The following is a 54,555-nucleotide window of genomic DNA, read 5'->3' as shown; positions in this document are numbered from 1 at the left end:
CCGATCTGTACGGGAAGGGAATCCCCTCCCGCGCAGATCGGCAAAAATGCGCCTCAGACCATCATTTCCTTGGTCGCAGAGAGTTTCAGCTCCGGATAGTCGCGTTCGACCCGGTCGATATCCCATTGCAAACGCGTCAGGAAAACCGGATCGCCGTCATGGTCGTAGCTGATGTGCTGTTTGTTGGCATTGATGAATTTCTCCATCTCCACCTTCGGCCCAGTGACCCAGCGCGCCGAGGTGAACTGCGAGGCGTCAAAGCGCACGGGCAGGCCGTACTCAAGCTCAATACGGCTGGCCAGCACTTCAAATTGCAGCGCGCCGACAACACCGACGATGAAGCCCGAGCCGATCGCCGGTTTGAAGACCTTCGCGGCCCCTTCCTCGGCGAATTGCATCAGGGCTTTCTCCAAGTGCTTGGCCTTCATCGGATCGCCTGCGCGGACGCCTTGCAACAGCTCCGGCGCAAAGGACGGAATGCCGGTGACGCGGATGTCCTCGCCCTCGGTCAGCGTGTCACCAATGCGCAGCTGGCCGTGGTTCGGAATGCCGATGATGTCGCCCGCCCAAGCCTCTTCGGCCAGTTCGCGGTCGGAGGCCAAAAACAGCACGGGGTTCGAGATTGCCATCGGCTTTTTCGACCGCACATGGGTGAGTTTCATCCCGCGTTTGAAATGCCCGGAGGCAAGGCGGACAAAGGCCACACGGTCACGGTGTTTCGGGTCCATGTTGGCCTGAACCTTGAACACATAGCCCATGACCTTGGTCTCGTCCGGGCTGATTTCGCGCGGGGTGGCTTTTTGCACCTGCGGCTCGGGGCCATATTTTGCGATCCCGTCCATCAGTTCCTGCACCCCGAAAGAGTTGATCGCGGAGCCGAACCAGATCGGCGTGAGCGTCCCGTCGAGGAAGGCTTCCCGGTCGAACGGCGGAAGAAGTTCGCGCGCCATTTCAAGCTCTTCTTTGAGTTGCTCAAGAAGATGCTCCGGCACATGCTCGGCCAGTTTCGGGTCGTCCAGACCTTCGATCTTGATGCTCTCGGCGACCTTGTTCCGATCCGCGCGGTCCATCAATTCGAGACGGTCGTTCAACACGTCATAGCAGCCAAGGAAATCGCGCCCGACACCGATCGGCCAAGAGGCCGGCGTCACGTCAATCGCGAGGTTCTCCTGAATCTCGTCGATGATCTCAAGCGTATCGCGGCTTTCGCGGTCCATCTTGTTACAAAACGTCAGGATCGGCAGATCGCGCATCCGACAGACTTCAAAGAGTTTCTGCGTCTGGCTCTCAACCCCCTTCGCCCCATCGATCACCATGATCGCCGCGTCCACTGCGGTGAGCGTGCGATAAGTGTCCTCGGAAAAGTCCGAGTGGCCGGGGGTGTCCACGAGGTTGAACCGGTGCCCGTCGAAATCGAAGGACATGGCGGAGGCCGACACGGAAATCCCGCGGTCCTTTTCCATCTGCATGAAGTCCGAGCGCGTGCGGCGCGCTTCGCCCTTGGCACGCACTTGGCCCGCCATCTGGATCGCGCCACCGTACAACAGGAATTTCTCCGTCAACGTCGTCTTACCGGCGTCCGGGTGCGAGATGATGGCGAAGGTCCGGCGACGGGCAATCTCCGGCGGCAATTCGGGGGCGTTATGGCTACGATCCAACATGCGCGTTCATATACGCGCGGGCAGGGGAGCGGGCAATGGGGCTTGCGATAAAGCTGACACAAAAACACGCTTGATACGCGCGCTTTCCTGTTTCCTTTGCTGCTGTAAATACTCAGCTGCCGGAGGCCGTCCGCAGGATATCGGCGGCGACGGAAGGTTCCAACATGCCATCGCGCAGTTCAAAGGCGCGGGCCGTATCGTCATGGGCGTGTTCGGCTGCGATGCGGCCTTGAAGATCTTCGGGGAGGAAGGGTTTGACCCGACTGTCCACGAACATGCTCTCGGCGGCGATGCCTTCGGCGTAGATGATTTCATGGGTGTCGAACAGAAGCTGGTAATAATCGACAAACCCGCCCTCGGCGCGAATGACGTTTTGGCCGTTCACCAGAAGCTTGGCCTTGATCAAAACTTCCGCCCGCCCGGCCTTTACCGCATCGCGGCGCTGATAGATGAAAATCCGGTGGTTCGGCGACACGATCAGGTCTTGGGCGTTGTTAAGCGCGCCTTTTCGGATCACAATCGGCGCGAAAGCCCCTGTCGCGCGCACCGTCTGGCACCCGATCCAGCGCACCGCTTGCGGGCCGTGATCGCGGGTCAGCACGCGGTCGCCGATTTGCAGGTCTTCGATTGGTTTTTGCACGCCATTGGCCAGAGTGATCCGCGTGCCCTTCGTGAAGGCGACACAGGCGACGTCGGACAGGCGGGTGCGGACCGTGTCGCGCTCGACTTTCACGAGCACATATTCCACATCCGGCTGGAGCGGCGCAAAGGGCAGGAAATAGACGCCGTCGATCAGCCAGTTCGCATCGGTTTCAACGAGGATGAGCACTTCAATGGTATGTCCGGAACTGGCCATGAAGGTGGCCACGCAGTCCAGATGCAGATCGTTGCCCACTGTGCCAAGCTCGGTGTCCTCCGCCACGCTCAGGCGTTCGTTTTGGACGTCGAGGGACAGCCTCTCACGCGACGCGCTGTTGCGCAATTGATAGACATCGGCCAATTCCAACTCATCTGCATTGGTAAGCGCATCGCCAAGATTGACGCCGCCGGTGACACGCAGATCGTCCGCCCGGTAGACCGGAAGGGTCTGCGCCGGAAGGCTGGCTTGGGGTGCCATATGGTTGTCGAACCCTGCATTCATACCGCTCACCGAACCTTTCCCAACACCACCTGCGGGACGATGACGCCGCCACGCGGCCCATTCCATGTACACTGTTGTACAAGACCGGCAAGAGCAGCGGTTACATTTTGCCGTGACTGGGACAGATTGTACATTGGAGCGTCTTTTGTCCTCTTTTCGCAGAGTGTTTTGGTTAAACAGATCCATTATGTTCGGCAACAATGGCGCGAATTAGGCGAGAGTGGTGCATTATCTGGCGTGAAAGAAACCGTTTAAGGCAGAGGTGCCGCAGTTCTGCACAGTCTGTTCCGCGTGTGTCGGGCGAGATCGCGGATGACAAGCCATTGGTCGGAGCCTACATATCGAGCAAGAGTAACTTTGCAAGGAGAGTGGGATGGATCTCGGGATCAAAGGAAAGCGCGCGCTGGTTTGTGCGTCGTCGAAAGGTCTGGGGCTGGGCTGTGCCCGTGCGCTGGCGGAGGCCGGTGTCGATCTGGTGATGAACGCGCGCGGCGCTGAGGCGCTGGAGGCCTCTGCCGAGGACATTCGCAAGGAATTCGGCGTTAAGGTTGATACGGTTGCCGCCGATATTACGACGGAAGAAGGCCGCGCCGCAGTTTTGGAGAAAGCCGCCGGTGTTGATATTCTCGTCAACAATGCGGGTGGTCCGCCGCCGGGCATGTGGACCGACTGGGACCGCGAGGATTTCATCAATGCGCTCGACGCCAATATGTTGGCTCCCATTGCGCTGATCAAGGCGCTGGTGCCGGGCATGATGGACAAGGGATGGGGCCGCGTGGTCAACATCACCTCCGTCTCTGTCAAAGCGCCGATTGCGGTTCTGGGCCTGTCCAATGCGGCACGGGCAGGGCTGACAGGCTACGTCGGTGGCACGTCGCGTCAGGTCGCACCGCATGGGGTGGTCATGAACAATCTGCTTCCGGGGCTGCATGCTACGAACCGTACGGTCGCACTTGATGCCGCCGCCTCGGAGAAAAGCGGTCGTCCGGCCTCCGAAATCCGTTCTGAGAAAGAGGCTGCCATTCCGGCGGGCCGCTATGGCACGATTGAGGAATTCGGAGCGACCTGTGCCTTCATGTGTTCGCAATATGCGGGCTTTATGGTCGGTCAGAACATTCTGTTGGATGGCGGCGCCACCAACACGACGATGTAAGGCGACATAAGGCCATAAAACGAGGAGAGCGCGATGAGCCATGCGGATGTTCAGGAGTATTACGGCAAGGTCTTGCAAGGATCGCAGGATTTGAAAACCAATGCTTGTTGTTCGCCGGACGACATGTCGGACGACCTGAAACGCGCGCTCTCCAACATTCATGACGAGGTGCTGTCGCGCTATTATGGCTGCGGGTTGATCGCGCCGGATGTGCTCAATGGCGCACGGGTGCTGGATCTCGGATCCGGCTCCGGTCGCGACGTCTATGCCCTGTCGCAATATGTTGGCGAAGAGGGCTTTGTCGTCGGGGTCGATATGACCGAGGAACAGCTCGCCGTCGCCCGTCGCCATCAGGATTGGCATGCCGAGAAATTCGGTTTTGCCAAGTCCAACGTGGCCTTCTATCAGGGGTATATCGAAAAGCTCGATGAACTGCCGCTCGACGGGGGCAGTTTTGACGTGATCGTCTCGAATTGCGTGCTGAACCTCGCGATGGACAAGCCCTCCGTGTTGCGTGAGGCCTACCGTCTTCTGAAACCGGGCGGGGAGATGTATTTCTCCGATGTCTACGCTGACCGCCGGGTGCCGGAGGCTCTTCGGGCCGATCCGGTGCTCTACGGCGAATGCCTGTCCGGCGCGCTCTATTGGAATGATTTCGAATATATGGCGCGGGCGGCGGGCTTTGCTGATCCGCGTTTGGTCACCCATCGGGCGCTGACTATTGAGAACCCGGCCCTTGAGGAAAAGGTCGCGCCGATCCGGTTCATTTCGGCGACCTATCGGCTGTTCAAACTCGATCTCGAACCGGAATGCGAGGATTACGGGCAGGCGGTGATTTACAAAGGCACCGTGCCGGGCGCGCCGCATCTGTTCGCGTTGGACGCGGGGCACAAGATCGAAACCGGCAAGGTCTTTCCGGTCTGTGGCAACACATTCAAAATGCTGGCCGAGACCCGTTTTGCGCCGCATTTCGACTTCATCGGCGATTTCTCCACCCATTACGGCATTTTCGCCGGTTGCGGCGGCACCAGCCCGTTTGACAGCCTGACGGATACCGGTTCCGCAGCACCCGCTTCGGGCGGCTGTTGCTAAGCCTGTTGCCGCCTGATAGGGAAGTTGAGACTTTCCGTCAGACAAAGACCGCTTCCGTGACCGACCCGCGCCTCGAAATCCGCAACATCCGCCGCCGTTTCCAAGGCCGCGAGGTGGTGTCTGATGTGTCGCTCAAGGTGATGCCGGGACAGGTGACCTGTCTGCTGGGGCCGTCTGGCTGCGGCAAGTCCACGACACTGCGGATCATCGCGGGCGTCGATATGCAGGACGAGGGCGAGATTTACGTCGATGGCCAGCTTGTCTGCGACACCGTCTACCGGGTGCCGCCGGAACTGCGTTCCATCGGGCTGATGTTTCAGGACTTTGCCCTTTTCCCGCATTTGTCGGTGTCCGAGAACGTCGGTTTTGGCCTCAAGGGGCACAAATCGGACAAGAAGCCTCGGGTCGAAGAATTGCTCGATAAGGTGGGGCTTCTCTCCGCCTATGGCAAATATCCGCATGAGCTGTCTGGCGGTGAACAGCAACGTGTCGCGCTGGCCCGTGCGCTCGCGCCGCGCCCGTCGATCATGTTGATGGATGAGCCTTTCTCGGGGCTCGATGAACGCCTCAAGGACGATATTCGCGACAGCACGCTGGATGTGTTGAAAGCGGAGAACACCGCCGTTCTTCTGGTGACCCATGAGCCGCATGAGGCCATGCGCATGGCGGATGAGATCGCCCTCATGCGTGACGGTCGGATCGTGCAGCAAGGCGCGCCCTATAATATCTACAACACGCCGACGGATCGGAAAGCAGCCGCTTTCTTTAGTGATATCAACGTGATCCACGGCACGGTTCAGAACCTCGCCGTGACGACTGCGTTCGGCGAGTTCTTCGTGCCCGGACAGCCCGACGGCGCGGATGTCGAGATTGTTATTCGCCCGCAGCACCTGCGTATCGATTTCGACCGGGCCGGTCGTGGCCCGAACCCGACGCCGCAAGATGGCACGCCCGCGCGGGCTGTCGTTCAACGTGCGCGGTTCATGGGGCGAGAGAGCCTCGTGGAATTCAAAATGGATTTCGATGGGTCAGTGCTCAAAGCGACTGTGCCCTCGGTCTTCCTGCCGAAACCCGGCACCGCAATGTGGTTGATGATGCGCCGGGATCGGTGTTTCGTGTTCCCGGCGAAAGAGACCGCTTAAGGTTTTTTTAAGGGGGCCTTGGCCTTCTGAGCCGCAATGAAATCCGCCATCGTCTTGCCCGGCTCGTCGCGGAACCGCGCGCCGGTGTCGATCACGGTTTCGATGCGGTCCACCCGGAACGAGCGGAAATCACCACGCAGTTCGCACCACGCCGCCATGGTCCAGACACGCCCCCAGTAATCGAGTTCCAAAGGCCGCACGAGACGTGTGCTTTGTGATCCGTCGAGCGCGAGATAGCTGATCCGCAGCACCTTTTTCTCACGCACCGCCTCCCGCAAAAGGGGCATGTGGCGAAAGCCCGAGCGGGCGTCGGCGAAGGCGAAAGGATGTACGGCCATGCCCCAGCCCGCCTCCGGTGGCCCGGTGTTCTCCGGGAGCACAGCATCGATTTTCGTGGCAAGGCTCTTGGCGTTCTCGGCGAGCTCCGGATCGGTGGCTTCGCCAAGAATGGCGACAGCGAGATGCAAAGCCTCCAATTCCCCAAGCGTGAGATTCATCGGGGGGAGGGTGATCGGCGCTGTGACCATGTAGCCGAGGCCGCGCTCGCCCTCGACCGGCACGCCGGAGGCTTTGAGCGTCGCCATATCGCGCCATATCGTGCGTTCCGATACTTCGACGCGCTTTGCCAAGTCGCGCGCGGTGTGCAATTTGCCGTCCCGCAATATCTGGATGAGATCGAACAGGCGGTCGCTGCGCCTTATGCCGGTTTGTTTGCGACCGCCTGCCATAGCTTAGGCCGCCTTCGCGAAGAGAGCAGGGGTGTGGTGCATGGCGACGGAGCCTTCCTCGACAAGAGCCATGTAGGGCGCGGCAGCCGGATGATCGCGGAAGCCCGCGTCGCAGGCGTTCATGGATGCCTCATCCGCCCAGCTGATCTGATCGACCCAGCGGCCATCCGCCTGTTCAAAGAGCACACGGCCCAAATAGCCGGGGCAGGACAGGAAATACGCCTCAAGCGCGTCCGCACGGGCGTGCAGGTCTGATCTGCTCACCCCGTCTTTCAGGCGAAAGGTAACAGTTTCAATCATTTGAATGTCAGTCATCGAGTTTTCTCCGATTCGGGTTGCGATGATCTGAAGATGAGGCTTCCCAACTGACATAAACCTGTCAGTTGGGAATTTCCATGTTCTCAACCCGCGCCAATCTTGTGCAACGGGGCCGCCGAGGGTATTTTGCGCTTTCACTCGGCTGGAGACCCCTCTAATCCTTGGTTCCGCGAGATGATACCGACGGGCCAATGCCCCTCTCAGATGGAGACTGACATGCTCAACAATATTGGCCTTCCGGGCCTCCTGCTCATTGCCGTCGTGGTGCTGGTCCTTTTCGGCCGCGGCAAAATCTCTGGCCTCATGGGCGAGGTTGGCAAAGGCATCACATCCTTCAAAAAAGGTGTGGCCGAGGGCACCAAAGAAATCGAAGACGAAGCGGCTGCTGTCGCCAAGGATGTCACGCCTGAAGAAGAAAAAGACAAAGACAAGGTCTGAGTTTTCTTTCGGGATCGCGAGGGGAACCCCTCGCGCGGGTCGGTTTTGCGGCCCATGATGTGACACCAAGACAAGGCGGTGCGTGATGTTTGACATCGGCATGTCAGAACTTCTGATCATCGGGGTCGTGGCGCTGATCGTCGTCGGCCCCAAAGACCTTCCGGGAATGTTCCGCACGCTCGGGCGTTTCACCGCCCGTGCAAAATCCATGGCGCGCGAGTTCTCGCGGGCGATGGAAGCTGCGGCGGACGAGGCCGGTGTGAAAGAGGCCTCGGAGGCGCTCAAAGGCGCGGCGAACCCGAAGAAATTCGGTCTCGACAAGCTTAATGAAGCTGCGGACAAGTTCGAGAAATGGGATCCGACGAAAGCGGCGGACGGCAAGGCCGCGCCGAAGACCTCGGAGCTTCAGAAAGACGAACTAAGCCCGGAACGCGCCGAAGCGGCGGAGAAGATTGCCGAGGCGACAGCCAAGAAAGCGACCGAACGGCTTGACGCCGAAGCGGATGCCAAGAAGAACGAGGGCGAGGCATGAGCGAGAGCGATATCGAGGACAGCAGCGCGCCGCTGATCGAGCATCTGGCGGAACTTCGCACGCGGATCATCCGTGCCGCGCTCGCCTTTATCGTGGCGATGGTGATCTGTTTTACCATTGCCGGGCCGATCCTTGATTTCCTGCTGATCCCGATCGAGAGAACCATGCGGTCTCTGGGCAACCCGAACCCGGTGATGCAATACACCGCGCCGCAGGAATATTTCTTCACCCTGATCCGTATCTCGATGGTCGGCGGTCTGGCGCTGTCCTTCCCGGTGGTGGCCTATCAGCTTTGGCGCTTCGTGGCGCCGGGTCTCTACAAGAATGAAAAGAACGCGTTCCTGCCCTTCCTGATCGCCTCTCCGGTGCTCTTCCTGATGGGCGCGGCCTTTGCGCAATTCGTTGTTGTGCCGCTGGCGATGACCTTCTTCCTTGGGTTTGCTGATCTGCCCTCCTTCGTGGGCGCTCTGGTCACCAGCGGTGGGGATGTTTCTGCCGCGACGAGTGACTCGGGGATCGACATCGTCTTCAATGGTAAGGTGAACGAAAGCCTTGATATCACGTTGAAAATGATCGTGGCTTTTGGGCTGTGCTTTCAGCTTCCGGTGCTCTTGACCCTGATGGGCAAGGCGGGGCTCGCCTCCGCACATGGTCTGCGCAGCACGCGCAAATACGCTGTTGTCGGCATTCTGACCGTCGCCGCTCTGGTGACGCCGCCGGATGTAACGACCCAGCTGATCCTCTTCGTCGTGGTCTACGGGCTCTATGAAATCTCGATCTTCCTCGTCGCCCGTGTCGAAAAGAAACGGACTGCGGAACTGCGCGCCGCCGGTGTGCTGGACGAAGACGAAGAACTGTTCTCAGAGTAAAAAGATGAAAATCAAGACACTCAAACGGATCGCCGAGGCGCTGGAACGGATGGCTCCGGCGCCTCTTGCGGCGCCTGATTTCGAAGCCGCAGACGCCTATGTCTGGCAGACCGAGCCGGATGCCCTGCAGCCGGTCACCAAAGTCTCCCGCGTTGATATTTCTCTTTTGATCGGTGTGGATCGCTCACGTGATACGCTGCTCGAAAACACCCGTCAGTTCGCGCGCGGATTGCCCGCGAACAACGCGCTGCTCTGGGGCGCGCGGGGGATGGGGAAAAGCTCTTTGGTGAAGGCGGTACATGCCGCTGTGAACGCGGAGGGCACGCCGCTTAAGATCGTTGAGATGCAGCGGGAAGACCTGCCCACCGTGGCGCGTCTGCTGAACCTTCTGCGTGGCTCTAAGCATCGGTTCGTGCTGTTTTGCGATGACCTGTCCTTTAGCCATGATGACGAACATTACAAATCGCTCAAGGCGGTTCTGGATGGCGGGATCGAAGGGCGGCCGGACAATGTCCTGTTTTATGCGACTTCCAACCGCCGCCACCTGATGCCACGCGACATGATCGAGAATGAGCGCAGCTCTGCGATCAACCCGTCCGAGGCGACAGAGGAAAAGGTGTCCCTGTCGGACCGTTTCGGCCTGTGGCTCGGCTTCCATCCCTGTTCGCAGGATGAATATCTCGACATGATCCGTGGCTATTGCGCCGAATACGGTGTCGAGGTTGAGGACGAGACCCTGCGCGCGGAAGCGATCGAATGGCAGGCCACACGCGGCTCGCGCTCGGGCCGTGTGGCGTGGCAGTTCTTCACCGATCTGGCCGGGCGTAAGGGTGTGTCGCTCAGCTGAGCCGGGCGCGTTTCTTCGATATGTAAAACAAAAACGGGAAGGCTGGGCCTTCCCGTTTTCTTTATGACTGCATGTCTTAGAGTGACGATCAGTTCAGGTAAGGCGTCGGATCGACCGTCTGGGTGCCTTTGAACACCATGAACTGCAACGCGTTGAATTCGTTGGCTGTCACCTTCGCGATGGTCTGGCCGCGTTTCACGCTGTCGCCTTTCTTCACCGCGATGTCGTCGATGAAGCTGTAAGCCGTTTGCAGACCCGCGCCGTGGTCGATGACCATGATTTTCACACCGTCGGCATTGGTCGAAATCAACTTCACAGTCCCGTCTTTCGCGGCTTTCACAGGTGTGCCTGCATTGGCCGCGAAGAGGATGAACTTCGATTTCGTTTCGTCGTAATCGCGAATGATCGCGCCGGAGACGGGTTTCGCCATTTCCGCTGTCGTCGTGGTCTGGGTCGCGCCCAGATCGGCGGCAGGTTTGGTGTCTTTCGGCGCAGGAACCGCCTCTGCCGGATCGGGTAGCGGTTCGGCGGCGGAGGGCGGCGTCGGGGTGGGCGAGCCTTGGCCCGGTTCTGTCTCCTCCGGCGTTGTTGTGACTTCGGAGGCTTTCACCGGGATCAGCAGGTAGCGCCCTTCGGTGACTTCGAGATCGGAGCCAAGACCGTTCCAATCGGCCAGAGCGCGCACGGAGATGCCGTATTTGCGGGCGATGGAATAGGCGGTTTCGCCGCGTTGGACTTGGTGGCGTACCGGCTCCATGCCCTCGATCGGCTTGGACGGCGTGGCCTGCGTCATCGTCGTTGTGGTTTTGCCGCTCTCGGCGCTGGAGATGCCTTCCTCGGCCAGAGCGGTGATGTCGATCCGTTCGCCGCTGGCGATGGTGCCTGCGCGGGTGGTGGTCGAGGTGGTCTCGCCGACACGGCGCGGGAGGGCGATCACTTCGCCTTCGCGTAGGGTCACGTCTTCGGTGATCCCGTTGTAACGGGCCAGATCCCCGGCGGGCAGGCCGGTGCGCGCCGCCACGGAGGCGATCGTGTCGCCCCGTTTGGCAACGGCGACCTGATAATGTGGATAGGAGATGATCCCTTGAGCGTTCGGGCGCGGTTTGGCGACGGTCGAGGCCTCATTCGCGGCGGGGGCCGTGGAGAAGCCATCGGTCAGGCCGCGCAGGTCGAAATCGACCGGCTCGCTACAGGCGGTGAGCGATAGGACGGCGCAGCCGGCAAACAGCAGATGCAGGGGGCGGCGGGAAGGGGTATTCGTCATGGCTCTGTCCTCAATTCCGAACATGGCCTCTCTCCTGGAGGCTTGGTCCGTTTACTCTAGTTACTCCTGACCCATCCCCTCGACGAGGGGCACGAAACGCACGGCGCGCAGCTCTTCGTAATCGAAGCCATGCTCCAGCCGGGTCACTTTGATCAGGCTTTGGACGGCATCGGACTGGCCCACCGGCAAGACCATGATACCGCCTGTTTTCAATTGCGCCAAGAGGGGCCCCGGAGGGTCCTCTGCGGCGGCAGTCACAAGAATGCGATCAAAGGGCGCTTGTTCCGGCAGTCCAAAAGAACCGTCCGTGCCCATCGCGGTGATATTGGTCAGCCGCAGCCGGTCGAATACCACCTGCGCCTCGCGCACGAGGCGGGCGTAGCGGTCAACGGTATAGACGCGGCGGGCGAGCTGGCTGAGGATCGCGGCCTGATAGCCGGAGCCAGTGCCCACTTCCAAAACCTTGTCACGCGGCTGTACGTTCAGCGCCTGTGTCATCAGACCGACGACGGAGGGTTGCGAGATCGTCTGGCCGCAGGCGATCGGCAGCGGCATGTCCTCATAGGCGCGGGCGGTGAACAGGCCTTTGACGAAATCGCCACGGTCCACCTTTTCCATCGCCGAAAGCGTACGCTTATCCGTCACGCCCTTGGAACGGAGCGTGTAGAGGAATTGCATCTGCGTTTCGGCATCCATCGCCATCAGAGAGCGGCCTCCAGCTCGGCAAGCTGGTCATGGGCGGTCAGATCGGCGCGCATGGGCGTCACGGAGATATGGCCTTCCAGATTGGCGGTCACGTCTGTGCCGGGGCCGGTATCGACGGCTTGCTCAGAGCCGCGCACCCAGAGGAAACGGCGGCCGGTAGGGGAGACCTGTCCCTCCATCCCGAAGCCAGCGGTCTTGCGGCGGCCTTGGCGCGCGATCACGACATCTTTCGTATCGGAGGCGGAGACCGGCGGGAAGTTCACGTTGTAGAAAATCCCGTATTCTTCTCCATCGCCCCAGGGCGCGTGATCCAGCAGGCGACGCACCACCTTGGCTCCGTGCACCGCAGCGCTCTCGAACGGGTCTGCGACATGGTAGTTCTGCGGGCCGAGGAACTGCGACAGGGCGATGGATTTGACGCCCTGAAGCGCGCCTTCCATGGCGCCGCCGATGGTGCCGGAATACATTACGTTTTCGCCCGCATTGTTGCCCCGGTTCACGCCGGAGAGCACCAGATCGGGGCGGGCGGGCAGAATGTCGTGAAGCCCGGCCAGAACGCAGTCAGCGGGTGAGCCTTCGGCAGCCCAGCGGCGTGGTGCGAGCTCGGAAATCATCGTGGGGTTGGCATAGGAAATGCAGTGACCGACGCCCGATTGCTCGAACGCGGGGGCGACCACCCAGACCTCACCCTCGGGGCCGGCGATCTCTGCCGCGATGGCCTCCAGCGTGGTCAGTCCCGGCGCGTTGATGCCGTCGTCATTGGTGATCAGAATGCGCATGGAGCCTGCTTTCTCTTGTGTCGCCTTCCTCCTTAAAGCAGGCTCGGAATCGCGGCAAGCCGCGCGCGGGCAATGACCCCCAAGTGAGAGGAAAAAACATGGCGAAACCTGTTCTGGATGCGATTGCGGTGGTTTCAACCGATATGGCGCGCAGCAAAGCTTTCTATACGCTCTTGGGATTTTCCTTTGAGGGCGGTTTTCTCTCAGACGATCACGTCGAGCCAGAGCGCCGAGCGGGAGAGCCGCGCCTGATGATTGACAGCGCAAAGCTGATGACACAACTGATCGGCGAGGCCCCGCGCGCGCCGAACCATTCGGTTTTCGCGATGCTGTGCGACGGGCCAGCGGAGGTTGATGTCTATGCAAAGGCCATTGAGGCGGCCGGGTTCACCATTGTGACCCAACCTTGGGACGCACCTTGGGGACAACGCTATGCCACGGTTGCAGACCCGGATGGGTATCGGGTGGACTTGTTCGCGCCGCTGTGAGGAGGCCGATTTAGAGAATTTTGGCGTCTTTCAACAGACGCAGAGCTTCCTCGCGCGGATGGGCCAGTTGAGACCGATCCTCGCCCGGAAAGAACCGCGCGCGCGTAGCCGTGGGCATCGGTTTCGGCGTCAGAATATGGATGCGCGGCGCGGTGTCGATGGGGGCGGTCTCTGCCTGCCAGCTTTTCGCCATGGCAATCTGCGCGGCTTTTGATGCGCCATAAGCGCCGAAGAATTTCTCGCCCGCATGCACATCGTCGAAGAACAGCGCGTCGCCGGGGGCGGATGCCATGTTGAGCAAGGGGGAGATCATCGGGATCAGCTTGCCCGTCGCGATGACATTCGTGTTCATCGTGCGGTCGAAATCTTTCGCGTCCATATGGTCGGCGGGCGACAAAAGCTGTGCATAAACAGCGGTATGCGCCCAGAGATCGACATGTCCCCAACGGTCGTAAATCCCGCGGCACAGATGCGCCATCGCATCCGGGTTGGTGATATCCATCGGGGCGAGCGTGGCTTGACCGCCTTGCGCCTTGATCCGGTCATCCAACTCTTCGAGCGCGCCGGTGGTCTTGGCCACGGCGACGATGTGATGCGTCTGGGCCAAGGCTTCGGCGAGGAAGAAACCAAGGCCGCGCGAGGCGCCGGTGATGAGGGCAATTTTCGTATTCTCGGTCATGACAGCGGTGTGGCGGTTGCACGCCCCTGCGTCAAGAGGGTTTGAGCGCGCTGCGGTCGAGTGTCCCGATGGCCTCGTAAAGCTCGATGAGCTGGTCGAGGGAGATGTCCTTCACCGTTTCGCTGGTGACGGTGGGGCGCTCTGCACCATCGCCGAAGCTGAGCGTCAGGGCGCTGTCTTGCGGCAGGAGCGGGGAGAGATCATTGGCCAATGTGGCGAGGGTGTCATCCGGCACCGCGCCGCCATCGAGCAGGTCGATATAGGTGTAGAAGGCCGGATGCGGGACTTCGACCCAAAGCGCGATCATCAGTGCCTCTTCCGAGCCGCGAATGGGCAGGGCCAGCGTTGCGCGCAGATATCGGGCGTCTTCGGAGCGGCACAGCTCAGAGGTGAGCTGGTCCGCCTCCACTTTGACGAAGGGCTGCTCGCCGCGTTCTTCATGCGGCCAGTCAGAGGGATGATCGAAACCGATGTCGATCACGCCGCCATACGCGCCCTCGGGGGCCGTGAGCGCGCGCCAACGTGGATCAAGATCGAGAAGAGACACCAAAACGGATCAGCTCGCCACAGGCGCCGCGTTCCACGCCTCGCCGCGAACTTCGCCCTTGTCTTTCATCTTCTCGCTGACACGCGAAGACGTTTCGAGGGAGGCAAGATATTCCGGTGTGACGCCGGTGACATATTCGCCGTTGAAACAGGAGCAATCGAAGCTTTCGATCTCCGGGTTGCCTTCTTTGGCGGCCCAGACAAGATCTTCGAGCTTTTGGTAGATCAGCCCGTCGGCATCGAGATATTCGCAAATCTCATCGACGCTGCGGCCATTGGCAATCAGCTCTTGTTTGGTGGGCATGTCGATGCCGTAGACATTGGCATATTTCACGGGTGGGGAGGCGGAGGCGATATAGACTTTTTTCGCTCCGGCTTCGCGACACATTTGCACGATTTTCTTGATCGTGTTGCCACGGACGATGCTGTCGTCGACCAGAAGGATATTGCGGCCCTTCATCTCAAGCTCCATGGCGTTGAGCTTGCGGCGCACGGATTTCTGACGCTCGCTCTGACCCGGCATGATGAAGGTCCGGCCCACGTAGCGGTTTTTCACCAGACCTTCGCGGTAGCGAATGCCGGTGATGTTGGCGACTTCCAGTGCTGCGGGGCGCGCACTGTCGGGCACGGGGATGATCGCGTCGATCTCGAAGCCGCTGTCCATGATCTGTTTGGCAAGCGTCTGGCCCATGCGGAGCTGGGTTTTGTAGACGGAGATGCCGTCGAGCATGCTGTCGGGGCGGGCGAGGTAGACGTATTCGAAAATGCAGGGGCTGAGTTTGCCCGGCACGCATTGTTTCTTGTGCATCTTGCCGTCGAGGTCGATGAGGATCGCTTCGCCCGGCGCCACATCGCGGATTTTCTCGAACCCGTTGATGCCGAAGGCGACGTCCTCGGACGCGAAGGAATATTCATCGCCCGCATCCGTCTCACGTTTCGCGACGGAGAGCGGACGGATGCCATGCGGGTCGCGGAAGGCCAGAAGGCCCACGCCTGCGATCAGACAGATCACGGAATAGGCGCCTTGCACACGCTCCATGGTCATTTTGACACCGGCGAGAATGTTGCGGACGGCGTCGTCGGTGCCGTTCACCTTGATCGCGTCGGAGACTTTGTCGGCCAGCACGTTCAGCAGGATTTCACTGTCAGACGTGGTGCGCAGGTGGCGCGAATATTTACCGACCACCTTGGCGCGTTGTTCCGCCGTGTTGGTGATATTGCCGTTGTGCACGAGGTAGATGCCGTAGGGCGCATTGACGAAGAACGGCTGGGCTTCCGCGGCGGACAGAGAGCCGGCGGTGGGGTAGCGCACATGGCCGAGGCCAAGGCGTCCGAGCAGGGTCTTGGTGTCCTGCGGACCGAACACGTCCTTCACAAGACCCGATCCTTTCCGTTCCCGGAAGAACTCACCGTCGTAAGTCACGATCCCCGAGGCATCCTGACCGCGATGCTGGAGCATCAGCAGCCCGTCATACAGCTCGGCGAAGACATCGTGAGTCCGGCTCGCGATCCCAAAAATCCCGCACATATCATTCGCTCCAATTCGTCGTCGCTGGTCGCGCGCCCTGCCGCGTCAGTAGGGGGCGCTTCGGGGGCTGGGCCCCGGTCATTGTCTGTTGAGAAGGTGCACCTGTTCCGACGTAACCGAATACGCCAAACTCAAAGATATAGGTCTGGGGCGATAGGCGCATCCAGCCGGGCTCCGAATCCTGTCACGGGTGTCTTGCCCCTCCTTTAAGCCCTTGTCGCCCAAGTGTCACGAAAGGATCACATCGCTTTTGGACAGATTTTGCGTGTTGCAACTGCGCCGGAGGAGGGACGGATATGAAAAAGGCGACCCGTGGGCCGCCTTTGACATCTTATTCCGTACAGGTCGAGACCAGCGCCTCGTAGCGTTGTGTAATCCAGTCGGGCGCGCTGTCGGGCAGGGTCTCGTCGATCTTGTCCTGCGAGCGGGCGAAGACTTTTGCGGTGCGGGAGTTTTCCAGAACGTCGATCGGGTCGCCGGTGGAGACGCGATCCACGATCACAAGCGCGATGGCGACGAGGACGATCCCGCGCAGAACACCGAAGAGAAAGCCGAGGCCCTGGTCAATGCCGCCAAGCGCGGAGCGTTGCACGGCGGAAGAGAACAGCGGGGTGAACACGGAGACGACGATCAGCGCCAAGGCGAAGACCGCAAAGAACCCGGTGATCACCGACAATTCGCAGGAGCCGGAGATATAATCGCCAAGATAGGGCACTTCCTTGACAAGCGGGACGGCTTTTGGGGCGAACATATAGCCGAGGATCGCGGCGACGATCCAGCCCGCGATGGCCATGCCTTCACGGACGAAGCCGCGAGAATAGGCCAAAAGAGCCGATACGATAATGACCAGCGCGACGATGCCGTCGATGATTGTAAAGCCTTCCATGGCGCCTCACCTTTGTTAGGCGCCTGCCGCGCCGTTCTGGCGCTAGCCTGCGCCGAATACCTCACCGACAAAGCCGATCAGATCGCTCATCTGACGTAGGGCCATGCCACTGTTTTCCCCCGCTTTGGATTGCGCGGGGGCGATGGCTGAGGAAAAACCAAGTTTTCGCGCCTCTTTCAACCTGTTTTCGGTTTGACCAACCGGTCTGAGGCTGCCGGAGAGCGAAAGTTCCCCGAAAACCACACAATCTTTCGGCAGGGCGGCGTCTTCGCGTGCCGACAAAAGCGCTGCGGCGACGGCGAGGTCTGCGGCGGGTTCCGACACTTTCATGCCGCCCGCGACATTGAGGTAGACATCAAGGCCCGCAAAGGGGATGCCGCAACGGGCTTCGAGCACCGCGAGGATCATCGCCAGACGGGAGCCGTCCCAGCCCACGACGGTGCGCCGGGCCTGCGAATGGGGTGAGGGGGCGATGAGGGCCTGAAACTCCACGAGAACGGGCCGGGTGCCTTCTATGCCTGCAAAAACCACCGATCCGGGGGCGGGCTCGTCGCGCTCGGACAGAAACAGCGCGGAGGGGTTCGTGACCTCGGAGAGACCGTCGCCGGTCATCTCGAAAACGCCGATTTCATGCGCCGGACCAAAGCGGTTTTTCACCGCGCGAAGCAAGCGAAACTGATGCCCGCGCTCGCCTTCAAAATAGAGAACCGTATCGACCATATGCTCCACGACACGCGGCCCGGCAAGCTGGCCTTCCTTGGTGACATGGCCGACCAGAACGACGGAGACGCCGCGGGTTTTGGCAAAGCTCACAAGTTCGTGCGCGGCGGCGCGCACCTGAGAAACGGAGCCGGGAGCGCTCTCGACATTGTCGGCCCACATGGTCTGAATCGAGTCGATGATCACCAGATCGGGTTCTTCCTTCTCCAGCGTCGTCAGAATATCGCGCAGGTTCGTTTCCGCACCGAGCTGCACCGCCGCCTCCGCAAGACCCAGCCGCTGCGCCCGCATCCGCACCTGCGCGCTGGCTTCCTCGCCGGAGATGTAGATGACCTTGAGCCCTGCATCTGCGAATTTTGCCGCCGCTTGAAGCAAAAGCGTGGATTTGCCGATCCCCGGATCGCCGCCGACCAAAATGGCGGAGGCCGGGACAAGCCCGCCGCCGAGAACCCGGTCGAATTCTCCCATGCCAGAGGCCGTGCGCGGGGGCGGGGCCTCTTTGGTGGCAAGCGTTGTCAGAGGGATTTCCTTGCCGCGCATCCCTCCCAATGTTTTCGCGGTGGGGCCGGAGCTTGAGAGCGGCTTTTCTTCCGAGATTGTGTTCCACTCGCCGCAGCCGTCGCAGCGCCCGGACCATTTCGTGGTCACCGCCCCACAATTGGAACAGACGAAGTTCTTTTGTGCCTTGGCCATCTGGCGCTCCCGGATTGTTCTTGCTTCGTTCTAATCTTTTGCAACCCGCCGGTTCAAGCGCTCTCTTGGTCCTTCGTGGCAAAAATACTCAATCCGAGGCTGGCGAGTACGCAGAAGGTGAACAAATACAGCCCCCAGCCGATTTCTACGCGGCCGACGCCGATGCCTTTAGCGAGCGTGATATAGATCGCGATCAGGAACACGTCGGCCATGGCGAGGCGTCCGAGTTGGAAAAGCCAGGGTTTCACTGTCGCGGGAAAACGTCCGGAGAGCAGGCCTTCGAGTGCGACGATCTTGGCGAGGGGCGCCACGATGGCGAAGAAAACCACGACAAGGGCGAGGGGGATGTCTTTATTCCAAAGGCTTTTGACGCCGGAGAGTACGGAGATTTCCGAGAGGCCAAACAGCGGCAACAATCCCGCCCGCAGAAGCGGTGCAACCCAAGCGATGGGGAAGAGGATCAGCAGCAAGAGATTGGCGAGGCGGAGCGGGGTCATGAAGCCCTCACCGCAGCGTTTCAATCGGACCGTTCGGGGAGCCGGTGATGAACTGGCGCAGGTAGGGATCGTCGGCTGTGTCCATCTCGGACACCGGCCCGTGCCAGCGGATTTTACCCCGGTGCAGCATGGCGACCTTGTCGGCGATGGCGCGCACGGAGGTCATGTCATGGGTGATCGTGACGGCGGTCGCGCCCATCTCGACGACGATTTCGCGGATCAGCTCGTTGATGACGCCCGCCATGATCGGATCAAGGCCCGTGGTCGGTTCGTCGAAAAAGATGATCTCCGGATCGGCGGCGATGGCGCGGGCAAGGCCCACGCGTTTCTGCATCCCGCCCGACAGCTCGGCGGGGAACAGATCGGCCACATCGGGGCCAAGGCCCACGCGGCGCAGTTTCTCGATGGCGATCTCTTTGGCCTCGGCGCGCGGGCGTTTGAGCGAACCGCGTAGCAGACGAAAGGCGACGTTTTGCCAGACCGGAAGACTGTCGAACAGCGCCGCGCCTTGGAACAGCATGCCGAAACGCGCAAGGAAGGCGTCGCGGTCGCCGGTCTTGGTGACGTCTTCGTCATGGACCATGATCGCGCCCTGATCCGGGGTGATCAGGCCGAGAATACATTTGAGCGTGACGGATTTCCCGGTGCCGGAGCCGCCGATGATGACGCAGCTTTCGCCCTTCGCCACGTCGAGATCGACGCCCCGCAGGATCTCTTTTGCTCCGAAGGCTTTATGGACGTCCTGAAGGCTGATCATGTCGCGAAAAAGGCCTGTGTCAGAAGGAAATTTGCGGCGAGGATCATCACGGCGGCAGCCACCACGGAGGATTTCGTCGCTTGGCCCACACCCTGCGCACCGCGGCCCGAGTTCATGCCAAAGTAACAGCCCATCAGGGTCGCGATTCCGCCAAAGGCCGCGCCTTTGACCAGCGAGGAGACGATGTCGTTCATCTGAAGGAAATCGACGGTGTTCTTGAGATAAACCGCAGGGTTGAAGCCCAGTGATTGTACGGAGACGAACCAGCCGCCGAAGACGCCGATGGCATCGCCGATGGCGACCAGAAGCGGCACGGTGACCAGCCCCGCAAAGACGCGCGGCGCGGTCAGGTATTTCATCGGGTTCGTGGAAAGCGTCACAAGCGCGTCGATCTGCTCCGTCACTTTCATCGTGGCGATCTCTGCTGCGATGGAAGAGGTCACACGCGCCGCGATCATCAGGCCGACCATGACAGGGCCAAGTTCGCGCACGATGCCAAGGGCGACGATCTGCGGCACCACCTGTTCTGCGGAAAAGCGCGAGCCGCCAGCGTAAATCTGAAGCGCAAGCGCGCCACCGGTGAAGACAGCGGTCAGGCCGACAACGGGGAGAGAGAGATAGCCCACATTCATCAGCGCGTGCAGGAATTCACGGCCATAAAAGGGCGGCGTCACGATGTGGCGCAGAGCGGTCAGGGCGAAAAGCGTCACCCGGCCAAGCGTCGCCAGCGCGGACAGAACGCCTGCGCCAAGCGCGGCCAGAGGCCGGGTGAGAAAGCTCATCCGATATAGCGGCGCTGATAACGCGCGCCGAGCGAGGTGAGGATTTCATAGCCGATGGTTTGACCGATCTCGGCCAGATCATCGACGGTCTGATGCGCGCAGAGAAGATCGAGCGAGCGCGGCACCTGATCGAGATGGGTGATGTCCACAGTAATCAGGTCCATCGACACTTTGCCGATCAGCGGGCAGGGCGTGTCGCCATCGAACAGAACCGCTTTGTTGGAGATCAGGCGGGTGATCCCGTCGGCATAGCCCGCAGCGACAGTCGCCACGCGAGAGGGCACTTCGGCGGTCCACATGTTGGAATAGCCGACCGTTTCGCCGGGCTGCACATCGCGGGTCTGAATCACCGGGCATTCGAGGCGCACGACAGGTTTGCCGTCTTCATAGGGAAGACCGCCATACATGCCGATGCCGGGACGCACGAGATCGAAATGATACTCCGGCCCGAGCAGAATGCCGCCCGTCGCGGCCAATGCGCGACGCACCGGCAGACCGTCGGTCATGTCGCGGAAAGTCTTGAGCTGGAAGGCGTTCATGTCGTGGCTTGGATCATCGGCGCAGGCCAGGTGGCTCATCACCAGATCGGGCTTGGCCTTGATGACCAGATCTTTCACCGCGTCCCATTCGACGTGCTCAAGGCCGAGACGGTTCATGCCCGTGTCGAGCTGAATGCCGAAGGCGCGACCGGGGAGGGCTTCGAAATGGCGGGTGATCTGGTCGAGCGAGTTGAGCATGGGGACAAGCCCCATGTCGCTGATCATATCGGTGTCGCCGGGCATATGGCCACCCAGAATACCGATCCACGGTTTCGGTCCCACCGCTTCACGCAGCGCCACGCCTTCTTCGGCGGCGGCCACGAAAAAGGACTTCACGCCGGTTTTCATCAGGGCGCGGGCAACCTTGCCAACCCCCAAACCGTAAGCGTCGGCCTTGACCACCGCGGAGGTTTCAACGGTCTCCGAGGAGAGTTTGTCGAGCGCGCGCCAATTCTCGGCGAGCGCATCGAGATCGATATGAAGAGTAGAGGTGCCCATAGGTCCGTTTATTGGCCCCGGACGCGGAGAGTCGCAAGCGCAATCCTGTCCGGAGGTTACTCGTAGTCGAAATTGTTATGCAGTTCCTTGGCAAGGTTCCCAAAGCGGGTGAACTGTGCCTCAAAGCTAAGCTCCACCGTGCCGATCGGACCGTGACGCTGTTTGCCGAGGATCACCTCGGCCTTGCCGTGCAGACGCTCCATGTCCTGCATCCATTTTTCCATGGCTTCCAGGTTATCGTCATCGGGTTTCTCGCGCTCTTTGTAATACTCGCCACGGTACACGAACATCACAACGTCGGCGTCCTGCTCGATGGAGCCGGATTCGCGAAGGTCAGAGAGCTGCGGGCGTTTGTCGTCGCGGCTTTCCACCGTCCGGGACAGCTGCGAAAGCGCGATCACGGGGATGTTGAGTTCCTTGGCGATGGCTTTGAGACCCATCGAAATCTCGCCGATCTCCTGAACCCGGTTGCCTTCGGTCCGCGAGGTGCCGCGCACAAGCTGCAAATAGTCGACGATCAGAAGATCGAGCCCGTGGGTCCGTTGCAGCCGCCGCGCGCGCGCCGAAAGCTGAGAGATCGGGATCGACGGGGTGTCGTCGATATAGAGCGGGCAGGACTCGAGCGTCTTGGCGGCATCGACGAAGCGGCGGAATTCCTCCTCGGTCATGTCACCTTGGCGGATCTTGTGCGAGGAAATCTCGGAGGCCTCTGCCAGAATACGCGCGGCGAGCTGTTCGGAACTCATCTCAAGAGAGAAGAAGCCGACGACACCGCCCTCGACCGCACCGCTGCGCCCGTCGGGTAGGGTGCCTTTTTTATAGGCCTTCGCGATGTTGAAAGCGATGTTGGTCGCCAGCGAGGTTTTCCCCATCGACGGACGACCGGCGAGGATGATCAAGTCGGACGGGTGCAGGCCCCCCATTTTCTTATCGAGATCGATCAGCGCCGTCGGCACACCGGCCATGCCGCCCCCGCGCTCATAGGCGGCGTTGGCGTTCAGCACCGCCTGCGTCACGGCGGAGAGGAAAGAGGTAAACCCGGATTCGCCCTTGCCCTGTTCGGCGAGCGAGTAGAGCCGCTGTTCTGCGGCGACGATCTGTTCCGCCGGATCGCGGCTGTCGGACCCGGAGGCTGCCGATCCCGAGATTTCATTGCCAAGCTCGATGAGCTGGCGACGCAGGAACAGGTCGTAAATCAGCTGGGCGTAGTCGCGCACGGCATAGGTGGAGATCGCGGAGGCCGCGAGGCGCGCCAGATAGGCCGGGCCACCTAGCTCCTTGAGGCCCTCGTGATCTTCCATGTAGGCCTTCAGCGTCACGGGCGAGGCCAGCATGTTCTTGGAAATCCGCTCGGCGGCTTTCTCGAAAATATCCTTGTGGACCGGATCGAAGAAATGCTCGGGAGAGATGATCGAGGCGATCTTGTCGAAGACGTCGTTGTTGGTCAGAAGCGCGCCGAGAAGCTGTTGTTCAGCTTCGATATTGTGTGGCACGGCCCCCTCATAGGGCGTGATCACCGCGCCTTTGGTGGCGGGTTCATCCTGATCTTTGCGCATATCCTGTAGATTTGCGATTTCGCTCATCTGTTCGGGCCTCTTGCTCATGATCCCGCGAGTCGCGTGATGCTCGGGGGTTTGTCTTGCTTAGCGCGCAGCTTAAGCGCTTTCAAAGTGTATAACTTGTGGAAAACTTCGCGGCACTGCAGCATGGCGAATAAACGCTTGTCCACAAAGCGAAACGCCGCCCCGAGAGGCGGCGCTCAAATTTTCGGCGTAATTGAAACGCTTAGGCTTTCTTGTGTTTTTCCTGCCAGGCATGCGGCGCACCGAGGAAATGCTCGACCTCTGCCAATGCTGCGGCATCGAAAGTTTTCTGGCGTTTTGCCTCTTCCAGAACATCCCACCAGGTGCAGAGGCTGATCAGCTTGACGCCGTGATCGGCGAGGCGTTTCTCGGTGTCCGGGAAAATGCCGTAATAGAAGATCACCGCCGTCCAGTTACAGCTCGCGCCGGTCTCGCGGATCGCATCGACGAAGGACAGTTTCGAACCGCCATCCGTGGTCAGGTCTTCAACGAGCAGCACGCGCTGATCTTCGGACATCTCGCCTTCGATCCGGGCGTTGCGGCCATAGCCTTTCGGCTTTTTGCGCACATAGGTCATCGGCAGGCCGAGACGGTCTGCGACGAGGGCGGAGAAGGGAATGCCTGCGGTTTCGCCTCCGGCGATATTGTCGAAGGCCTCAAAACCGGCTTCGCGCATGATCTGGATCGCCATGAAATCCATCAGCGTCGAGCGGATGCGCGGGTAAGAGATCAGCTTGCGGCAATCGATATAGGTCGGCGAGGGGAGGCCAGACGCCAGAATATACGGTTCTTCGGGGCGAAAGTTCACCGCACCGATTTCGAGCAGCATGCGGGCTGTCAGACGGGCGATTTCAGTTTGATCGGGAAAGGAGGAGGGGATCATGGCACAATCTCTCTAAAGCGTCTTTTAGGCTTCCACGCTCCAATGGAGCGGCATTTGCGGGTCAAATACGGTCACGGGGCCGTTGGCGGTGTCGATCTTGCTCGGATAGGTCACCGGGGCGCCCTTTTTAAGCGTGATCGTCGCCTCGTTCAGCGGCAGCTTGTAGAAGGTCGGCCCGTTGATGGATGAGAATTTCTCAAGGTTCTCCAACGTGCCTTCGCGCTCGAACACTTCGGCGAGGATCGACATGGTGTTGGTCGCGGTGAAGCAACCGGCGCAGCCACAGGCGCTTTCCTTGTCGCAATCGCGGTGCGGCGCGCTGTCCGTGCCGAGGAAGAAATGTGCATCCCCGGAGGTGGCGGCCTCGACCAGAGCCAGACGATGGGTTTCGCGCTTCGCCACCGGCAGGCAGTAGTAATGCGGTTTGATGCCGCCGACGAGGATGTGGTTGCGGTTGATCACGAGGTGATGCGTCGTGATCGTCGCGCCCATGTCGTCGCCCTGCGCGGCCACATAGTCCACGCCGTCTTTGGTGGTGATATGTTCCATCACCACGCGCAGACCCGGCGTTTTGCGGCGGATCGGGTCCAGCACGGTTTCGATGAACACGGCTTCGCGGTCGAAGATATCGACCTCGGGGGTGACCACTTCGCCATGGGTACAGAGCGGCAGGCCGATCTCGGCCATTTTCTCAAGCACCGGGCGGACCTTGTCGAAATCACGCACGCCGGAGGAGGAGTTCGTCGTCGCACCGGCAGGGTAAAGCTTGACCGCTTTCACCAAGCCGCTGGCATGGGCGGCGGCGACATCTTCCGGATCGGTCTGCTCGGTGAGGTACAGCGTCATCAGCGGCTCGAACGTGCCACGGGCCGGGTTGGCTTTGAGGATACGCTCACGGTAGGCCTCCGCGTCCGCACTCGTCACCACCGGCGGAACGAGGTTCGGCATGATGATGGCGCGGGCAAAATGGCGCGCGGTTTCGGGCAGGACGGCTTCCAGCATCGCGCCATCGCGCAGATGAAGATGCCAGTCGTCGGGGCGGCGGATTTTGAGTGTGTCGGTCATGGCTTTGCCTTAGCGCTTTCACGGAGAAAGCGCCAGATGGTGTAATGCCGGATACGCGCTTATTTTTTAAGCTATTGGTCAGTTTTTCCGCCCGCTGGAATTCTCCGGGATTGAAGCCGCCCTGCGCATCCGTCTAGGCTCGGACACGATTTGGAGGACGATATGCTGGACGCGACCCGACCGTCTCACGCCCCGACTTTGCATCCGAAGTTGCAACGCGTTCGCGGGCAGGCTCATGTCGTGATGGGCGCGGGCGGTCTGAAAGACCTGTATCAGATGGGCTCCGCCAAGGCGATGCTGCCCAAGGTGCACAGTTCAGTTCCCGAAGTGGTTTTTCTCAACACTTCCGGCGGTTTGACCGCAGGTGACCGCCTCGACTACCGACTTGAGGTTGAAGCGGGCGGTGCGCTGATTGGCACGACCCAGACCGCAGAGCGCGCCTATGCCTCCGTCGCGGACGGTGCGGATGCCGAGGTCTCTGTCAGCCTGCATGCGGGCGAGGGCGCGCGGCTCGAATGGTTGCCGCAGGAGACGATCCTGTTCGAGACCTCCCGCCTGACGCGGCGCACCACGGCGGAGATCGCCGGGAATGCGCGTTTTCTCTTTTCCGAAATGGTGGTTTTGGGCCGCGCCGCGATGGGCGAAACCGTCGAGACGCTGCATCTCTCGGATCGCCGCGAAATCCGCCGCGCCGGAAAGTTGGAATTTATCGAACCGTTGGAAATAGACGCCGGGCTTTTGAGCCAGCGCGACAATCCGGCGGTTCTCGCGGGGGCGCGGGCCATCGCCACAATCGGACTGTTTGAGCCGGGCGCGGAAGCGCTTGCCGATTTGCTCAAACCGATACAGCATGACGGCGTGACAGCCGGGGTGTCTGGTTGGAATGGCAAACTGGTGATCCGTGCCATGGCCGCTGACGGCTATCCGCTGCGCCGCTATGCGGCCCAGGTCTTGACGAAAATCAGACAGGCGGACTTGCCGCGCGTCTGGCAAATGTGACGATAAACGAGGGACGACAATGAACCTGACGCCGAGGGAAAAGGACAATCTGCTGATCTCGGTCGCGGCCATGGTGGCACGCAACCGACTTGAGCGCGGCGTGAAGCTGAACCACCCGGAAGCCATCGCGCTGATCACCGATTTCGTGGTTGAGGGCGCACGTGACGGCAAGATGGTCTCCGAGCTGATGCAGGCCGCCGCCCATGTGATCACCAAAGATCAATGCATGTCCGGCGTGCCGGAAATGATCCACGAAGTGCAGGTGGAGGCGACCTTCCCGGACGGGACGAAGCTTGTCACCGTGCATCACCCCATTCGTTAAGGAGGCGGCCATGATCCCCGGAGAATACTTTATCCAAGACGGCGAGATCGAGCTGAACGCGGGCGCGGAAGTGACGACACTCACCGTGTCCAATACCGGTGATCGCCCGGTGCAGGTCGGCTCGCATTATCATTTCTATGAGACCAACACGGCGCTGGCGTTCGACCGCGAGGCCGCAAAAGGCAAGCGCCTCGATATTGCTGCTGGCACCGCCGTGCGTTTTGAGCCGGGCCAGACCCGCGAAGTGAGCCTTGTGCCGCTATCCGGCGCACGCGAAGTCTACGGCTTCAACCAGAAGATCATGGGCAAACTGTGATCCGCTGGGCGCTTATAGTACTTGCTGTCATGGCCGCCCCTGCCTTTGCGCAGGATGAGGTCGATTGCGCCATTGCGACGACCCAGAGCGAGATGAACATCTGTGCCGGGCGCGCTTATGCTGCGGCGGATGTGGATCTGAACCTTGCCTATCAGAACGCCATGACCGTGGCGAAAGATTGGGATCTGGGGCTGTCGGACGAGCTGTGCTGCGCGTCTGATGCTTTGCGCGAGGCGCAGAGGGCGTGGATTTCCTATCGCGACAAAGTGTGTGAGGCGACCGGATTTCTGGTCCGCGGTGGTTCGATGGAGCCGATGATCGTCGCGCGTTGTTTAGAGAATATCACACGGCGGCGGACCGAAGACATCCGCGCCGTCTATGAGATGAATTGAGAGGGGACTGAGATGCCTGCAAAAATCTCCCGCGCGACCTATGCCGACATGTTCGGCCCGACCACCGGTGACAAGGTCCGTTTGGCCGACACCGATTTGATCATTGAGGTCGAGCGCGATCTGACGGCTGAATTGGCCGGGGTGGGCCGCAACGCCCCGCTTTATGGCGAAGAGGTCAAATTCGGGGGCGGCAAGGTGATCCGTGACGGCATGGGGCAGTCGCAGAAAACCCGCGCCGAAGGGTCGGTGGACACGGTGATCACCAATGCGCTGATCCTCGACGTGACCGGCATTTACAAGGCGGACATCGGTCTGCGGGACGGGCGGATTACCGGGATCGGCAAGGCCGGGAACCCGGACACCCAGCCGGGGGTCGATATCATCGTCGGTCCGGGAACCGAGGTGATCGCAGGCGAAGGCCGGATCATCACGGCGGGCGGCTTTGACAGCCACATTCACTTTATCGCGCCGCAACAGATCGAAGATGCGCTGCATTCCGGCCTGACCTGTATGTTGGGCGGCGGCACCGGGCCGGCGCATGGCACTTTGGCCACCACCTGTACGCCGGGTTCTTGGCACATTGGCCGGATGCTGCAGGCGCTCGACGGCGTGCCGATGAACATCGCTTTGGCGGGCAAGGGCAACGCCTCGCAACCGGGCGCATTGGTCGAGATGGTGAAAGCGGGCGCGGCGGCGCTCAAGCTGCACGAAGACTGGGGCACGACGCCCGGCGCGATTGATTGCTGTTTGTCCGTGGCCGATGACATGGATGTTCAGGTGATGATCCACACCGATACGCTCAACGAGAGCGGCTTTGTGGAGAATACGCTGGCCGCCATCAAAGGCCGCACGATCCACGCCTATCACACCGAGGGCGCGGGCGGCGGTCACGCGCCGGACATCATCAAGGTCGTCGGCTATGAGAACGTCCTGCCGTCCTCGACAAACCCGACGCGTCCGTTCACCCAGAACACGCTGGAAGAGCATCTCGATATGCTCATGGTCTGTCACCACCTCGACAAGTCGATCCCCGAAGACGTGGCCTTCGCCGAAAGCCGCATCCGCAAGGAGACCATCGCGGCGGAAGACATCCTGCATGACATGGGCGCCTTCTCGGTGATTTCGTCGGACAGTCAGGCGATGGGCCGTGTGGGCGAGGTGATCATCCGCACATGGCAGACCGCCGACAAGATGAAGAAACAGCGCGGGCGTTTGTCGGATGAGACCGGCGACAACGACAACGTGCGGGTCAAACGCTATGTCGCGAAATACACGATCAACCCGGCGATTGCCCATGGGATGAGCCATCAAATCGGCTCCATCGAGGTTGGCAAACGCGCCGATCTCGTGATCTGGTCCCCCGCCTTCTTTGGCGTGAAACCGGAGATGGTCCTTCTGGGCGGCTCTATCGCGGTGGCTCAGATGGGCGATCCGAACGCCTCCATCCCGACGCCGCAGCCGGTCTACACCCGCCCGATGTTCGGTTCGATGGGCCGGGCCGTGGAAAACTCCGCCGTGCTCTTTGTCTCCGAGGCGGCGCAAGCCGAAGGGATCGGTAAACAGCTCGGCCTCGCCAAGCAAACCGTCGCGGTGAAGAATACCCGTAACATTGGCAAATCCTCCATGGTGATGAACAACGCCACGCCGGAGATTGAGGTGAACCCGGAAACCTACGAGGTGCGGGCGAATGGCGAGCTTCTGACCTGTGAGCCTGCGACCGAGCTGCCTATGGCGCAGCGGTACTTCCTGTTCTGATGGGTGCGTGACGCAATATTTCTAATTTCGTTGAGGAGGGGGCTGAATGAAGGACGAGGCAACTGCACGCTGGCAAATGTTGTCAAAAGACGCTGTGAGCTTTGACGCTCTGGTCGACGCGGGGGCTATCATCACGCCGCAGATGTCTGATGAGATCGCTTCAGAACTACATCGGCTCGGACGTACTGAAGACGTCCGCTTGTCTCCCAGTGGGCGGCGCTTGGCTGTTGCGGGGTATTTGGCTGACAGTTGCTTGCTGTTTGACTGCGAATGGGGGGACGATACGGAAGAGCCGAGCCTTACGCTTACCGGCATGACGGAAATTTCGTCACCGGATCTGGCGGAACCGCACGGGTTTGATTTCGTGGGAGAAGACATGCTGATGGTCGGCAACCGTAAAGGTGTTCTGACGCTGTTCGATCTGCCCGCCGCCCATTCCGGAGTGCAGCGCTATATGCTCAAAGCGCGGCGCAAGATCATTTGGGCCAGCCTGCGCAGGCATTTACGTGCGCCGGGTTCTCTGGTCGTCACCGAAATGCGAGGAAATACGGTCGAGGTTATCGCATGTAACAACTATCGCCATCTTTTGTCGCGACATCGTTTTTCCCGTTCATGGCTTTTGCCCTCACGCAATGCGATCGCTTATTCCGCTGGTCTGGACGTCCCTGATGGCATTGCGATTTCCCCGGATAGACGCTTTTTGGCCGTTTCCTCTCATTTTACGCATGATGTTTTAATCTATCCTTATGACCGCAAGAACGACCCAAAACGCGAACCTGTCGGGCGGCTTGACGGAATATGCTTCCCGCATGGGGTGCGGTTTTCACCTGATGGCAGCCGCCTTTTCGTCGCGGATGCAGGAGCGCCTCTTGTTCATGTTTTTGAAGCCAAGGACGGGGATTGGGCGACCGAAGCCGCACCAATTCACCGGTTTTCTCCTGTGTCGGAAGTGGAATTTCTGGCAGGTCACACCAATGAGCAAGAGGGTGGGATGAAAGGTCTAGAGCTTGCGATGGGAGGGAGGGTTGTTATTGCAACTTGTGAGGAAACGCCGTTGCGATTGTTTGATCTGCATAAGGTCCCGAATTTTACCACATCCACCGACACGCTGACTTAACGATGTCTGTCAGGACTATCGTGCTTAGGGTCGGCACTCATTGACTTGCGATGCACAGTTTGACGGATTTTGCCCCAGTCTGCGTTATATGATATTGAAATAGAAACACTAAAGCGTTTCTACTTAAACCTGAATCAGGGTTTGAGCAGAAACGCGGAGCAACGTCCAAGCGGAGCGGGCGTTTCGACTTTATGTGATAGATCAAGTTAAAGTCGAAACGCTTTATTCCTGCGGCCATATGCCTTGTCTGGAACAAAATCGGTCAAACTGCGTGTCACGAATTCATGGGGCCTGACCCTAATGGTTTGTGGCGGCGTGGGGCTGTGCTATCCTGACGGGTATGGGAGGAAACCAGTTCGATGGAAGGTTTCCGAATATGCAGCACGTCGCCAATATCGCCATTCTCACGCCGAGCCTTCGGGCGCGGCTTGATCTGTTTTTTGCCACGCTGGGGCAGGGCGTGAATGCCTATGCCGTGCGACGCAAACGCTTGGGGGAGCTGGCCCGATTGGATGCGATGAGCGATGAGGAACTTCTCGCAATGGGGATCACTCGCGACCGTATTCCGCATTATGTCTTTCGGGATTTGTTCTGCGTGTAAGGCGCGGGGCTTTGTCGGGAAGGTCTAACTCTCTCCGCCTATCGCGAGGCGGCGGCTTGTAAACGCGGTGTCTGGAAGTGCCGGGCTCTGGCTGTCGCTCTCAATTTCGCGCGCGGCATGCATATCGGCTTCCGCCTCAAGTTGCTGAGCAAGTTCAAGGGCGTCCGGTAGGGTCGCGGGTTCAAGCGCGGTCTCCGCGTCGGTTTCGATTTTTGCCAAGATGTCCTGATCCAGGCCTGCGAGGGGTTGTAACTCCGCATGTTCCGTTGGGCGTAGATCGGGGGGAGCGTCTCTTTCCTCTGCGAGAGCGGGGTCTAGTAGAGAGGAGGCTTGCTGGAGGCTTGTGCCGGTATTGTGAGACGTGAGGCCATTGAGGCCGAAGGGGTCGTCTGCATCCACACAATCCGCGTTTTCCGGGCGGCTTTCGGTCTCGGCATTCGGTTCGGAGCGTGAGACCTCTCGTGTGTCCACGCGCGGTGCGAGGAGGACCACGGTTTCAACCCTTGGTTCAAACAGCCCTGCATCGAGCAACATCTCCTGCGGCAACCGCTCCGGAACAAGCCGCAGAGGTCGGCGTGTTTCGATCACCGCGATCCGGTCGGTGCCCTGCACTTTGTCACAGCCGCTTTCGGTGGCAAAGGTCAGAATTTCATCGCATAATTCCGCTTCACGCGCCCGCAGCCGTAAAATTTCCGCGCGCAGGGAAAAAAGCGCATCGACGGCCTCGCAGCCGGTGCTGGTGACGTTATGATCGGTTGCTGAAAAGGGCATGGCAAGGTCTCCTTGCCTTACATTTGAAGGCGAGTCGGTTAAGAAAGTCCGAAGGCCGAAAAGGAGGGTGATGATGAGCAGTTTGAAAGCCTATGAACTCTGTCAGGGCTGTGGGGATGCCGCACAAGATCACGTCGCGCTGACCTATGATCAACGCCTGCTGCGGCGCAAGAAATTGACGACCGAAGGTGGTCTCGCGGTGTTCGTCGATCTGCCGCAAACCGTGTCCATCGGAGAGGGCGACGGGTTCCGCTGCGAAGACGGGACGGTGATCGGTGTTCAGGCCGCGGATGAGGAGCTTTATGCCATCACCGGCGAGACCGTGACGCGCTATGCTTGGCATATCGGCAACCGGCATACGCCCTGCGAGATTGCGGCGGACCGGCTGGTGATCCAACGCGACCCGGTGCTGAAAGCCATGCTGGAACAGCTCGGCGCGGTGGTGTCCGAGATCGTGGCACCGTTCACGCCTGAGGGTGGGGCCTATGGTCATGGTCGGACGATGGGGCATGACCATGGGGGACATGACCACGGCGATCACGGGCACTCGCACAGTCATGCGCACGACCATGACCACAGCCACGCTCACAGTCATTCGCATGACCACGAACACGGCCACGATCATCATCACGATCATGAGCACAGCCATGATCACGACCATTCCCACACGCATCACCACCACCATCATGACTGAGCGCGCGCTTCTGGCACTGACGCAATGGCTGTCCCCGGCGTTTCCGTTGGGCGGGTTTGCTTATTCCCACGGGCTGGAGCTTGCGATCAGTGACGGGGATGTGCGCGATGCGGAAGGGCTTGAGCAATGGCTTCGCGCCATTCTGACGCGCGGCGGCGGGCGGACGGATGCTTGGCTTTTGTCGATGGTGCTTCAGGGCGCGGATGTCGAAGACATGGCGCGTTTGGCGGAGGCCATCGCCGGATCAAAAGAGCGCTGGGCGGAGACCTTTGAGCAAGGCACAGCCTTTGCGCGCACGGTGAAGGACATGGGTGGCCCAGAGCGCCCCGCACGGGCGTTGCCGGTCGCGGTGGGCGAGGCGGCTCGCGATCTCGAACTTGCGCCGAAAACCGTAATTTCGCTGTATCTGCATAGCTTTACATCCAACCTCGTTTCCGCTGGCGTGCGCTTTGTGCCGCTCGGGCAGGCGGCCGGACAAAGCGTTCTGGCGCGTCTGCATGAGGTGATCGAAACCGTGGCGGAGGAGGCTCTGGGGGCGACGGTGGAAAACCTGTCGACCGGAGCCTTCGCCGCCGATCTCAATGCCGCGCGCCATGAGGATATGGATGTGCGGATTTTCAAGACATAACAGGAGGCAATCATGGCATCACCGAACGGAGCTTTGCGGGTCGGGATCGGCGGGCCGGTTGGCGCAGGAAAGACCACACTGACCGGGGCATTGGCGAAGGCGCTGTCGGAGAAATACTCCGTCGCGGTCATCACCAATGACATCTATACGCGCGAAGACGCCGAAGCCCTGATGCGTCAGCAAATCCTGCCGATGGAGCGCATTCGCGGTGTCGAAACCGGGGGCTGCCCGCACACGGCCATTCGCGAAGATGCGTCGATCAATCTTGCTGCCGTGGCCGATCTTTCCGAGAAAATCCCCGATCTCGACGTCATCCTGATCGAGAGCGGCGGCGACAATCTTGCGGCGACGTTTTCACCCGAGCTTGCGGATCTGACGATCTATGTGATCGACACGGCAGCGGGGCAGGACATTCCGCGCAAACGCGGGCCGGGGGTCACGCGCTCGGATTTGCTTATCGTCAACAAGGTCGATCTTGCGCCTTATGTCGGTGTGGATCGGGAGCTTCTCGAAGAAGACACCAAACGGGCGCGGGGCACGAATGCCTATGTCATGGCCGCGTTGCGCCATGGCGAGGGCGTGGGTGAGGTCGTGCGGTTTGTCGAAGAAGAGGGCGGCCTCGGCTGAGGCCCGCCCCTTACTTTTTGTGACAGATCAGGCCGTCTCGGCCGACTCGTGCGTGATCTCAGGGAGGCTGACACCCTTTTCCTCAAGCGCAACCATGGCGCGGGCATAGGCTTTCCGGAAACGCGGCGCATGTTTGCGGGTATTGAGGACATGGCGGCACAGCATTGCTGTCTGATAGGGGCGGGACGCGGGGGCGCTCTCTGCTAGGAGGCGGCGCAGGTAGCCGATATTGTCGCGGCGATTGCGCAGTGCTTGCGTGATTGTGCGCTGATCGAGATGCCCTTCGAGGGCAGCTTCGAGGATCGGTGCGATGGTCCCCATTTCGATCATCTCATATTCCGGGTCTGCGCCAAACAGGCGGCAGGGAATGCGATTGACGTGGGGGCGGTTGAAGAGCGCGGCATGCATGGCGTCTTCGGCCACGCGGGGGTCGTAGAACACAAAGACCTGATCCGCACCGTCGATCATGTCGGGGGCGAAGCCATAGCGAGTGCTGAAATCCATCCGGCGGGTTTTCGGGAAGCGGCGATCCCAGCTTGCCAGACGCCCGTCGAGCGTCGCTTGCGGTGCGATTGCGATGACCGTCGAGCCGGGGGAGACCACGGAATAGGCCGCCGCCGCATAGCCGCAGGCGCCTGCGCCGTAAAAAACCACCTGATCGAAATCCTCGAAGAAGCCTTCGGCCACGAGCCGGTCGAAATAGCGATAGATGTGTTTCGAGCGGAACCAGCTGTCTTTCGGGTCGAGATCGTTTGCCAGCAGTGTCAGCGAGGACCAGCCATGCTGAGCCGCCAACATCATGCCCGTAGGATAGCCTTTTTCATTGCGTTCCGTTGCGCGCTCATACGTATCGAAACTGACGAGAAGGCGGGGCTTTTCATCCAGAAACGCGGCGGTATAATGCTCGCCGAGCGGCTCATAATATCCGAGCTCGGAGCAAAATTCGTCCAGCGCTTCGGTCCATTCGTCCCTTTCCAGGTCAGAAATGTCCTCTACGGTCTGGATGGCAATTTGCAACTCGGTGTCATGAGCGTCCATAGGACTCTTCCCCCATATATTGTATTTCGTTGTGACGGCAGCAAGCAGCTGGAGACCAGACCTCATCTTTTCAGCCGCCTTGCGCCCACACCAGCACAGACGGCTCTCAAGAAAAGGCCGAAATGGTTAATTCACTCTTATTTAGTTAAGAGGTTTTCCGAGCTTGGAAAAGAAATTCCGACATGGCTCTCACAACTGTCATCTGTGGAGAAACGATGCGCGCTTTGTTGGCGCTTTGATCTCAAGACGCACGGAATATTTGCGGGTTTGGTCGCAATGCGAACACATCATGTAGGGCGCAGCGACTCGTTCGAGCCGCCTGCTTCAGCCCAAGATGATGCCGACTGTGACCGCGCCCAATCCGAGCGCAGAGATGAAAAGCGCCGCCAGATTGAGGGCGACAACCTTTTGCAAACGGGCGCGGATTTCGTCATCGGTGCCGCCGAGTTTCTTGGCTTTCATCGCAGCCACGATGCAATAGACCAAAAGTCCCACGCCGATGAGTGTGAGCACAACACCGCCCCAAATAATCGCGTCCATCCTGCTCTCCCTCGTCTGTGCGCAGTCGCCGTCTCTATGCGCCTAAACGCTTCGGCGCGCTGAGACAAGCGCGGAAGCGCGCCGGGCCTTGCGCGTGAGTGCGGGTGAGGCTTGCCTCACCCTTTGAGGGCAGGTAGGGATCGGGTCTGAAAAGAGCAATAAAACCCGAGGAAGGTTTCCACCATGATGGACGAAGAACACAATTCCGGCCCTGACGCATCTTACCGCGTGACCGCCGATGAACTGCGCCAGTTCGTGGAGCGCTACGAGCGTCTTGAGCTGGAGAAAAAGGACATCGCCGACCAGCAGAAAGAGGTGATGGCCGAAGCCAAAGGGCGCGGTTATGACACCAAGGCGATGCGCAAGCTGATCGCTCTGCGCAAGAAAACCGCCGACGAGATCGCCGAAGAAGAGGCCATTCTCGACATGTACAAGGAAGCTCTCGGCATGCGCTGATGTGCGTGTTTTGAGCTTTCCTGATGGCCTGGCGTCTCAGTCACCGTATCGGCCTGTCAACGATCGCCCTCGTGCTGGGGATCGGTCTCGGTCTTTTGGTGTTGGGATTTACCCCGGTAATGGCCGGGGTTTGCCCGGGCTGCTTCGGATTTCAAAAGATCGCGCCGGGCGTCTATTCCGAATTGACCGGTCCGCGAAGTTCCAAGGAAATGTTGCGCCGTTTGACCCTCGCCGAGATCCGCGTTGGCCGGGTGTTCGACATCGAAAAACGACCGCGCGTGCTGATCTGTTTTACCGAGACTTGCAACAATGTCATGGGCGGCATGGATGCGCGTGCGATGGCCTATGGCAGTCATCTCTTTTATCTGAGCCCGCGCGGGCATGATACGGAGATCATTGCCCATGAGCTTGCCCATGTTGCACTTCATCGGCAGATTGGTCTGCGCGCGCAGGCGCATTTTCCCGCCTGGGTGGACGAGGGCATCGCGACATGGGTTTCGCGAGACCCGCGCTTCGATCTTCGTGCCGACACCTGTGATCCCGGCCTTGGCCCTTTGCCCGAGCTTGCCCAAGATTGGCGCCATTCCGCCGCGGCGCGCGATGCGACGGCCTACGGGCAGGCGGCCTGCCGCGTCGCGATCTGGATGAAGTCGCATCCTGTCAGCGGGATCAACGGGTTGATCGCCGAGCATCTGGAGCGGTAAGCGAGCTTTGTTTGCTCACGCGATGAAGTGAACGTCTTCCATCGCTTCGATCCGTTCGAGGTCTTCCTCGTAAGCCTCGGTCAGGCGCTCCACGAGATCTTCGTCCCAGCCGGGCAGGTCGATCTCTTCTTCCAGAGCGTCCTCGTTGACATATTTGTCTAGGAAAGCCTCAAGGATGCGGCGGCGTTGTTCTTCGTTCTGCGGCTGGTGGCTCTGCAAATAGGTCCGAAGACGCTTCATGCCTTCGCGCTTCATGATCGTCGCCAAGATATCAAGCCCGCCGGACATCGGCACCATCAGGCCGATCCCGGTCATCTCCCGCATAACTTGGGACCACGTGAGAGGCGTGTCCTCAAAGGCGAAACAGCTCAGAGATGCGTCCGGGCAGAAATTCCGGATGCGAGACAGCAGCTCCGACCAGCGCAGCGTGTCGAGATTGATGCCGGAGAGGAATTTGTCGAAACTGGTGTTCGGGCCGCAATTGGAAAAGGCTTCGGGGATGAACGTCACCGGATTTCTCAAACCGATGAAAAACTCCATCTCGTGATCCGCGAAAGCGTTGCGCAGCCAAGGCAGTTTGAAGTCGGCCTTGCTGTAGAACTGGCCCTTCTCGAAGATCAGAGGATGCATGCAGATCACGTCCTCATAGGACAGCACCATCCGCTGGCAATCATCTATGTCGAGCATTTGGTCGAGCAGCATCTCCTGCGTTTCCGCACTGGCGCGCTCGTTTTTCACCTTTTTCATGATCTGCGGAAGAATGTCGCGGTAATGCGACGGGGGCGGGATCGCCACGCCGTGTTCGGCCAGAACGGCTTTGTTCTTGAGAAGCCCGCGCATGAGCTGCGCGCCATTGGTGCAATGGGCGCCAATATGCATGGAAATGATCATGGGCCTGCGGATATCCTGTTTTGCTCTCTTTGTCGGCTTTGCGCCCTTTGTTTCGTGCCCAATCGGCGCAAAACATGGCGATGCGCTGCCCCGCGGCGAACGGGAAAGCTTTTGACAATATAAACGCTTTTCCGTGTAGGGAAACCGATTTCACCACGATATGTGAAGGGGGCAGAGCCTGCACTGTAGAGCTTTCGGCACACAAGTTTGGCTTCACGTCTTGCAGGAAAGGCAGTAAGCCAAACGCATGACCGACCAAATGACTCAACCACCAGCCTGCGAGACCCAACCCGACGCCAAACGGCATGGCGGGCTCTCGCGTGTCTCGCATCTGTCTCCTTGGTCTGTCGGGGCCTTTTTGATCGCGGCTCTGGTGATGATGCCTTTGATCGCCGTGGTCTGGATCGCCTTCCATCCGAGCGACAATATATGGCCGCATCTCATGTCCACGACCTTGCCGCGCTACATGCGGACGACGGCCATTCTCGCCTTCGGCGTCGCCGGGCTTGCCGCCTGTGTCGGCACCGGGGCGGCGTGGCTCGTGACCATGTATCGCTTCCCATTTTCGCGGGCGCTTCAGTGGCTTTTGCTCCTGCCGCTGGCGATCCCGGCTTATGTCGGTGCCTATGCGCTTGTCGATTTTCTCGAATATGCCGGGCCGCTCCAGAGCATGATGCGGGATGTGTTCGGTTGGCAGAGCTCGCGTGATTACTGGTTCCCGGAGGTGCGCTCCCTCGGTTTCGCGATCATCGTTCTGGCCGCCGCTTTGACGCCCTATGTCTTCCTGCTGACCCGTGCAGCTTTTCGCGAACAATCGGGTTCCGTCTATGAAACCGCGCGGGCTTTGGGGGCAGGGCCTTTCGAACGTTTCTGGCGCGTCGGCCTGCCGCTCGCTCGCCCTGCCATCGCCGCAGGCACGGCCATCGTGATGATGGAAACCGTGTCCGACTATGGCACCGTCACTTATTTCGCGGTTCAAACCCTGACCACCGGCATTTTCTCGACATGGCTTGAGGGTGGCAACGCGGGCGGCGCGGCGCAGATCGCCTCCGTCGTTATGGTCGTCGTCTTCCTCTTGATCGCGTTTGAGAAATCCTCGCGCGGCGGGGCGCGCTATTCCCAAGGGGCGCGTCAGGCCCGCCCGATCACGCCGATCCGTCTCTCGGGCTGGCAGGGCATTCTGGCGCTGGCCCTGTGTTTCGTGCCCTTCGCCGTGGGCTTCATCCTGCCGGTCAGTGTCATCACCCACCACGCTTTGGGCGAACCGGACCAATGGCTCGCGCCGGGTCTGATGTCGGCTTTGACCAACACGTTGACGGTCGCGGGCTGTGCGGCGTTCCTGACGGTTCTGGCGGCCTTGTTCATGGTCTACGGCGTGCGTCTCACCGGGCGCAAGCTTCCGCGTCTGGTGCTGCCCTTCACCACCTTAGGCTATGCGGCGCCGGGCGCGGTGCTCGGGATCGGCATCCTGTTTCCCTTGGCGGGGCTGGATCATGTGGTCGCCGATGGTATCGAAGCGCTCACGGGCTATGATCCCGGCCTTCTGATGACCGGCACGCCTGTGGCGATCATTCTGGCCTATGTGGTGCGTTTCTTCGCCTTGGCGCAAGGCGCGACCGATGCGGCGCTCGGCCGTGTCGCGCCGTCGCTGCCAATGGCCGCGCGCTCCCTTGGTCAAACGCTCGGCGGCACCCTGCGCCGCGTCTATGTCCCGCTGATTCGAGGTTCCGTCGGCACCGCGCTCCTGCTGGTTTTCGTCGATTGCGTGAAAGAACTTCCCGCCACGCTGCTCCTGCGCCCGTTCAACTACAACACGCTCGCCACGCGGGTGTTCGAGAAGGCCTCCCTCGAGCAGCTGGAAGCAGCATCCCCCGCCGCTCTTTTGGTGATTTCCGTCGGCCTCGTCGCGGTCTTGCTCCTGGCGCGCTCGGAGCATGCGTCTGATTTAAGTTAAGACGACAAACCGCTTGCACCTCGCGCCCCCTCCGCTTAAATGAGCGCCAGTGTGCCCCTATAGCTCAGCTGGTAGAGCAACTGATTTGTAATCAGTAGGTCCGCGGTTCGAGTCCGTGTGGGGGCACCACCACCTTCTCTTGAAGGCCCTGTTTTCATTGATTAACATGCACTTGCGTTGCTGTTCCGGGACACATTTCGGGACACTTCGAGGACACTTGCATGGCTGTGACAATGAAGCTGAAGTACATAGACGAACTGGGCGGAGGTCGAAAGAGGTTCCGCAGGCGCTGGCCGAAGGACGTTGCTGAGGCTCGGGGAGAGACATTCTTCCAGAAGCCCCTCAAAGCCCGTTCAGGCCCCGCTATGGTCACCGAGTGGGAAACCCTATCAACCGAGTTTGAGGCCCTTGTAGCGGCGCACAGGCGCTCTGTGGAGGAGCGCGAGGGTGCATCTCCCCGCGTTCTTTGGAAGGAGGCCCAACAAGAGGCTGATCGGTTACTGGAAGGTGCCCGTGGCGATGATGAAGAAATCAGGCAGGTCTTGGCGGAAGACATTGCCCAGCGCCAAGGTGACCCGTTGCTTTACAAGGCCGTTATCCAGCCCGATGCAGCGCCTCCAGCATACACTCTCGCAGATGCTTTCGATCTGTATGAGCGCGAGAAGATCGACGAAAGCCAAGGGCGTGGCCCTAGGAACAGACTGGCGAGGGGGAGAAGGAAGACCGAGGAAGCGTTGGGCAAGCTGTCAAAGCTACCGATTGCAAACCTCCGTAGGCAGCATGGCAGGAAGCTCCTCGACCACCTCCAAAACTCCAAGACAGTCACCGGGAAACCGCTGTCAGCAGAAACGATAAGACGGGAATTGAATGCTGTTCGGGCAATTGTCGAACTGGCCTTGGTCGAGTTCGATCTGGTCGGTACTGTGGCCAACCCCTTCCGCAAGCTGGAGGTGAAAGCCAGCGGTGCAGCACCCACGATTGACCGTAAGGCCCGGCTCCCGTTGCCTGTGGAAGTCATTGCTAACGTGCGTGAAAGGCTGTCCCGGAGCAAGCGCCCTGAGTTGCTATTGATCTGGCGTCTTCTGGAGGGAACGGGGTGTCGCCCCAGCGAAATCTCCGGGCTTCGGCTAGAAGACGTTAAACTTGATCACGAGACGCCCCACATCCACGTCACATGGCACGAAGACAGGCGCATCAAGACAGTGTCAAGTCACCGCTTGGTCCCCCTCGCAGGAGACGCTCTGGGAGCCACTCAGGAGGCCGTTAAGCTGGCCGAGGGTGGAACCCTTCTCTTCCCGCACTATGCCCGCGAGGGAGGCGCTGAGCGACTCTCTGCAGCCCTGAACAAGCATGTGAGGGCTGTGACGGATGATAGGCGGCATGTGGTCTACAGCCTCCGCCACAACTTCAAGGACAAGCTCATTGAGGCTGGTGCAGACCCCCGGATTGAACACCGTATCATGGGCCATGCGGCGGGGAACCTTGGGGACCGGGTGTATGGCAGCGAAGCGGCTTGGCTGAAGGTGGCTGCGGAGGTGGTGCGGAGGGCTGTGGGGGTGAGATAGATCGAATCACTCTAGGCCTCAATCGGATTTAGGGTATGGAAGACCCATGGAAATTCCATGGGACTTAATGAGCACCCTTACACAGAGTAAAGGAGCACCCTGATTTCATCTCAGGCACCCTCAGTGTCCACCTACAGTTTCAACGGAATGGACCTGAGGGTGGTCGAGATCGACGGTGAGCCGTGGTTCGTGGCGGTGGATGCCTGCCAGATGCTAGGCATGGACCTTCACGCTGGCACTCACCGCTGGCTGACACGTTTGAGACAAGACGAGAAGGTGAAAGTCACCAAACGAGAGCACCCGCATTTATTCTGCGGGTCCTCGTGGCATACCACACTCATCTCCGAGAGTGGCCTCTACAAACTCGTCATGCGCAGCGACAAGAAGGAAGCCAAGGCATTCCAAGATTGGGTGACCCGCGAGGTTCTCCCTTCCATCCGCAAGACGGGAAGCTACACCATGCCCGGTGCGCGGAAGACTATAGAGGCACCTAAGGGCGCTGAGGCAGAAAACGTCCCTCCACCACTATGAGGGAAACCATAACGGCCATGCGAGCGAGCGTGCGAGGCTGAAAGACCTCCTCATCTTCTCATACAACCTCACACAGAACGGTGCATATATCGTTGCAGGCGGCTACGCCGCTGAGGTGGATTGAGAGATTTGATTAAAGATGATCAAACCTCTCTGTGGTCTTCAGAGCGCGTTAGCGCGACCTTCTGGTCTCCGACCTGAACAAGACCGAAAAGTTCAAGCTAGGCCACCTCTAGCAGGCAGTTTTTCCTGCACGTTCAGAACACCTTGCTCCCGGCTTGCGCCGAGGTTTGATGAAGGTGTGATGATATTCACCATCCCCTCCAACACAACCCATTCATCCCATGAAGTTGTCTTCTTTATAGTGGTGGAGGGACGTTTTAGCAGTTCAGCGTTCAGGCGCTATCGGCCATGCGAGGGCCGCTAAATCGAATAACCCACCCCTCCGGACAGAGAGACGTACCGCCGCAGCAGGCGTGCGCTGGCGTTGGCGGAGGCGATGACCCACACAGTAGGGTGGCAGACTTAGCACGCCCGTTTTATGGGCCGCTCACCAGCACGTTCGTCTCAAGTTAAGCGGCGCGACAATATGTCACCGAATAACCCACACAGTAGGACGAAGAAGCCCCTCCTCTCCATCCCCCTCGATGATCGCGGTGGGCAGCCCTCGCATGCCCGATAGCGCCTTTGGTCGGGCCCCTTGGCGGGCCTGCTGACGGGCTGTCCTTCCCGATCATCCATCAAACCCAAGGAACCAGACCATGACCGAACAAATTCAATGCCCCGCCTGTGACGCCGAGTTCACGCCACGCCGCCAGAACCAGATGTATTGCAGCGACAATTGCCGCAAGCGCAAGTCCCGCAACGCTGCCCGTGGCTCCCGTAAGGTTGCCCACAGCAGGGACGAAAGGCGGCGAAGTGAGATGCGGAAGACTAGGCTGACTGACTTGACCAACGCGCTATATGAGACGCCGCCGCGTTACCGTGCCGAGTTTTTGGAGCGACTGATCGCACAAGCACGAAGCAATGCAGAGCTGCGGAGATGGCTGACCCGACACGACTTGCTTAAGGCTTGGTATATGGATGGGACCGGGCGTATTGGAATAGGGCACAGCCTCGACCACTACTGTCAGGAGGTCTATGAGCAGCGTTCTTATGAAGTGCTGAACCCGGAGAACACTCTCCCGCCCCATGACGCCTTGGCTTTCCCGGCAGAGTATTTTGGGCCAGACCATCCCCCAGTCTATGAGGATGGGCGCTTAAAGCGGAGGTCTTGCCCGTGGTCTGCATGGAAGCTGAGCCGCCGATCAGTGCATGCGGAAGCGATTGCAGCATGACGCTCGATGAACGGACCTGCCCGATCTGCGGGTGCCCGTTTCAGCCCAAGGCGGTCAACTCCCTGACCTGTTCGCCCGTCTGTTCGAAGAAGGCCGAAAGGCTCCGCGATGCTGTTCGACAGTTCAACGCAGGCAAGCGCGATCTGCGACCGAAGACGCTAGAGCAAGCCATGCGTCTCCTCGAAGCTGATGAGGTCATAGCCGCCGCCAAGGCCGAACAGGCCCAGCGCAAGGCAGAGGCAGAGCAGGCGGAACAGGAGGCGCAGGACGCCGCCGAGCATGCCGCCGAATTGGAAGCGGAGCGCCGCTGGAATGCGATGATCTCCGAACACATGCAAGCCTGCCGTGATCGAATGAAGACCAAGGGCTGGGGACCTCTGACGCTGTCCACAACGGCACCGGAAGCACGCCGCAAGTTCACCGTAAAGCTCCCCGAAAGGACACCCCCACATGACACGCTCCGCATTTGACGATTTCGCCGATGGCCTTCACCCGTTGCCCGGCGACTTCCCGAAGCCCGCGCAAGGTGTCCTGAGCGCGCTTGCTCCGGTTCCCGATACGCCCCGGCCTAGATGCTCTTTGACCACCGAAGAATTCTTTGCCTTCGTCTCCCGCGCAATGGTGTTGCGTGGCTCTCTGGTTTTCTGGAAGCGTGATGGGGGTCAGCACCTCGTTTCCCAGCGATACGGTGACAACCTCGAAATTCTTCTGTCTTTCAAGACCAAGGGGGAGGTGCAGATTGTCAGGCATGCTGAGGTGGCTTGGATGCTTTGCCACAGCCGCCCCATCCCCGCAGGCCACACGGTCAAGCATTCGGACGGCAATCCCCGCAACAGCGCCAAGGAAAACCTCTGGCTCGTTCGCATCACCGATTAATCCCCCTAGCGGTTCCCACTGTGGGTGCCGCTCATACCCGCTGAGCGAAGGTTCAGGCGGGCACCTTCTGTCCCTCGCGGGATGTCTCCTTTCCATCTCAATCGAAAACACAAGTGGGCTCTGTTGTTGTTCGTCGCGATGGACCGAGGGTGCCTCCCTGAGCTTTTGCTCATTCTCCCAATTCGAAAGGAAAAACCCACATGGAATATCGACACGGCGTCACCGCCGCAGACACCCCCGCCTCCAACCTCGCACCCTCTGGTAAGATGGGCTTCACCGCCACAGTTGGCGGAGGCTCGCTTGAGGTCACATCCGGTTACGGCATGACCCAGAGCCGAGGTGCAGAGGTTACCCACACGCCCAGCGCAGACGCTGCGACGGGTCACACCTTCATGACCGAGGCAGGCCACCCCGTGCCCGCTGGCGGTCCCCGTCCGCATGACCTTGTCCTCATCCACGGAATGCCTGTGAAGGTGGAGCAAGCGGTTCGTGATGGCCTCATTGCAGACCCCTCCAAGGCAATGCTCACACAGCCCCAGAGCGACTCTCTGAGCGCCTCTGACGGCTCTCCGCAGGGCAACCCTTATCCAGCCCCTGAACGAGCCCCTGAGGCCCCTGTGAGCGCCGCTGATACGTTCACCAAAGAGGTGCTCCCCAGCGTCTCTCCTGCCACAATCTCCTCCCTCGAAGCTGATTTGAATGAAGGTCAGTTCTCCGAGAAGACAACGGACTATCTCAAACTCGAAGGCGGTTTGTCTGACGTCGGTCTTGAGGCCGTGCGTGACGCCTACGCCGCCAAGGTGACCGCAGCAACGGGGATGGATGAGGCGGAGTTGCAAGAGCTTTGGCAAGACAATCGCCAAGCCTTCAATGCTGCAATCTCTGAGATGCTCAAGACCGGCAGCACCGCCGCCTTCCAAGACCTCGCAGCACAGACAGAGGCAGCAGCATGGTCCCCACTGAGCACCGATGAGGCCATGACCGCATGGCAGGACGCAGCCTTCCCGCAGGCCCTTATCGACGCTGGTCTTGAGCCAATCTTTGAGGGCGGTGAAGTGGCGATCAACATTCCCGGTCGCGGCGTGGTCAAGTGGACCGACGCGGTGTCTCAAGGGCTTGTGAAGGTCAGCCGTGCATGACCCCGAAATGCAACCAGAACACAGGCGTAACGGTCCCTTCTGGTCGCCACGTCTCCGAAGAGGCCAGAGCACAGAATGAGGCTTTCTTTAGATATGCGGCTGAGCAGCGGAGGCTGGCGCAAGAGGGGGCAGAACGGGAATGCGAACGGGTCCGAGATGACGCTGCAAGACGCTCAGAAACCTGCGACGCAACAAGAGCCGCTTTCGAACACAGATCAAGGAATGGCTGAGGGGGATTAAGGCTCCCCGCAGTCAACATGCGAAGGGGGCATCCGGTGACAATCGGGTGCCTCCACCCTTTTTCAAATATGTCAGATACGATGATCTATATTGAGGGGGTCAGAATATTTTGTGCCACGTATCTGCGTAGCAGAGATCATATATATAGCCACGCGTTTCCCCCGGTGGGGTTACTCTTGTTTGAATCGAAGGCAAGTATCTACGGCATCCCACCACTTTTTCTCAAGGCGTCGTTGATACATGTAGCTACCCAGCACCACAAAGATGCAGGTAAGCGATGTAGATCGTGTGGCCAAGCCGTCAGGGGGCAGGTCGCCAGTCATTGCTGCCACAAATCCTTGAACACCGATTATCCCTACGGTCACCACCAAGCATTTCAAAGAAAATTGAATCGGGTCTTGCGGTTTAGGACCTTTCCAATCTGCAACCTCCTTTTGACATGCATCCAATTCTTCCGCCGTCCAATCAGGTTTTGGCATCTCGAAACCTCCATTTTTCTTCTAGGTTAATTCAGTTTTTCATTGCAGCAAGTAACAATCGCATGTCCGTATGGGTATGCCGTAGCGGTCATCTGTGGAGGTGTCCGATAGTATGTCCGTAAGGGTTGACATGGGTCAACGGACAGTCTACTTATCGGACAGTACCGCAACGGACACATGAACGGACACCCTATGGCCACCATCCTCTATGCCCGCGTCTCCACCGCAGACCAGACGCTTGACCACCAGAAGGCTCAAGCTGAGGCTGCAGGCTTCACCATTGACCACGTGGTGTCAGACCACGGTGTGTCTGGCGTAAGCACAGCTCTGAGAGAGAGGAAAGAGGGGCGGAGGCTCTTCGACATGCTCCGCAAGGGGGACACTCTGGTTGTCCGGTGGGTGGACCGTCTAGGACGCAACTATCAGGATGTGACGGACACCATCCGAGAGTTCATGCGGAGGGGCGTCATCATCCGCACTGTCATCAATGGCCTGACCTTTGACGGTGCCACCTCTGACCCTATGCAGGAAGCCGTCAGGGACGCTCTCATTGCTTTTATGGCAGCCACAGCACAGGCACAGGCAGAGGCGACCAAAGAGGCCCAGAAGGCGGGTATAGCGGCGAAAAAAGAGCGGGAGCCACAGGCTTACCTTGGAAGGAAGCCCTCATATGACCGCAAGGCCCTTCAAACGGTTACCGATATGTTGCACCAAGGGGCAGGGACTTCTCAGATCGCCAAGGCCACGGGTCTTTCGCGGCAAGCGGTGCTCCGCATCAAGGCCGACCCGGTGCGTGCTGAGGTGGTGCTGAGTGCATGGGAAGAGAAGGCAGGGTAGAGCCTTCCTTCTGGTCCGATTATTTGCGTCGTTCGCCCTCGCTGGGGTGTATCAGTCTTTTTCGGAGCCTTTGGAGCTCTTACCAGGCGCGGCGTTTCCACTCTGGATGTCGTGCAAGACCATATCCAAGAGCAGGCGCTTGAACCTGTCCAATTGTTCCGGGTCTTTCATCAACTTCAGGAACTGTTTCTGGTGAGCTTCGCTGCTTTCGAATAGTGCGTCGTCTACAGCTAGCGGGTAGTCACCCAACATGATTTGCTCACGGGTATTCTTTGTGATTTGCTTCATCACGGGCGCGTTCGCATGCACCTTGGACTTGATCGTGTGAAAATAGCTGACCATGTCGTCTTCAGTCAGGCCTTCTCCGGCGAACACCTCGTTCAAGCGTTGGATGATTTGGGAAAGAAACTCTTCTTTTTTGTCCTTGGCTTTGCCGCTGCCCAATCCACTCCCTGGCTCTAGCCCCTCTGCTGCATCGACTGCTAGTTTCAGGTCTTGTTCCTTGATCTTGGAAAGGCGGTAGTGGCTCAACGCAACCTCCCCTAAGTCCAAATCCTCTTGATCTAGATTGGTCTCTCGGAGGAGCGGGCCAAGTTGCCGAGAATACAAGCTGAGTTTTTCAAGCTCCTTGTCATCGTAGTCGACGATCTGAGAAATGAACTCATAAAAACGCACGAAAGTTGCCAAGTCTTTCTTGAATAGCTCCAGACTGTCTTTCTCTTTTTTGCAGTCCTTCAGCGTGCCTTCAGTGTTCGCAATCAGAACGGCATCTCCACTGTTCTTGGCGCGTTCAGCCATCTCTAACGCTGTCGAATAAGCTTCCCTCGCGGACTTGTAGCGGGTAGCCCAACGGTCGACCGCAGGCTTGCAGATATTGGCGACTGCCGCGCTACTCAGGTTCTGTGTCAGGAATGCTTCGCAGAACTTCTCGACCTCTACCCAGGTGAAGATGCCGAAAGCCCGAAGCTTTTCCGATAGGTCAAAGACAATGTCAGGGTTGGAAACGTCCACCAATTCTGCTGTCTGATAGTATTCCTGAAACGCGGACAACACATCCTCAGGCTCATTGAAGAAGTCCAAGACATACGTTCCGGCTTCCCTTTTGCCAGGATAAGTCCGGTTTAGCCGCGAGAGGGTTTGAACGCACTCCACGCCTGCAAGTTTCTTATCGACGTACATGGCGCATAGCTTTGGCTGATCAAAGCCAGTCTGGAATTTGTTGGCGACGATCATCACCTGATAGTCGTCGCTGTCGAATGCCTTGCGCATATCTCGCCCCTTCAGGAGCGGATTCATCCCAGTTTCAGAGAACTTTTCTCCCATGAGACCCTCAGAATTCGGGTCGCTATTGTCAAATTCGACCTCCCCCGAAAAGGCCACCATCGCATGCATCTTCGCATAACCCTGCTCTGCGATGTATTTGTCGAAGGCTAGCTTGTACCGCACTGCTTCCTTGCGGGAACTGGTGACGACCATAGCTTTGGCCTGTCCGCCAAGAAGGCCCATGACGTTTTCTTTGAAGTGTTCGATGATCACCCGAACCTTCTGCGAAATGTTGTAGTCGTGCAAACGAACCCATTGGTTCAGCTTCACTTTTGCTTTCTTGCTATCGACCTCAGCGTCCGCTTCCTGGGCTTTCAGGGCGAGATTGTAGGCAATCTTGTAGCTGGTGTAGTTGCGCAAGACGTCGAGAATGAAACCCTCTTCGATAGCTTGGCGCATTGAATAGACGTGATAGGCCTCGGGTTTGTTGGCCTTTGAGGGCGGCTCTGCTGGGTTTGGAACGCGCCCGAACAGCTCAAGCGTTTTTGTCTTTGGCGTCGCGGTAAAGGCAAAGTAGCTGAGATTGTTGGAGGCGCGTTTGGCAGCAACAGCGGCATCCAGGATGTCTTCTGAGCTGAGCGGTTCATCATCGCTGCGCTCTTCCAGCATCAGCACCTCTTTCAGCTTCCGCGCAGTCGATCCAGTCTGCGAGGAGTGTGCCTCATCTGCGATGATCGCATAGCTGCGCTCTTTCAAGCTGGTGCTGTTCTCAATGGCTTTCAGCACATGGGGGAATGTCTGTATCGTCACAATGATGATGGGCTGTGCCGACTCCAGCGCATGTGCGAGCTTCTCTGACTTGGACCCGTCGCCTTCCTCGCGGTTGATGCGACCGACCACCCCGTCCACATGTTCGAATTGATAGATGGTCTCTTGCAACTGGTCATCCAGAACCGTTCGGTCCGTTACGATGATCACCGAGTCAAACACCTTCTTGCCGCTCTCAAACAGCGACGATAGCTGATGCGCGGTCCAGGCGATGGAGTTCGACTTGCCGGACCCGGCGCTGTGCTGGATCAAATACTTGTTGCCCGGCCCCTCGGCCTTTGCCGCTTCGATCAGTTTCCCGACCACATCCCACTGATGATAACGCGGGAAAATCATCGTTTCCTTCTTGTACTTCCGGCCCTCCCAATCTTCCTTTTCCTCGATCTGCAAATGCATGAAACGGGCAAGGATATTCAGCAGCGCGTCAGGTTGCAGCACTTCTCGCCACAGGTAGGCCGTGGCATAGCTGTTCACATCATCGGGCACATCGTTTCCTGCGCCGCCATCGGCGGTGCCCTTGTTGAAGGGGAGGAAGAACGTATCAGCCCCATCCAGCCGCGTAGCCATATGGACCTCGTACTGGCTCACCGCGAAATGGACCAAAGCCCCGCGTTTAAAGGTCAACAGTGGTTCTGGCTTCTTGGTGGCCGGGTCGATGGGCAGGCGCGTTTTCTTGTACTGGTTGATCGCATTCTGCACCGATTGCTTGAACTCTGATTTCAGCTCCAGCGTAACCACGGGCAAACCGTTCACGAACAGCACCAGATCAATGCGCCATTTCTTGGCCTGCGTGCCCTCTGCCGCCAGATGCGCGTCACTGGCATAGGGGCTATAGACCAGCTCGGGCACGATACGCAGGCGGTTTTGTTTGTAACGGGCGAGCGTGTCGGGGTTCAGGTCATGCTCGGGCTTGAACTGGCACAAGGCGAATTTGGCATTGCGGTCCTTTACCCCGTGGCGCAGCACACCGAGCGTGCCATAGGTGCGCAGCTCTTTGCCGGTGGCGTTGGGGTCGGCCTTCTGCAACTGACTAGCCACGCGGGACAGCAGTCTTTCTTCGGGGTTGCCGGAATAGTTCTTGCAGTGCTTTTGCCATTCGGTGCCTTGCGTGTCTTTGACAAAGCCGATCAGGTCTTCGGTATAAAGCGCCAATTCGCGGTTATATCCGGCGGGGGAGCCAAGCTGCCAGCCATCCGCGATCATCTGGGCAATCATCTCGTTTTGAAAAACATCTTCGCGGGTCACGCCGTGGGAAATGCTCATCCGATGGCCTCCTGCACTTGGTCAAAATCTTGGGTGGAAATCTCTGGGGAAGAAGTAACAGTGGCCTCTTCAGGTAGCTGCCAATCGCGCACATCAATCTTGCCGGTGACAGCGGCAGAGATTAGAGCGGTGCGGCGCTCTTTGAGGAGGCTGATGGCGGATTGGGCTTTGCCCAGAAGATCGGAAAACTTGGTGTTGGCTTTGGAAATGGTGTCCAAAATCAATTCGACTTCCCTTTTGGGGGGAACTGCTATCGGTATGTTGCCGAGTGTTTCCATCGACAGGTTTGGTTGCGCAGCTTGAACCGCGCCTACCCAAATATGGCGTTGGGCAAACTCGGTCCCAAGCCAATTCATGATGAAATGAGCATGCATTAGTTCTTTGGGGCGAATGAAGCTAACGGCCTGGTTTGTGTTAGCTGGTATAAGCTCTGGCCCAATTACTGATGCTAAGCCTGTTGTCGCGCCAGCAATAATAACGAGTACATCTTGGTCTTGCAGGCGAGACCTCGCCAAATCCTCGTCTACCTTTGGGGATATGTAAAACTCAGGCTGCGCGGATGCATACACCGACTTGCCAATATTCTCAGCCTTTAGAAACCTAATACCGTGTGAAACCAAATCGCCGCCGATTGTGCTTGGCGTCGTCCCTTTGGAAATAGTGATCGCAAGATGCTTGATTCTTGCAACCTCCCAATGCTCCGGCACATCGCCGAGCCAGTCTATGCCGGAGGGGCGCAGGGGGGCGTTTGGGTTGAGGCCTTTGGTCACCGCATGGCTGATCACCGCTTGCCGCTTTTCCTCAAGCAGCGCGATCAACCGCTCCTGCTTGGCAATCAACGCATCTATCTTCCCCGTCTCAAAATCCAAAAACGCCGCGATTTTGGTTTGTTCGGGGAGGGAGGGTAACGCGTAGCTGAAATTGACAAAAGTATCTTGATAGAGGTGAGAGATCGTACTTCCAGTTTTGTTGAAATCAACGAAACTTGTAAATACTTTGGATTGAAGCAGCCAAAAATAGAACCGGCTAGTATAGCTAGTCGTCAATGGTCGAACCACGAAGACCCCACTGTTTAAAGTGGCTTGGCCGTCCAACCCCTCGACAAGCGCCACTTTTCCAATGGTCCCATCTTTTGTGATGAGCAGGTCGCCATTTTTCAACTGGATATTTGGGTCTTGTTCATAGCGAGAGATGTCACAATGGTAGCAATTTCCCCATTGGATTGTTGGACCGAGAAAGTCTGACCCTGTAACCAGGTACGGGCCTTCTTCGGTGAAATCATCTGATTTGAGGCCGTGCCAGCCGACCCTAGCCTTAACCATCGACTCGTGCTTAACACGGGTCAATTTCCATTCCGAGGGATACCTATTTATCCAAGGAATATCAGTTACTGTGTAGTCAGTGTACCGCGCCGCGCCCATTAGGAATGCACCTCTTGCAACAGCGCCATGATCTCGGCGCTGACCTTGTCCAGATCGGCGTCAATCTCGGCCAGATCGCGGGGCGGCACATAGGTATAGAAATGCCGATTGAACGGGACTTCATAGCCGACAATGCCGATACCGCCATCCAGCGCATCCACCTTGCCCGCATCCATCCACGCATCGGGTACATGCGGTGCGACCTCGGCCCGGAAATAGGCCTCATTCACCGTATCCACCGGGCGGGAAGGGTCCAGCGGCACGTTTTCATTATCGCGCAGATCGCCATCGGGTTTGTACTCCACCACCTGTCCCGCGACCTCGAACAATCCATACAACGGCTTTGGCGCGGTTTTTTTGTGGACCTTTTTGATGACCTTTTCGGCTTTGGGGTTTTTCCAACTGACCGCTGCCGTGATCTGTTTTTTCGTCGGAGCGTCTAAGGCAACGCCCGTCGCCTTCAGCGCCGCGTCAAAGCCGTTCATGTCGTCATGCTGGTCGGTGCCGATCTTGGCCTGCACCGCGCGGGCCTTTTGCAGGATGGCCAGTTGGGTGCGCCAAGTCTTTGGGTCCAGCGCGTCCTTGATCTGCTTTTCCTTCAGTTCGGGGAACTCGGCCTTGATATGGGACCGAATTTCGACCTCATGCGCGTCCAGCACGCCGTAATCGAGGCCATTTTCATCCCAGCCCGTGCCATAGGTTTCATAAATCCATTGGGTGATGGCGTTCAGCGGTTTGGGAGCAAAGCGCAGCGTGGCAATGCGGTTATCGCTGAACTGGTAGCTTTCCCGCAACGGACGCTCAATCGTCAGGCGGCGATAGCCAAATTCATGCGTGTCAAAGAGCTTAGCCGCAAAGGTTTTCGAGGCGGGCGTTTTAGGGGCGTCTGACTGCCTGCCACGGTTGCTTTTGGCGTCGGCAGGTTTGTCCAGTGCGGTTGGCTCAACAGGCTCGAACGCGCCAAAGCAGCGTGTGATGGTGGCAATATCGTCTGTGTCCATCCATTTGCGTTTTGAGCCGAGAGACTTGCGCATTTTGCTGTAGAGGTCCGTGCCGTTGATCAGCAGCACCTTGCCCTTGCGTTCTGGGGCTTTTTTGTTGGTCAGGACCCAGACATAGGTAGCAATACCGGTGTTATAGAACATGTCTGTTGGCAGTGCGACGATGGCCTCCAATAGATCAGATTCCAGGATATGGCGGCGGATTTCGCTTTCGCCTGACCCGGCCCCGCCGGTGAAAAGCGGGGAGCCGTTGAGGATAATGCCGACGCGCCCGCCGCCTTGCTCGGCATCGCGAAGCTTGGATAGCAGGTGCATCAGGAAAAGGAGCGAGCCATCAGAGACGCGCGGGAGACCAGGGCCAAAGCGCCCGCCATATCCTTTGAGCGCGTGTTCGTCCTTGATGTCCTTTTCAATCTTTTTCCAATCCACACCAAAGGGCGGGTTGGAGAGCATGTAGTCGAACTTGTCATTGACCAACTGGTCTTGGGACAGGGTGTTGCCAAGCTTGATGTTGGTGACGTCTTGCCCTTTGATCAGCATATCCGCTTTGCAGATCGCATAGCTTTCGGGGTTCAATTCCTGCCCAAAGGCCCGCATGACTGCACCGGGGTTCAATTGCAGGACATATTCCATACCTGCTGATAGAAAGCCGCCTGTTCCTGCGGTCGGGTCATAGATGGTGCGAATAACCCCTTCCTGGGTCAGGGCCTCATCATCTTCCATGAAAACAAGCGAAGTTGTGAGGTCAACGATGTCGCGCGGGGTGAAGTGTTCACCGGCGGTTTCGTTGGACCCTTCTGCAAAGCGGCGAATGAGCTCTTCGAAAACCAAGCCCATGTCGTGGTTTGACACCACCTCCGGGCGAAGGTCTGCGCCTTTGACCTGTTGGACGGCCTTATAAAGTAAGTTGGCGTCGCTGAGCTGCGCGATAAATTCACCAAACTTGAAGTGTTCGAAGATTTCGCGTGCGTCTTTTGAGAAGCTCTGAATGTAGCTGTCAAGGTTGTCTTTGATGCCGCTTGCGCCGAGTGACGACAAATCCATCTTGGATGTGTTGTAGAAGGAGAGCTGGGCCGCACGAAGCAGGAGCTTTTCCTTGGCCTCATCGGGAAGTGGCGATTTCTCGAGTCGCGCATGCTCCGCAAGGACGTCAGCCTTTCGGTCTTTCAAAACGCATTCGAGGCGGCGAAGCAGGGTGAACGGCAAGATAATGCGGCCATATTGGCTCTGCTTGAAATCGCCGCGCAAGAGGTCTGCAAGTGACCAGATGTAACTAGCGAGGTTATTCGTTGATTGGGACAAGCTACACCTTCGGATTTTTTGTTACTGCAATCGGTTGGACATTAGGCGGAGCAAATTCTGTTGTACAGACGACTTCCCGGGCGGGAATGAGCAACGTGCCTTCACCTTCGAAGAGATGGCAAACTCGCCCAATTGGGGGGCGCTTACTTGGCGGTCTTTACATACCAAACAAATTGGGACACATTAAGGGCACTTTCTGGGACACCTCCGCAAGGCGCCTCCCCGTAAGTCATTGAAAACAAATACGACACTCCCGCGACGAGTTCGATTTGAACGCGTGTGGGGGCACCATTCTACGGTCCAACTTATTGATCTGCCTCGCAAATTACGCGCAGGAGCTCAGCCGTAGGACATGGCGTATGACATTTCGGTCCCGTATTCCTTCACCAAAGAAGGAATTTTCTATTTCGAACGCAGGGTCCCAAGCGATCTGAGGAAGCACTATTCGGCGGCGAAGATCTGTTATTCGCTGCGCACCCGGTCGGCAGCTATCGCAGCGTCGCGCTCTCAGAGAGCTGCACAGAAGCTAGATGAGTATTGGTATCATCTGCGCATCAAGGATCAGGATCTCCCCGGCAAACATCTGCTGCGACACAAGGGGGGACGGGCAGAGCCTTTCCGCGAAGAACCTCAGCAAGCCTCAGTGAAGCTCTCGGAAGCCGTGGCGATCTATCTCCGCCTCAAGGGGAAAGGACGGCCAGTTACGTTCAAGAGGGCTGCTGAGCGCTCCTGTGGCTACGTTATAGACGCATGTGGGGATAAGGACCTAACCAAGTATCGGAAGGTAGATGCGACCAAGTTCCGCGACACCCTGATTCAGAAGGGGCTGACTGGGAGCAGTATTACCCGCATTTTTGGGACGGTCAGGGCTGTCGTCAATTTTGCTATCAGTGAGGTGGGACTAGACATCGCAAACCCATTTACCGGGATTTACTATGATCGCTCGTCGGGTTTGAAAGTTCGGGCAACGCTTTCCAAGTCTGCTGTAGCCCACGTTCAGACACAATGCCGCCTGATTAACGATGACCTGCGCTGGATGGTCGCCCTTGTATCTGACACTGGAATGCGTCTGGCAGAGGCTGCAGGGCTGCGTAGGGATGACTTAGTGCTTCATGCAGAGGTGCCGTATGTTGTCATCCAGCCGCACCCTTGGCGACGTCTCAAGACCCGATCCAGCGAACGCAAGGTTCCTCTGGTTGGAGCCGCTCTCTGGGCCGCGCAACAACTCTATGATCAGCCAGAAACGTCCGAGTTCGCTTTCCCGCGCTACACAGATGGGAAGACCGCCAACGCCAACTCAGCGAGCGCGGCTTTGAACAAATGGATCAAGCCACACGTCAATGAGGGTGGAACCATGCACGGCTTCCGCCATGCCATGAGGGACCGACTCAGGGCAGTTGAGTGTCCTTCCGATATTGCTGACCAGATCGGAGGATGGGAGACCGATGGGGTAGGGCAGTCCTATGGATCGGGATACCCGTTGACCGTCCTGAAGAAGTGGATGGATCAGTGCGTGGGGTGCCTGACTGAGAGCTAGGGCCGTTTGATCAAGGTAAAGGTCTTCTCGTCGGTCGAATTCCAGCTCCGGAACTTGCCGCAGACCTCACATGTGTGTTGATCCCGCTCTCGGCTCGGCCACTGGATACATTGGACTGAATAGACTGCGCCACAATCTGGACAGGTGTAGTCATCGCCCTTATATGTCTTTGATATTTTGGACATTTTGATCCGTCTTAGGGGCGCAGAGGTGCCCTTAAGTAGACGCCATGTCCTACGGCTGAGCTCCTGCGCGTAATTTGCGAGGCAGATCAATAAGTTGGGCCGTAGAATGGTGCCCCCACACGGATGGTTTATG

Annotated in this window: 56 protein-coding genes and 1 tRNA gene; 30 read left to right on the top strand and 27 right to left on the bottom strand. The window is 59.0% G+C overall.

Going from position 1 to position 54,555, the window contains the following annotated elements; all coding sequences use genetic code 11:
• Positions 1–53: 53 nt before the first annotated feature.
• The gene (locus ACYBHZ_RS12205; RefSeq protein ID WP_460274560.1) at positions 54–1,661 is read right to left on the bottom strand and encodes a peptide chain release factor 3; all 1,608 of its coding nucleotides are present in this window, start codon (positions 1,659–1,661) and stop codon (positions 54–56) included.
• Between the two features lie 112 nt (positions 1,662–1,773).
• A complete protein-coding gene (locus ACYBHZ_RS12200; RefSeq protein ID WP_460274764.1) occupies positions 1,774–2,802 on the bottom strand; it encodes a Hint domain-containing protein in 1,029 nt (342 codons plus the stop codon).
• A 373-nt stretch (positions 2,803–3,175) separates the two neighbouring features.
• On the opposite strand from ACYBHZ_RS12200, the gene ACYBHZ_RS12195 reads away from it, so the two are divergent.
• The 3 genes from ACYBHZ_RS12195 to ACYBHZ_RS12185 are packed head-to-tail and all read left to right on the top strand — an operon-like array spanning position 3,176 to position 6,189.
• On the top strand, positions 3,176–3,955 hold the full coding sequence (locus ACYBHZ_RS12195) for an SDR family oxidoreductase (protein WP_460274559.1): 780 nt from the start codon (positions 3,176–3,178) through the stop codon (positions 3,953–3,955).
• A gap of 33 nt (positions 3,956–3,988) precedes the next feature.
• The gene (locus ACYBHZ_RS12190; protein WP_460274558.1) at positions 3,989–5,047 is read left to right on the top strand and encodes a methyltransferase domain-containing protein; all 1,059 of its coding nucleotides are present in this window, start codon (positions 3,989–3,991) and stop codon (positions 5,045–5,047) included.
• Between the two features lie 56 nt (positions 5,048–5,103).
• The gene (locus ACYBHZ_RS12185; RefSeq protein WP_460274557.1) at positions 5,104–6,189 is read left to right on the top strand and encodes an ABC transporter ATP-binding protein; all 1,086 of its coding nucleotides are present in this window, start codon (positions 5,104–5,106) and stop codon (positions 6,187–6,189) included.
• On the opposite strand, the gene ACYBHZ_RS12180 is transcribed toward ACYBHZ_RS12185, so the two are convergent.
• Positions 6,186–6,917: a helix-turn-helix transcriptional regulator gene (locus ACYBHZ_RS12180; protein ID WP_460274556.1), complete on the bottom strand. Its 732-nt coding sequence runs from the start codon at positions 6,915–6,917 to the stop codon at positions 6,186–6,188. The genes ACYBHZ_RS12185 and ACYBHZ_RS12180 overlap by 4 nt on opposite strands.
• Positions 6,918–6,920: 3 nt before the next feature.
• Positions 6,921–7,232, bottom strand: a complete 312-nt coding sequence (locus tag ACYBHZ_RS12175; RefSeq protein WP_460274555.1) for a hypothetical protein — start codon at positions 7,230–7,232, stop codon at positions 6,921–6,923.
• A gap of 219 nt (positions 7,233–7,451) precedes the next feature.
• On the opposite strand from ACYBHZ_RS12175, the gene ACYBHZ_RS12170 reads away from it, so the two are divergent.
• The 4 genes from ACYBHZ_RS12170 to ACYBHZ_RS12155 all read left to right on the top strand — a co-directional run bounded on the left by ACYBHZ_RS12170 (position 7,452) and on the right by ACYBHZ_RS12155 (position 9,921).
• A complete protein-coding gene (locus ACYBHZ_RS12170; RefSeq protein WP_460274554.1) occupies positions 7,452–7,673 on the top strand; it encodes a twin-arginine translocase TatA/TatE family subunit in 222 nt (73 codons plus the stop codon).
• Between the two features lie 85 nt (positions 7,674–7,758).
• Positions 7,759–8,205, top strand: a complete 447-nt coding sequence (gene tatB, locus ACYBHZ_RS12165) for a Sec-independent protein translocase protein TatB (RefSeq protein ID WP_460274553.1) — start codon at positions 7,759–7,761, stop codon at positions 8,203–8,205.
• On the top strand, positions 8,202–9,074 hold the full coding sequence (tatC, locus tag ACYBHZ_RS12160) for a twin-arginine translocase subunit TatC (protein ID WP_460274552.1): 873 nt from the start codon (positions 8,202–8,204) through the stop codon (positions 9,072–9,074). Before tatB ends, tatC begins: the two co-directional genes overlap by 4 nt.
• A gap of 4 nt (positions 9,075–9,078) precedes the next feature.
• Complete coding sequence (locus tag ACYBHZ_RS12155; protein ID WP_460274551.1) at positions 9,079–9,921, top strand: ATP-binding protein; 843 nt, start codon at positions 9,079–9,081, stop codon at positions 9,919–9,921.
• An 88-nt stretch (positions 9,922–10,009) separates the two neighbouring features.
• Here ACYBHZ_RS12155 and ACYBHZ_RS12150 read toward each other — a convergent pair whose 3' ends face one another.
• From ACYBHZ_RS12150 to surE, 3 genes are read right to left on the bottom strand one after another with little or no spacing between them, the layout of a single operon-like run.
• Positions 10,010–11,185 carry a LysM peptidoglycan-binding domain-containing protein gene (locus ACYBHZ_RS12150; RefSeq protein WP_460274550.1) on the bottom strand — a complete coding sequence of 392 codons (1,176 nt, stop codon included), beginning with the start codon at positions 11,183–11,185 and terminating at the stop codon, positions 10,010–10,012.
• Positions 11,186–11,245: 60 nt separating this feature from the next.
• Entirely contained in the window at positions 11,246–11,887 is a 642-nt protein-coding gene (locus tag ACYBHZ_RS12145) for a protein-L-isoaspartate(D-aspartate) O-methyltransferase (protein WP_460274549.1), read from the bottom strand.
• Positions 11,887–12,669 carry a 5'/3'-nucleotidase SurE gene (gene surE / locus ACYBHZ_RS12140; protein ID WP_460274548.1) on the bottom strand — a complete coding sequence of 261 codons (783 nt, stop codon included), beginning with the start codon at positions 12,667–12,669 and terminating at the stop codon, positions 11,887–11,889. Before surE ends, ACYBHZ_RS12145 begins: the two co-directional genes overlap by 1 nt.
• A gap of 98 nt (positions 12,670–12,767) precedes the next feature.
• Between surE and ACYBHZ_RS12135 the strand changes: the two genes are divergently transcribed.
• Entirely contained in the window at positions 12,768–13,157 is a 390-nt protein-coding gene (locus ACYBHZ_RS12135) for a VOC family protein (protein ID WP_460274547.1), read from the top strand.
• Positions 13,158–13,167: 10 nt separating this feature from the next.
• Here ACYBHZ_RS12135 and ACYBHZ_RS12130 read toward each other — a convergent pair whose 3' ends face one another.
• The 12 genes from ACYBHZ_RS12130 to pyrC all read right to left on the bottom strand — a co-directional run bounded on the left by ACYBHZ_RS12130 (position 13,168) and on the right by pyrC (position 24,813).
• Positions 13,168–13,836 carry an SDR family NAD(P)-dependent oxidoreductase gene (locus tag ACYBHZ_RS12130; protein ID WP_460274546.1) on the bottom strand — a complete coding sequence of 223 codons (669 nt, stop codon included), beginning with the start codon at positions 13,834–13,836 and terminating at the stop codon, positions 13,168–13,170.
• Positions 13,837–13,867: 31 nt separating this feature from the next.
• On the bottom strand, positions 13,868–14,383 hold the full coding sequence (locus ACYBHZ_RS12125) for a DUF2199 domain-containing protein (RefSeq protein ID WP_460274545.1): 516 nt from the start codon (positions 14,381–14,383) through the stop codon (positions 13,868–13,870).
• Positions 14,384–14,392: 9 nt separating this feature from the next.
• On the bottom strand, positions 14,393–15,910 hold the full coding sequence (purF, locus tag ACYBHZ_RS12120) for an amidophosphoribosyltransferase (protein ID WP_460274544.1): 1,518 nt from the start codon (positions 15,908–15,910) through the stop codon (positions 14,393–14,395).
• 331 nt (positions 15,911–16,241) lie between these two features.
• Entirely contained in the window at positions 16,242–16,796 is a 555-nt protein-coding gene (locus ACYBHZ_RS12115; protein ID WP_460274543.1) for a CvpA family protein, read from the bottom strand.
• A gap of 42 nt (positions 16,797–16,838) precedes the next feature.
• On the bottom strand, positions 16,839–18,209 hold the full coding sequence (gene radA, locus ACYBHZ_RS12110) for a DNA repair protein RadA (RefSeq protein WP_460274542.1): 1,371 nt from the start codon (positions 18,207–18,209) through the stop codon (positions 16,839–16,841).
• A gap of 53 nt (positions 18,210–18,262) precedes the next feature.
• Positions 18,263–18,706 (bottom strand): paraquat-inducible protein A, encoded by a 444-nt coding sequence (locus ACYBHZ_RS12105; protein ID WP_460274541.1) that lies wholly within the window; start codon positions 18,704–18,706, stop codon positions 18,263–18,265.
• 7 nt (positions 18,707–18,713) lie between these two features.
• Positions 18,714–19,463, bottom strand: coding sequence for an ABC transporter ATP-binding protein (locus ACYBHZ_RS12100; protein ID WP_460274540.1), 750 nt, complete (start codon positions 19,461–19,463; stop codon positions 18,714–18,716).
• The gene (locus ACYBHZ_RS12095; RefSeq protein WP_460274539.1) at positions 19,460–20,245 is read right to left on the bottom strand and encodes an MlaE family ABC transporter permease; all 786 of its coding nucleotides are present in this window, start codon (positions 20,243–20,245) and stop codon (positions 19,460–19,462) included. The genes ACYBHZ_RS12100 and ACYBHZ_RS12095 overlap by 4 nt, the downstream gene beginning before the upstream one ends.
• The gene (gene alr, locus ACYBHZ_RS12090; protein ID WP_460274538.1) at positions 20,242–21,282 is read right to left on the bottom strand and encodes an alanine racemase; all 1,041 of its coding nucleotides are present in this window, start codon (positions 21,280–21,282) and stop codon (positions 20,242–20,244) included. Before alr ends, ACYBHZ_RS12095 begins: the two co-directional genes overlap by 4 nt.
• Before the next feature lie 56 nt (positions 21,283–21,338).
• Complete coding sequence (locus tag ACYBHZ_RS12085) at positions 21,339–22,865, bottom strand: replicative DNA helicase (protein WP_460274537.1); 1,527 nt, start codon at positions 22,863–22,865, stop codon at positions 21,339–21,341.
• 202 nt (positions 22,866–23,067) lie between these two features.
• Entirely contained in the window at positions 23,068–23,748 is a 681-nt protein-coding gene (locus ACYBHZ_RS12080; protein ID WP_460274536.1) for an orotate phosphoribosyltransferase, read from the bottom strand.
• A gap of 24 nt (positions 23,749–23,772) precedes the next feature.
• On the bottom strand, positions 23,773–24,813 hold the full coding sequence (pyrC, locus tag ACYBHZ_RS12075) for a dihydroorotase (protein ID WP_460274535.1): 1,041 nt from the start codon (positions 24,811–24,813) through the stop codon (positions 23,773–23,775).
• A gap of 162 nt (positions 24,814–24,975) precedes the next feature.
• On the opposite strand from pyrC, the gene ACYBHZ_RS12070 reads away from it, so the two are divergent.
• The 7 genes from ACYBHZ_RS12070 to ACYBHZ_RS12040 all read left to right on the top strand — a co-directional run bounded on the left by ACYBHZ_RS12070 (position 24,976) and on the right by ACYBHZ_RS12040 (position 30,315).
• Entirely contained in the window at positions 24,976–25,812 is an 837-nt protein-coding gene (locus tag ACYBHZ_RS12070; protein WP_460274534.1) for an urease accessory protein UreD, read from the top strand.
• A 19-nt stretch (positions 25,813–25,831) separates the two neighbouring features.
• Complete coding sequence (locus ACYBHZ_RS12065) at positions 25,832–26,134, top strand: urease subunit gamma (RefSeq protein WP_460274533.1); 303 nt, start codon at positions 25,832–25,834, stop codon at positions 26,132–26,134.
• 10 nt (positions 26,135–26,144) lie between these two features.
• The gene (locus ACYBHZ_RS12060) at positions 26,145–26,450 is read left to right on the top strand and encodes an urease subunit beta (protein WP_460274532.1); all 306 of its coding nucleotides are present in this window, start codon (positions 26,145–26,147) and stop codon (positions 26,448–26,450) included.
• Positions 26,451–26,479: 29 nt separating this feature from the next.
• Positions 26,480–26,842 (top strand): lysozyme inhibitor LprI family protein, encoded by a 363-nt coding sequence (locus ACYBHZ_RS12055; RefSeq protein ID WP_460274531.1) that lies wholly within the window; start codon positions 26,480–26,482, stop codon positions 26,840–26,842.
• Between the two features lie 12 nt (positions 26,843–26,854).
• Entirely contained in the window at positions 26,855–28,597 is a 1,743-nt protein-coding gene (gene ureC, locus ACYBHZ_RS12050) for an urease subunit alpha (protein WP_460274530.1), read from the top strand.
• A 46-nt stretch (positions 28,598–28,643) separates the two neighbouring features.
• Positions 28,644–29,714: a hypothetical protein gene (locus tag ACYBHZ_RS12045; RefSeq protein WP_460274529.1), complete on the top strand. Its 1,071-nt coding sequence runs from the start codon at positions 28,644–28,646 to the stop codon at positions 29,712–29,714.
• Between the two features lie 376 nt (positions 29,715–30,090).
• The gene (locus ACYBHZ_RS12040; RefSeq protein WP_460274528.1) at positions 30,091–30,315 is read left to right on the top strand and encodes a hypothetical protein; all 225 of its coding nucleotides are present in this window, start codon (positions 30,091–30,093) and stop codon (positions 30,313–30,315) included.
• 24 nt (positions 30,316–30,339) lie between these two features.
• On the opposite strand, the gene ACYBHZ_RS12035 is transcribed toward ACYBHZ_RS12040, so the two are convergent.
• Positions 30,340–31,086: a hypothetical protein gene (locus ACYBHZ_RS12035; protein WP_460274527.1), complete on the bottom strand. Its 747-nt coding sequence runs from the start codon at positions 31,084–31,086 to the stop codon at positions 30,340–30,342.
• A gap of 73 nt (positions 31,087–31,159) precedes the next feature.
• Here ACYBHZ_RS12035 and ACYBHZ_RS12030 point away from each other — a divergent pair, with 73 nt between their 5' ends.
• The 3 genes from ACYBHZ_RS12030 to ureG are packed head-to-tail and all read left to right on the top strand — an operon-like array spanning position 31,160 to position 33,035.
• On the top strand, positions 31,160–31,780 hold the full coding sequence (locus ACYBHZ_RS12030; RefSeq protein WP_460274526.1) for an urease accessory protein UreE: 621 nt from the start codon (positions 31,160–31,162) through the stop codon (positions 31,778–31,780).
• A complete protein-coding gene (locus ACYBHZ_RS12025; protein ID WP_460274763.1) occupies positions 31,773–32,408 on the top strand; it encodes an urease accessory protein UreF in 636 nt (211 codons plus the stop codon). Before ACYBHZ_RS12030 ends, ACYBHZ_RS12025 begins: the two co-directional genes overlap by 8 nt.
• Before the next feature lie 12 nt (positions 32,409–32,420).
• A complete protein-coding gene (ureG, locus tag ACYBHZ_RS12020; protein WP_460274525.1) occupies positions 32,421–33,035 on the top strand; it encodes an urease accessory protein UreG in 615 nt (204 codons plus the stop codon).
• A gap of 27 nt (positions 33,036–33,062) precedes the next feature.
• On the opposite strand, the gene ACYBHZ_RS12015 is transcribed toward ureG, so the two are convergent.
• Positions 33,063–34,073 (bottom strand): phosphoadenosine phosphosulfate reductase, encoded by a 1,011-nt coding sequence (locus ACYBHZ_RS12015; protein ID WP_460274524.1) that lies wholly within the window; start codon positions 34,071–34,073, stop codon positions 33,063–33,065.
• A gap of 324 nt (positions 34,074–34,397) precedes the next feature.
• Positions 34,398–34,613 carry a hypothetical protein gene (locus tag ACYBHZ_RS12010; protein WP_460274523.1) on the bottom strand — a complete coding sequence of 72 codons (216 nt, stop codon included), beginning with the start codon at positions 34,611–34,613 and terminating at the stop codon, positions 34,398–34,400.
• Positions 34,614–34,796: 183 nt separating this feature from the next.
• Here ACYBHZ_RS12010 and ACYBHZ_RS12005 point away from each other — a divergent pair, with 183 nt between their 5' ends.
• Positions 34,797–35,069: a DUF2312 domain-containing protein gene (locus ACYBHZ_RS12005; protein WP_460274522.1), complete on the top strand. Its 273-nt coding sequence runs from the start codon at positions 34,797–34,799 to the stop codon at positions 35,067–35,069.
• 23 nt (positions 35,070–35,092) lie between these two features.
• The gene (locus ACYBHZ_RS12000; RefSeq protein WP_460274521.1) at positions 35,093–35,773 is read left to right on the top strand and encodes an eCIS core domain-containing protein; all 681 of its coding nucleotides are present in this window, start codon (positions 35,093–35,095) and stop codon (positions 35,771–35,773) included.
• Positions 35,774–35,788: 15 nt separating this feature from the next.
• Here the strand turns inward: ACYBHZ_RS12000 and ACYBHZ_RS11995 are convergent, their stop codons facing one another.
• Complete coding sequence (locus tag ACYBHZ_RS11995; RefSeq protein WP_460274520.1) at positions 35,789–36,664, bottom strand: hypothetical protein; 876 nt, start codon at positions 36,662–36,664, stop codon at positions 35,789–35,791.
• Positions 36,665–37,040: 376 nt separating this feature from the next.
• Between ACYBHZ_RS11995 and ACYBHZ_RS11990 the strand changes: the two genes are divergently transcribed.
• The 8 genes from ACYBHZ_RS11990 (at position 37,041) to ACYBHZ_RS11955 (ending at position 44,066) form a co-directional block, all read left to right on the top strand.
• Positions 37,041–38,618: an ABC transporter permease gene (locus ACYBHZ_RS11990; protein ID WP_460274762.1), complete on the top strand. Its 1,578-nt coding sequence runs from the start codon at positions 37,041–37,043 to the stop codon at positions 38,616–38,618.
• 53 nt (positions 38,619–38,671) lie between these two features.
• A tRNA-Thr gene (locus tag ACYBHZ_RS11985) sits at positions 38,672–38,747 on the top strand.
• A 92-nt stretch (positions 38,748–38,839) separates the two neighbouring features.
• Positions 38,840–40,183 carry a tyrosine-type recombinase/integrase gene (locus ACYBHZ_RS11980; RefSeq protein ID WP_460274519.1) on the top strand — a complete coding sequence of 448 codons (1,344 nt, stop codon included), beginning with the start codon at positions 38,840–38,842 and terminating at the stop codon, positions 40,181–40,183.
• A 159-nt stretch (positions 40,184–40,342) separates the two neighbouring features.
• A complete protein-coding gene (locus ACYBHZ_RS11975) occupies positions 40,343–40,714 on the top strand; it encodes a BRO-N domain-containing protein (RefSeq protein WP_460274518.1) in 372 nt (123 codons plus the stop codon).
• Positions 40,715–41,475: 761 nt separating this feature from the next.
• On the top strand, positions 41,476–42,051 hold the full coding sequence (locus ACYBHZ_RS11970) for a hypothetical protein (protein ID WP_460274517.1): 576 nt from the start codon (positions 41,476–41,478) through the stop codon (positions 42,049–42,051).
• Positions 42,048–42,521, top strand: coding sequence for a hypothetical protein (locus ACYBHZ_RS11965; RefSeq protein ID WP_460274516.1), 474 nt, complete (start codon positions 42,048–42,050; stop codon positions 42,519–42,521). The genes ACYBHZ_RS11970 and ACYBHZ_RS11965 overlap by 4 nt, the downstream gene beginning before the upstream one ends.
• Positions 42,502–42,927, top strand: coding sequence for an HNH endonuclease family protein (locus ACYBHZ_RS11960; RefSeq protein ID WP_460274515.1), 426 nt, complete (start codon positions 42,502–42,504; stop codon positions 42,925–42,927). The genes ACYBHZ_RS11965 and ACYBHZ_RS11960 overlap by 20 nt, the downstream gene beginning before the upstream one ends.
• Positions 42,928–43,127: 200 nt before the next feature.
• Entirely contained in the window at positions 43,128–44,066 is a 939-nt protein-coding gene (locus ACYBHZ_RS11955; RefSeq protein ID WP_460274514.1) for a hypothetical protein, read from the top strand.
• 410 nt (positions 44,067–44,476) lie between these two features.
• Here ACYBHZ_RS11955 and ACYBHZ_RS11950 read toward each other — a convergent pair whose 3' ends face one another.
• Positions 44,477–44,785: a hypothetical protein gene (locus ACYBHZ_RS11950; RefSeq protein ID WP_460274513.1), complete on the bottom strand. Its 309-nt coding sequence runs from the start codon at positions 44,783–44,785 to the stop codon at positions 44,477–44,479.
• Positions 44,786–44,977: 192 nt separating this feature from the next.
• Here ACYBHZ_RS11950 and ACYBHZ_RS11945 point away from each other — a divergent pair, with 192 nt between their 5' ends.
• On the top strand, positions 44,978–45,622 hold the full coding sequence (locus tag ACYBHZ_RS11945) for a recombinase family protein (RefSeq protein WP_460274512.1): 645 nt from the start codon (positions 44,978–44,980) through the stop codon (positions 45,620–45,622).
• A gap of 51 nt (positions 45,623–45,673) precedes the next feature.
• Here ACYBHZ_RS11945 and ACYBHZ_RS11940 read toward each other — a convergent pair whose 3' ends face one another.
• From ACYBHZ_RS11940 to ACYBHZ_RS11930, 3 genes are all read right to left on the bottom strand, one after another.
• The gene (locus ACYBHZ_RS11940) at positions 45,674–48,976 is read right to left on the bottom strand and encodes a type I restriction endonuclease subunit R (RefSeq protein ID WP_460274511.1); all 3,303 of its coding nucleotides are present in this window, start codon (positions 48,974–48,976) and stop codon (positions 45,674–45,676) included.
• Positions 48,973–50,322, bottom strand: a complete 1,350-nt coding sequence (locus ACYBHZ_RS11935) for a restriction endonuclease subunit S (RefSeq protein ID WP_460274510.1) — start codon at positions 50,320–50,322, stop codon at positions 48,973–48,975. Before ACYBHZ_RS11935 ends, ACYBHZ_RS11940 begins: the two co-directional genes overlap by 4 nt.
• A 74-nt stretch (positions 50,323–50,396) precedes the next feature.
• Positions 50,397–52,700 (bottom strand): type I restriction-modification system subunit M, encoded by a 2,304-nt coding sequence (locus ACYBHZ_RS11930; protein ID WP_460274509.1) that lies wholly within the window; start codon positions 52,698–52,700, stop codon positions 50,397–50,399.
• Positions 52,701–53,052: 352 nt separating this feature from the next.
• Here ACYBHZ_RS11930 and ACYBHZ_RS11925 point away from each other — a divergent pair, with 352 nt between their 5' ends.
• A complete protein-coding gene (locus tag ACYBHZ_RS11925; protein WP_460274508.1) occupies positions 53,053–54,237 on the top strand; it encodes a DUF6538 domain-containing protein in 1,185 nt (394 codons plus the stop codon).
• Positions 54,238–54,555: the final 318 nt, after the last annotated feature.

Source organism: Celeribacter sp. ULVN23_4, assembly GCF_054788345.1.
This window is presented reverse-complemented; position numbering and strand designations above follow the sequence as displayed.

Excerpts from the sequence above, each read along its gene's own strand:
- ACYBHZ_RS12205 (WP_460274560.1), bottom strand. The coding sequence starts at position 1,661 with ATGTTGGATCGTAGCCATAACGCCCCCGAATTGCCGCCGGAGATTGCC.
- ACYBHZ_RS12200 (WP_460274764.1), bottom strand. The coding sequence starts at position 2,802 with ATGAATGCAGGGTTCGACAACCATATGGCACCCCAAGCCAGCCTTCCG.
- ACYBHZ_RS12195 (WP_460274559.1), top strand. The coding sequence starts at position 3,176 with ATGGATCTCGGGATCAAAGGAAAGCGCGCGCTGGTTTGTGCGTCGTCG.
- ACYBHZ_RS12190 (WP_460274558.1), top strand. The coding sequence starts at position 3,989 with ATGAGCCATGCGGATGTTCAGGAGTATTACGGCAAGGTCTTGCAAGGA.
- ACYBHZ_RS12180 (WP_460274556.1), bottom strand. The coding sequence starts at position 6,917 with ATGGCAGGCGGTCGCAAACAAACCGGCATAAGGCGCAGCGACCGCCTG.
- ACYBHZ_RS12175 (WP_460274555.1), bottom strand. The coding sequence starts at position 7,232 with ATGACTGACATTCAAATGATTGAAACTGTTACCTTTCGCCTGAAAGAC.
- ACYBHZ_RS12170 (WP_460274554.1), top strand. The coding sequence starts at position 7,452 with ATGCTCAACAATATTGGCCTTCCGGGCCTCCTGCTCATTGCCGTCGTG.
- tatB (WP_460274553.1), top strand. The coding sequence starts at position 7,759 with ATGTTTGACATCGGCATGTCAGAACTTCTGATCATCGGGGTCGTGGCG.
- tatC (WP_460274552.1), top strand. The coding sequence starts at position 8,202 with ATGAGCGAGAGCGATATCGAGGACAGCAGCGCGCCGCTGATCGAGCAT.
- ACYBHZ_RS12155 (WP_460274551.1), top strand. The coding sequence starts at position 9,079 with ATGAAAATCAAGACACTCAAACGGATCGCCGAGGCGCTGGAACGGATG.
- ACYBHZ_RS12150 (WP_460274550.1), bottom strand. The coding sequence starts at position 11,185 with ATGACGAATACCCCTTCCCGCCGCCCCCTGCATCTGCTGTTTGCCGGC.
- ACYBHZ_RS12145 (WP_460274549.1), bottom strand. The coding sequence starts at position 11,887 with ATGGCGATGGATGCCGAAACGCAGATGCAATTCCTCTACACGCTCCGT.
- surE (WP_460274548.1), bottom strand. The coding sequence starts at position 12,669 with ATGCGCATTCTGATCACCAATGACGACGGCATCAACGCGCCGGGACTG.
- ACYBHZ_RS12135 (WP_460274547.1), top strand. The coding sequence starts at position 12,768 with ATGGCGAAACCTGTTCTGGATGCGATTGCGGTGGTTTCAACCGATATG.
- ACYBHZ_RS12130 (WP_460274546.1), bottom strand. The coding sequence starts at position 13,836 with ATGACCGAGAATACGAAAATTGCCCTCATCACCGGCGCCTCGCGCGGC.
- purF (WP_460274544.1), bottom strand. The coding sequence starts at position 15,910 with ATGTGCGGGATTTTTGGGATCGCGAGCCGGACTCACGATGTCTTCGCC.
- ACYBHZ_RS12115 (WP_460274543.1), bottom strand. The coding sequence starts at position 16,796 with ATGGAAGGCTTTACAATCATCGACGGCATCGTCGCGCTGGTCATTATC.
- radA (WP_460274542.1), bottom strand. The coding sequence starts at position 18,209 with ATGGCCAAGGCACAAAAGAACTTCGTCTGTTCCAATTGTGGGGCGGTG.
- ACYBHZ_RS12105 (WP_460274541.1), bottom strand. The coding sequence starts at position 18,706 with ATGACCCCGCTCCGCCTCGCCAATCTCTTGCTGCTGATCCTCTTCCCC.
- ACYBHZ_RS12100 (WP_460274540.1), bottom strand. The coding sequence starts at position 19,463 with ATGATCAGCCTTCAGGACGTCCATAAAGCCTTCGGAGCAAAAGAGATC.
- ACYBHZ_RS12095 (WP_460274539.1), bottom strand. The coding sequence starts at position 20,245 with ATGAGCTTTCTCACCCGGCCTCTGGCCGCGCTTGGCGCAGGCGTTCTG.
- alr (WP_460274538.1), bottom strand. The coding sequence starts at position 21,282 with ATGGGCACCTCTACTCTTCATATCGATCTCGATGCGCTCGCCGAGAAT.
- ACYBHZ_RS12085 (WP_460274537.1), bottom strand. The coding sequence starts at position 22,865 with ATGAGCGAAATCGCAAATCTACAGGATATGCGCAAAGATCAGGATGAA.
- ACYBHZ_RS12080 (WP_460274536.1), bottom strand. The coding sequence starts at position 23,748 with ATGATCCCCTCCTCCTTTCCCGATCAAACTGAAATCGCCCGTCTGACA.
- pyrC (WP_460274535.1), bottom strand. The coding sequence starts at position 24,813 with ATGACCGACACACTCAAAATCCGCCGCCCCGACGACTGGCATCTTCAT.
- ACYBHZ_RS12070 (WP_460274534.1), top strand. The coding sequence starts at position 24,976 with ATGCTGGACGCGACCCGACCGTCTCACGCCCCGACTTTGCATCCGAAG.
- ACYBHZ_RS12065 (WP_460274533.1), top strand. The coding sequence starts at position 25,832 with ATGAACCTGACGCCGAGGGAAAAGGACAATCTGCTGATCTCGGTCGCG.
- ACYBHZ_RS12060 (WP_460274532.1), top strand. The coding sequence starts at position 26,145 with ATGATCCCCGGAGAATACTTTATCCAAGACGGCGAGATCGAGCTGAAC.
- ACYBHZ_RS12055 (WP_460274531.1), top strand. The coding sequence starts at position 26,480 with ATGGCCGCCCCTGCCTTTGCGCAGGATGAGGTCGATTGCGCCATTGCG.
- ureC (WP_460274530.1), top strand. The coding sequence starts at position 26,855 with ATGCCTGCAAAAATCTCCCGCGCGACCTATGCCGACATGTTCGGCCCG.
- ACYBHZ_RS12045 (WP_460274529.1), top strand. The coding sequence starts at position 28,644 with ATGAAGGACGAGGCAACTGCACGCTGGCAAATGTTGTCAAAAGACGCT.
- ACYBHZ_RS12040 (WP_460274528.1), top strand. The coding sequence starts at position 30,091 with ATGCAGCACGTCGCCAATATCGCCATTCTCACGCCGAGCCTTCGGGCG.
- ACYBHZ_RS12035 (WP_460274527.1), bottom strand. The coding sequence starts at position 31,086 with ATGCCCTTTTCAGCAACCGATCATAACGTCACCAGCACCGGCTGCGAG.
- ACYBHZ_RS12030 (WP_460274526.1), top strand. The coding sequence starts at position 31,160 with ATGAGCAGTTTGAAAGCCTATGAACTCTGTCAGGGCTGTGGGGATGCC.
- ACYBHZ_RS12025 (WP_460274763.1), top strand. The coding sequence starts at position 31,773 with ATGACTGAGCGCGCGCTTCTGGCACTGACGCAATGGCTGTCCCCGGCG.
- ureG (WP_460274525.1), top strand. The coding sequence starts at position 32,421 with ATGGCATCACCGAACGGAGCTTTGCGGGTCGGGATCGGCGGGCCGGTT.
- ACYBHZ_RS12015 (WP_460274524.1), bottom strand. The coding sequence starts at position 34,073 with ATGGACGCTCATGACACCGAGTTGCAAATTGCCATCCAGACCGTAGAG.
- ACYBHZ_RS12010 (WP_460274523.1), bottom strand. The coding sequence starts at position 34,613 with ATGGACGCGATTATTTGGGGCGGTGTTGTGCTCACACTCATCGGCGTG.
- ACYBHZ_RS12005 (WP_460274522.1), top strand. The coding sequence starts at position 34,797 with ATGATGGACGAAGAACACAATTCCGGCCCTGACGCATCTTACCGCGTG.
- ACYBHZ_RS12000 (WP_460274521.1), top strand. The coding sequence starts at position 35,093 with ATGGCCTGGCGTCTCAGTCACCGTATCGGCCTGTCAACGATCGCCCTC.
- ACYBHZ_RS11995 (WP_460274520.1), bottom strand. The coding sequence starts at position 36,664 with ATGATCATTTCCATGCATATTGGCGCCCATTGCACCAATGGCGCGCAG.
- ACYBHZ_RS11990 (WP_460274762.1), top strand. The coding sequence starts at position 37,041 with ATGATGCCTTTGATCGCCGTGGTCTGGATCGCCTTCCATCCGAGCGAC.
- ACYBHZ_RS11980 (WP_460274519.1), top strand. The coding sequence starts at position 38,840 with ATGGCTGTGACAATGAAGCTGAAGTACATAGACGAACTGGGCGGAGGT.
- ACYBHZ_RS11970 (WP_460274517.1), top strand. The coding sequence starts at position 41,476 with ATGACCGAACAAATTCAATGCCCCGCCTGTGACGCCGAGTTCACGCCA.
- ACYBHZ_RS11965 (WP_460274516.1), top strand. The coding sequence starts at position 42,048 with ATGACGCTCGATGAACGGACCTGCCCGATCTGCGGGTGCCCGTTTCAG.
- ACYBHZ_RS11960 (WP_460274515.1), top strand. The coding sequence starts at position 42,502 with ATGACACGCTCCGCATTTGACGATTTCGCCGATGGCCTTCACCCGTTG.
- ACYBHZ_RS11955 (WP_460274514.1), top strand. The coding sequence starts at position 43,128 with ATGGAATATCGACACGGCGTCACCGCCGCAGACACCCCCGCCTCCAAC.
- ACYBHZ_RS11950 (WP_460274513.1), bottom strand. The coding sequence starts at position 44,785 with ATGCCAAAACCTGATTGGACGGCGGAAGAATTGGATGCATGTCAAAAG.
- ACYBHZ_RS11945 (WP_460274512.1), top strand. The coding sequence starts at position 44,978 with ATGGCCACCATCCTCTATGCCCGCGTCTCCACCGCAGACCAGACGCTT.
- ACYBHZ_RS11940 (WP_460274511.1), bottom strand. The coding sequence starts at position 48,976 with ATGAGCATTTCCCACGGCGTGACCCGCGAAGATGTTTTTCAAAACGAG.
- ACYBHZ_RS11925 (WP_460274508.1), top strand. The coding sequence starts at position 53,053 with ATGGCGTATGACATTTCGGTCCCGTATTCCTTCACCAAAGAAGGAATT.